General features: G+C 71.4%; 44 protein-coding genes and 2 pseudogenes (2 of these 46 running past the window's edge). 13 read left to right on the top strand and 33 right to left on the bottom strand.

Annotation, left to right across the window (positions count from 1 at the left end):
* On the bottom strand, nucleotides 1–1,430 hold the 5' portion of the coding sequence (locus BKD26_RS32735; RefSeq protein ID WP_084905785.1) for a polymorphic toxin-type HINT domain-containing protein. Its footprint begins 2,506 nt before the window's first position; 1,430 of the gene's 3,936 nt are visible here — the first part of the coding sequence; the start codon lies at nucleotides 1,428–1,430; the stop codon falls past the left edge of the window.
* Between the two features lie 211 nt (nucleotides 1,431–1,641).
* Here BKD26_RS32735 and BKD26_RS32730 point away from each other — a divergent pair, with 211 nt between their 5' ends.
* The 4 genes from BKD26_RS32730 to BKD26_RS32715 all read left to right on the top strand — a co-directional run bounded on the left by BKD26_RS32730 (nucleotide 1,642) and on the right by BKD26_RS32715 (nucleotide 8,362).
* Complete coding sequence (locus BKD26_RS32730; RefSeq protein WP_241518961.1) at nucleotides 1,642–2,172, top strand: hypothetical protein; 531 nt, start codon at nucleotides 1,642–1,644, stop codon at nucleotides 2,170–2,172.
* 233 nt (nucleotides 2,173–2,405) lie between these two features.
* Nucleotides 2,406–4,475, top strand: coding sequence for an FG-GAP-like repeat-containing protein (locus tag BKD26_RS32725; protein ID WP_241518960.1), 2,070 nt, complete (start codon nucleotides 2,406–2,408; stop codon nucleotides 4,473–4,475).
* 502 nt (nucleotides 4,476–4,977) lie between these two features.
* The gene (locus tag BKD26_RS32720; RefSeq protein WP_241518959.1) at nucleotides 4,978–6,381 is read left to right on the top strand and encodes a D-glucuronyl C5-epimerase family protein; all 1,404 of its coding nucleotides are present in this window, start codon (nucleotides 4,978–4,980) and stop codon (nucleotides 6,379–6,381) included.
* Nucleotides 6,382–6,586: 205 nt separating this feature from the next.
* A complete protein-coding gene (locus tag BKD26_RS32715) occupies nucleotides 6,587–8,362 on the top strand; it encodes a D-glucuronyl C5-epimerase family protein (RefSeq protein ID WP_241518958.1) in 1,776 nt (591 codons plus the stop codon).
* Here the strand turns inward: BKD26_RS32715 and BKD26_RS32710 are convergent.
* From BKD26_RS32710 to ureA, 9 genes are all read right to left on the bottom strand, one after another.
* The gene (locus tag BKD26_RS32710; RefSeq protein WP_084905775.1) at nucleotides 8,346–9,452 is read right to left on the bottom strand and encodes an acyltransferase; all 1,107 of its coding nucleotides are present in this window, start codon (nucleotides 9,450–9,452) and stop codon (nucleotides 8,346–8,348) included. The two genes, BKD26_RS32715 and BKD26_RS32710, sit on opposite strands and share 17 nt — an antisense overlap.
* A gap of 16 nt (nucleotides 9,453–9,468) precedes the next feature.
* On the bottom strand, nucleotides 9,469–10,032 hold the full coding sequence (locus BKD26_RS32705) for a hypothetical protein (RefSeq protein ID WP_084905773.1): 564 nt from the start codon (nucleotides 10,030–10,032) through the stop codon (nucleotides 9,469–9,471).
* 116 nt (nucleotides 10,033–10,148) lie between these two features.
* On the bottom strand, nucleotides 10,149–10,505 hold the full coding sequence (locus tag BKD26_RS41740) for a nuclear transport factor 2 family protein (protein ID WP_084905771.1): 357 nt from the start codon (nucleotides 10,503–10,505) through the stop codon (nucleotides 10,149–10,151).
* 2 nt (nucleotides 10,506–10,507) lie between these two features.
* Nucleotides 10,508–11,857 (bottom strand): hypothetical protein, encoded by a 1,350-nt coding sequence (locus BKD26_RS41735; protein WP_084905769.1) that lies wholly within the window; start codon nucleotides 11,855–11,857, stop codon nucleotides 10,508–10,510.
* A 51-nt stretch (nucleotides 11,858–11,908) separates the two neighbouring features.
* Nucleotides 11,909–13,546 carry a citramalate synthase gene (gene cimA, locus BKD26_RS32690; protein WP_084905767.1) on the bottom strand — a complete coding sequence of 546 codons (1,638 nt, stop codon included), beginning with the start codon at nucleotides 13,544–13,546 and terminating at the stop codon, nucleotides 11,909–11,911.
* A gap of 477 nt (nucleotides 13,547–14,023) precedes the next feature.
* Complete coding sequence (locus tag BKD26_RS32680; RefSeq protein ID WP_084905809.1) at nucleotides 14,024–14,578, bottom strand: TetR/AcrR family transcriptional regulator; 555 nt, start codon at nucleotides 14,576–14,578, stop codon at nucleotides 14,024–14,026.
* 98 nt (nucleotides 14,579–14,676) lie between these two features.
* A complete protein-coding gene (locus BKD26_RS32675) occupies nucleotides 14,677–15,687 on the bottom strand; it encodes an agmatine deiminase family protein (protein WP_084905763.1) in 1,011 nt (336 codons plus the stop codon).
* A gap of 24 nt (nucleotides 15,688–15,711) precedes the next feature.
* Nucleotides 15,712–17,433: an urease subunit alpha gene (locus BKD26_RS32670; RefSeq protein ID WP_084905761.1), complete on the bottom strand. Its 1,722-nt coding sequence runs from the start codon at nucleotides 17,431–17,433 to the stop codon at nucleotides 15,712–15,714.
* On the bottom strand, nucleotides 17,430–18,137 hold the full coding sequence (ureA, locus tag BKD26_RS32665; RefSeq protein WP_084905759.1) for an urease subunit gamma: 708 nt from the start codon (nucleotides 18,135–18,137) through the stop codon (nucleotides 17,430–17,432). The genes BKD26_RS32670 and ureA overlap by 4 nt, the downstream gene beginning before the upstream one ends.
* A gap of 143 nt (nucleotides 18,138–18,280) precedes the next feature.
* Between ureA and BKD26_RS32660 the strand changes: the two genes are divergently transcribed.
* A complete protein-coding gene (locus BKD26_RS32660) occupies nucleotides 18,281–19,705 on the top strand; it encodes a cytosine permease (RefSeq protein ID WP_084905757.1) in 1,425 nt (474 codons plus the stop codon).
* 154 nt (nucleotides 19,706–19,859) lie between these two features.
* On the opposite strand, the gene BKD26_RS32655 is transcribed toward BKD26_RS32660, so the two are convergent.
* The 5 genes from BKD26_RS32655 to BKD26_RS32640 all read right to left on the bottom strand — a co-directional run bounded on the left by BKD26_RS32655 (nucleotide 19,860) and on the right by BKD26_RS32640 (nucleotide 24,210).
* The gene (locus tag BKD26_RS32655) at nucleotides 19,860–20,951 is read right to left on the bottom strand and encodes a branched-chain amino acid aminotransferase (protein ID WP_084905755.1); all 1,092 of its coding nucleotides are present in this window, start codon (nucleotides 20,949–20,951) and stop codon (nucleotides 19,860–19,862) included.
* Between the two features lie 241 nt (nucleotides 20,952–21,192).
* Nucleotides 21,193–22,236 carry a 3-isopropylmalate dehydrogenase gene (locus BKD26_RS32650; RefSeq protein WP_084905753.1) on the bottom strand — a complete coding sequence of 348 codons (1,044 nt, stop codon included), beginning with the start codon at nucleotides 22,234–22,236 and terminating at the stop codon, nucleotides 21,193–21,195.
* Nucleotides 22,237–22,342: 106 nt separating this feature from the next.
* Nucleotides 22,343–22,483: a hypothetical protein gene (locus BKD26_RS40655; RefSeq protein WP_179166789.1), complete on the bottom strand. Its 141-nt coding sequence runs from the start codon at nucleotides 22,481–22,483 to the stop codon at nucleotides 22,343–22,345.
* 224 nt (nucleotides 22,484–22,707) lie between these two features.
* On the bottom strand, nucleotides 22,708–23,253 hold the full coding sequence (locus tag BKD26_RS32645) for a GNAT family N-acetyltransferase (protein ID WP_084905807.1): 546 nt from the start codon (nucleotides 23,251–23,253) through the stop codon (nucleotides 22,708–22,710).
* A gap of 588 nt (nucleotides 23,254–23,841) precedes the next feature.
* A complete protein-coding gene (locus BKD26_RS32640; protein ID WP_073754517.1) occupies nucleotides 23,842–24,210 on the bottom strand; it encodes a hypothetical protein in 369 nt (122 codons plus the stop codon).
* Nucleotides 24,211–24,458: 248 nt separating this feature from the next.
* Between BKD26_RS32640 and BKD26_RS32635 the strand changes: the two genes are divergently transcribed.
* Both BKD26_RS32635 and BKD26_RS32630 read left to right on the top strand, forming a co-directional pair.
* A complete protein-coding gene (locus BKD26_RS32635; protein WP_084905751.1) occupies nucleotides 24,459–25,403 on the top strand; it encodes an RNA polymerase sigma-70 factor in 945 nt (314 codons plus the stop codon).
* A 94-nt stretch (nucleotides 25,404–25,497) separates the two neighbouring features.
* Complete coding sequence (locus tag BKD26_RS32630) at nucleotides 25,498–26,694, top strand: FAD-dependent oxidoreductase (RefSeq protein ID WP_084905750.1); 1,197 nt, start codon at nucleotides 25,498–25,500, stop codon at nucleotides 26,692–26,694.
* 84 nt (nucleotides 26,695–26,778) lie between these two features.
* Here the strand turns inward: BKD26_RS32630 and pruA are convergent, their stop codons facing one another.
* Complete coding sequence (pruA, locus tag BKD26_RS32625; RefSeq protein WP_084905748.1) at nucleotides 26,779–28,410, bottom strand: L-glutamate gamma-semialdehyde dehydrogenase; 1,632 nt, start codon at nucleotides 28,408–28,410, stop codon at nucleotides 26,779–26,781.
* A 17-nt stretch (nucleotides 28,411–28,427) separates the two neighbouring features.
* Nucleotides 28,428–29,354, bottom strand: coding sequence for a proline dehydrogenase family protein (locus BKD26_RS32620; RefSeq protein WP_084905746.1), 927 nt, complete (start codon nucleotides 29,352–29,354; stop codon nucleotides 28,428–28,430).
* 184 nt (nucleotides 29,355–29,538) lie between these two features.
* Between BKD26_RS32620 and BKD26_RS39490 the strand changes: the two are divergent.
* Both BKD26_RS39490 and BKD26_RS42135 read left to right on the top strand, forming a co-directional pair.
* Nucleotides 29,539–30,387: pseudogene (locus tag BKD26_RS39490) on the top strand (PucR family transcriptional regulator); the annotation flags it as partial.
* A 609-nt stretch (nucleotides 30,388–30,996) separates the two neighbouring features.
* A pseudogene (locus BKD26_RS42135) lies at nucleotides 30,997–31,395 on the top strand (helix-turn-helix domain-containing protein); the annotation flags it as partial.
* Between the two features lie 12 nt (nucleotides 31,396–31,407).
* Here BKD26_RS42135 and BKD26_RS32610 read toward each other — a convergent pair.
* From BKD26_RS32610 to BKD26_RS32580, 7 genes are all read right to left on the bottom strand, one after another.
* Complete coding sequence (locus BKD26_RS32610; protein ID WP_073754512.1) at nucleotides 31,408–31,608, bottom strand: EF-hand domain-containing protein; 201 nt, start codon at nucleotides 31,606–31,608, stop codon at nucleotides 31,408–31,410.
* A gap of 200 nt (nucleotides 31,609–31,808) precedes the next feature.
* Nucleotides 31,809–33,398: a phosphoglycerate dehydrogenase gene (gene serA, locus BKD26_RS32605; RefSeq protein WP_084905740.1), complete on the bottom strand. Its 1,590-nt coding sequence runs from the start codon at nucleotides 33,396–33,398 to the stop codon at nucleotides 31,809–31,811.
* Between the two features lie 248 nt (nucleotides 33,399–33,646).
* Entirely contained in the window at nucleotides 33,647–34,648 is a 1,002-nt protein-coding gene (ilvC, locus tag BKD26_RS32600) for a ketol-acid reductoisomerase (RefSeq protein WP_084905738.1), read from the bottom strand.
* A gap of 74 nt (nucleotides 34,649–34,722) precedes the next feature.
* The gene (gene ilvN, locus BKD26_RS32595) at nucleotides 34,723–35,247 is read right to left on the bottom strand and encodes an acetolactate synthase small subunit (protein ID WP_019889675.1); all 525 of its coding nucleotides are present in this window, start codon (nucleotides 35,245–35,247) and stop codon (nucleotides 34,723–34,725) included.
* A gap of 21 nt (nucleotides 35,248–35,268) precedes the next feature.
* Entirely contained in the window at nucleotides 35,269–37,128 is a 1,860-nt protein-coding gene (locus BKD26_RS32590) for an acetolactate synthase large subunit (protein WP_084905736.1), read from the bottom strand.
* Nucleotides 37,129–37,341: 213 nt separating this feature from the next.
* Nucleotides 37,342–40,521 (bottom strand): EAL domain-containing protein, encoded by a 3,180-nt coding sequence (locus BKD26_RS32585; RefSeq protein WP_241518964.1) that lies wholly within the window; start codon nucleotides 40,519–40,521, stop codon nucleotides 37,342–37,344.
* A 351-nt stretch (nucleotides 40,522–40,872) separates the two neighbouring features.
* Entirely contained in the window at nucleotides 40,873–41,823 is a 951-nt protein-coding gene (locus BKD26_RS32580; RefSeq protein ID WP_179166788.1) for a 2-hydroxyacid dehydrogenase, read from the bottom strand.
* A gap of 47 nt (nucleotides 41,824–41,870) precedes the next feature.
* Between BKD26_RS32580 and BKD26_RS32575 the strand changes: the two genes are divergently transcribed.
* The 3 genes from BKD26_RS32575 to BKD26_RS40650 all read left to right on the top strand — a co-directional run bounded on the left by BKD26_RS32575 (nucleotide 41,871) and on the right by BKD26_RS40650 (nucleotide 44,349).
* A complete protein-coding gene (locus BKD26_RS32575) occupies nucleotides 41,871–42,884 on the top strand; it encodes an aldo/keto reductase (protein WP_084905732.1) in 1,014 nt (337 codons plus the stop codon).
* 153 nt (nucleotides 42,885–43,037) lie between these two features.
* Nucleotides 43,038–44,162 carry a PQQ-dependent sugar dehydrogenase gene (locus tag BKD26_RS32570; protein ID WP_179166790.1) on the top strand — a complete coding sequence of 375 codons (1,125 nt, stop codon included), beginning with the start codon at nucleotides 43,038–43,040 and terminating at the stop codon, nucleotides 44,160–44,162.
* 13 nt (nucleotides 44,163–44,175) lie between these two features.
* Nucleotides 44,176–44,349 carry a DUF6191 domain-containing protein gene (locus BKD26_RS40650; protein ID WP_179166787.1) on the top strand — a complete coding sequence of 58 codons (174 nt, stop codon included), beginning with the start codon at nucleotides 44,176–44,178 and terminating at the stop codon, nucleotides 44,347–44,349.
* 460 nt (nucleotides 44,350–44,809) lie between these two features.
* On the opposite strand, the gene BKD26_RS32565 is transcribed toward BKD26_RS40650, so the two are convergent.
* The 6 genes from BKD26_RS32565 to BKD26_RS32540 all read right to left on the bottom strand — a co-directional run bounded on the left by BKD26_RS32565 (nucleotide 44,810) and on the right by BKD26_RS32540 (nucleotide 53,952).
* Complete coding sequence (locus BKD26_RS32565; RefSeq protein WP_084905729.1) at nucleotides 44,810–47,854, bottom strand: helix-turn-helix transcriptional regulator; 3,045 nt, start codon at nucleotides 47,852–47,854, stop codon at nucleotides 44,810–44,812.
* Between the two features lie 69 nt (nucleotides 47,855–47,923).
* The gene (locus BKD26_RS32560) at nucleotides 47,924–48,109 is read right to left on the bottom strand and encodes a hypothetical protein (protein ID WP_084905727.1); all 186 of its coding nucleotides are present in this window, start codon (nucleotides 48,107–48,109) and stop codon (nucleotides 47,924–47,926) included.
* 128 nt (nucleotides 48,110–48,237) lie between these two features.
* Nucleotides 48,238–48,774 (bottom strand): hypothetical protein, encoded by a 537-nt coding sequence (locus tag BKD26_RS32555; protein WP_084905725.1) that lies wholly within the window; start codon nucleotides 48,772–48,774, stop codon nucleotides 48,238–48,240.
* Between the two features lie 35 nt (nucleotides 48,775–48,809).
* Nucleotides 48,810–49,397, bottom strand: coding sequence for a GNAT family protein (locus BKD26_RS32550; protein WP_084905723.1), 588 nt, complete (start codon nucleotides 49,395–49,397; stop codon nucleotides 48,810–48,812).
* Between the two features lie 18 nt (nucleotides 49,398–49,415).
* Nucleotides 49,416–51,698, bottom strand: coding sequence for an MMPL family transporter (locus BKD26_RS32545; RefSeq protein WP_084905721.1), 2,283 nt, complete (start codon nucleotides 51,696–51,698; stop codon nucleotides 49,416–49,418).
* Nucleotides 51,699–51,888: 190 nt separating this feature from the next.
* Complete coding sequence (locus tag BKD26_RS32540) at nucleotides 51,889–53,952, bottom strand: phospholipase C, phosphocholine-specific (protein ID WP_241518956.1); 2,064 nt, start codon at nucleotides 53,950–53,952, stop codon at nucleotides 51,889–51,891.
* Nucleotides 53,953–54,445: 493 nt separating this feature from the next.
* Here BKD26_RS32540 and BKD26_RS32535 point away from each other — a divergent pair, with 493 nt between their 5' ends.
* Entirely contained in the window at nucleotides 54,446–55,246 is an 801-nt protein-coding gene (locus BKD26_RS32535) for an NAD(P)H-binding protein (protein ID WP_084905717.1), read from the top strand.
* Between the two features lie 120 nt (nucleotides 55,247–55,366).
* Here the strand turns inward: BKD26_RS32535 and gatB are convergent, their stop codons facing one another.
* The 3 genes in view from gatB to gatA are tightly spaced (at most 17 nt apart) and all read right to left on the bottom strand, a layout consistent with a single transcriptional unit that may run on beyond the window.
* Nucleotides 55,367–56,881, bottom strand: coding sequence for an Asp-tRNA(Asn)/Glu-tRNA(Gln) amidotransferase subunit GatB (gatB, locus tag BKD26_RS32530; RefSeq protein WP_084905715.1), 1,515 nt, complete (start codon nucleotides 56,879–56,881; stop codon nucleotides 55,367–55,369).
* 17 nt (nucleotides 56,882–56,898) lie between these two features.
* Complete coding sequence (locus BKD26_RS32525) at nucleotides 56,899–57,138, bottom strand: hypothetical protein (protein ID WP_084905713.1); 240 nt, start codon at nucleotides 57,136–57,138, stop codon at nucleotides 56,899–56,901.
* Nucleotides 57,135–57,671: the 3' portion of an Asp-tRNA(Asn)/Glu-tRNA(Gln) amidotransferase subunit GatA gene (gene gatA, locus BKD26_RS32520; protein WP_084905711.1), read on the bottom strand. Its footprint extends 957 nt past the window's final position; 537 of the gene's 1,494 nt are visible here — the last part of the coding sequence; its start codon lies off the right edge, out of view; the stop codon is at nucleotides 57,135–57,137. The genes BKD26_RS32525 and gatA overlap by 4 nt, the downstream gene beginning before the upstream one ends.

Raw genomic sequence — 57,671 nt, 5'->3', positions numbered from 1 at the left:
GCGTGTTGTGCTGCGGAACCGGCCGCATCGCGGGCCTCGAAAGCGGCCGTGGCGGAGCGGTCGGCAAGCGCGGTGGCCCTGGCAGCGGCGTTATTGGCCGCAGTGGCATGCCGGCGGGCTTCCGCAGCAGCCGCCTTCGCGTCGGCCGAATGCGCTCCGGCTGCGTCAGCGTAACCGCCCGCCGCCTCAGCGGAGGCGGCGGCAGCATTCGCGTTCGCTCCCGCACTCGTTGCGGCACGCGCCGCGTCTCCGGCAGCCTTCGAGGCCCTGCCCGCCTGATCGGCAGCAGCCTTCGACCCCTCAGCCATCGTCGCAGCCATCAGCGCAGTGGCGGCTGCCGTCTTGGCCTCGGCCGACTTGCTCGCGTCCTTGCCCGCCGCGATCGCCGCGTTATAGGCCGCATTCGCCGCATTGGCCGCAGCCGCCGCCGCACTGGCCGTCTGCGCAGCGGCAAGCGCGGCCACACGCGCGGCCCGGCTGGCCGCATTCGCCGAACCGATCGCCTGCTGCGCCGCCGAGGCCGCGGCCCTGGCCGCGTCAGCGGCCTGCTTGGCCTTCACCGACGCCGTCTTGGCATCATCCTTGGCCGCCTGCGTTTCCCGCGCGGCCTTGGCCGCCGCTTCCTTCGCCAGCTCCGACGCGGCGATCGCACGCGCGGAAGCTTCCTCCGCCGACTTCGTCGCGTCCTCGGCCTGCTTCCCCGCCAGCTTCGCCTGCTCAGCCAGCTGCGCGATCGTCGCATGTTCCTGATCACGGTTTCTGGCGACGAACTGCCCGACCTCAAGGAACTCGGCAACATCCTCAGGCGTCCCGCGCAAAGCCACCTTGCCCGCGGCCTTCATGTTCGGGCCACCCGAGTAGATCAGCTTCGAGACAGCGACCGCATTGTCCGACTCACGCGCCTCGTACTGCCCCTTGTTCAGGAACTCTGCAACATCCTCCGGCGTCCCCTTCAGCGCAGCCTTGCCAGCCTCCTGCACCCCCGGGCCACCCAGACCAATGATCCGAGAGGCCTCAACCTGACGATCCTCCGCAAGCGGCCCCTGCCAGCCCGAGACAAGGAAGGAATCCAGCTGCTCGGGTGTCCCCTTCAACGCCTCCTTAGCAGCAGCACGGACCGCCGGCCCCCCCACCCCAATGAGACGACTGACCTGAACCGAGTCATCGACGTACTGAAGCTCATCGGCGCGACCAAGGAAGTCCAGGATCTCCTGATCGGAGCCCAGCAATGCCTTTTCCGCCGCCTCCTTGACGCCCGTCCCGCCATCGTCCCAGTACTTGACAACGTCTTGTCGATTCCAAGGGGCAAGCAGGGGTTTCGGCTCATCGGCATTGGCTGACCCAGCACTCAACAGGCCTGCCGTCAGCGCAAGCGGCAGCGCCAGCCCTGTGCATACGCGGCTCCGTATCGAGAATCGAGATCCGCGCATGCCGGGTCTACGGCGTCCAGCCGCAGACAGAGTTAGCAATTTCATGCGAGTGGTTCCCCGTTTACAGACACCTTCCGACCGCCGCCGGACGTATCGCTAGCCGGTGAAGGCATGGGTGTGCGTGGCGTGATGGTCAAGAGGCCGGTAGGAACGACCCCTACACGTGATCCTTACATATGCTTTACTTCCGGGGCTGAGGTGGCGTCACCTCATGTCCGAATCAGCCCGTTGGAAGGATCCTGTGGCCATATCCCGTGCCCGTACGGCACTACTGACCGGGCTCGCCGTCGCAACCGCAGCGGCTGCCCTCACCACGTTCGGCGTAGCCAGTGCAGCCCCGCCTGCCGCGCCCAGCGCGGACGAGGCGCCCCTGACCTCGGCGGTGGAGGACTTCGCTTACCCTGGCGCGGCCCGCATCCAGCAGGACCACCAGATCCTGCTGAAGAAGGGCGACGGACACATCACTCTGGTGTCCTGTGAGGGTGTGACGGACATCATGGTCAAGTCACGCGCTGGGCAGAGAGACTACTGCTTCGACGTCAATGCCAAGAGCGGCTACCTGACGCTTGAGCTGCCCGACGCCTTCGGTATCTTCACCGAGGCCTACCCGGTGCAGGCGACCATCACCGCCAACGGCCAGGCGACCGTTGTCAAGGCCCCTGCCAACGAATACATCCCCTTCGGTGAAGCCGGCCAGTCCGGCGAACGCTCCGTCCTCGTCGAGCTGCGTGTCACCGGCTGACCGACCATCTGACGCTCTCGCTCACAGCGGGTTTCGTCTCGCGCAGCCAACGCTTTCACACTGACCAAGCGCGAGCAGGCCCGCACCCCGCGACGACACCGCCCGATACAGCGGTTGCCGTGGGCTGCCCATTCATACCTGGGGGGATCTCCATGCCGTTTCTACGCTCCCGCGCTGCGGCGATGTCAGTCGGTCTGACGTCCATAGCCGCAGCTACTTTCACTGTGACCCCGGTGCATGCCGCCTCCGGGGCTACCGCCGCTGCAGGGTCCTACGCGTTCACCGCGAAGCTGGATATCGGCAGCGGGGAGACCGCACGTGCCTGTTCCGGCGCGCTGATCGACGCTGACTGGGTCGTCACTGCCGCCAGCTGCTTCGCCGATGGCGCCACCGCCCCCGTAGCGGGCAGGCCCGCGCTGAAGACCACCGCGACGATTGGTCGTACCGACCTGTCGGCTACCACTGGCGGCCACGTCAGCGAGGTCATGCAGATCGTGCCGCATGAGCAGCGTGATCTGGTGATGGCCCGTCTCGCAGCGCCCGCCACCGGCATCACACCGGTCGCCGTGGCCACGGCCCCCGCGGCTGCTGGTGACTCGCTCAAGGCCGCCGGTTACGGCCGGACCAGCACCGAGTGGGTCCCCAACAAGCTCCACGCCGCCAGCTTCACAGCTGGCACGGTCAGTGCCGCCGACATCGCTCTGACCGCCAAGTCCATGGGCGACGCCGTGTGCCGGGGAGATGCCGGTGCGCCGGTACTGAGCGAGTCCGGTGGCACGGTGCAGCTGGTCGGGCTCATCAGTAAGACGTCCCATGGTGGCTGTCTGGAGGAAGCGCAGACGCTGAACGTTGCCGCAGCCACCCGCGTGGACGACCTGACTCTCGGCTCGCAGCTTGTCCCGGGGCAGCGGCTCAAGCCGGGCGGGATGCTCGTCTCGGCTTCGGCGACGCTGACCATGCAGGCCGATGGCGATCTCGTCATTACGTCCAACGCCGGCCAGCCCCTTTGGTCCACGGGCACCAGCGGTAACCCTGGTGCCACCGCCGTATTTGGCTCCGATGGCAACCTCGTCGTCCGTAACACAGCCGACACCACCACCCTGTGGGAGTCCAAGACGGCCGCCGTGGGCGGCTCGGCCGTGCTGACCGACCGGGGCAACCTGGTGGTCTACAACGCCCAGAAGCAGTCGATATGGTCCAGCGGGACCACGATCCGGCACGACTACAACGGGGACGGGCGCAGTGACGTCGGTGCCTGGTACGCGTTCCCGAACGCGGTGTCGGATGCGACGTACACGTTCCTGGCGAAGCCGAAGGAAGGCACCACCGAGGCCGGTGTCCTGGGCGCTCCGCTGAAGTCCTACACCTCGTCGACGGACAAGTGGAACGAGTCGGCGATGAAGTTCATCACCGGTGACTTCAACGGGGACGGCCGGGGTGACATGGTCACTGTGCGCGGCAACAGCGACGCCAGTGTCACGGCGTTCGTGGCCCTGGGCCAGGCCGATGGCGCGTTCGCCGAGCCGGTACAGGCGTGGGCGGCCCTTCCGGGCGGCGAGTACCACATCTCGTACATGACGCCGCAGGCCGGTGACTTCAACGGCGACGGCCGGGACGACATGGCGGTGTGGTCCGCCAACGCCAAGACGGGCGAGACCAAGCTGTTCACGTTCACATCCAAGCCGAGCGGTTCCTTCAACACGCCCTTCGAATCATGGGTCGCACCCGCTGGCTCCTGGGTGCGCTCCAGCACCAAGTTCGTCACCGGTGACTTCAACGGGGACGGCCGTGAGGAGATGAGCGTGTTCTACAAGCAGGGCACACAGGGCGTGAAGACCTACGTGTTCGGCACGCTGCCCAACGGCGGATTCGCCGCCCCGGGTCTTCCCTGGTGGGAGAGCACGGCGTGGAACTGGGAGAACGCCACGCCGCAGGCGGGCGACTTCGACGGTGACGGCCACGACGACGTCCTCGTCTGGTACAGCTACGACGACGGCGCCGACCGCACCTCGACCATGCTGTTCGAGAAGGTGGACGGGAAGAACAAGTTCGGGTCGGCCAAGGTGACCCTCGACGGCGCCAAGAACTATGACGTGGCGCGCCTGAAGATGGTGACCGGTGACTACAACGGTGACGGCCGTGACGACCTGGCCGTCATGAATTACCGTGCGGACAACTCCGTACAGATGATCACGTGGACTGCAAGGGCTGACGCCATGTTCAACGGCGGCCTGGTCGGCTGGACCTCGAACCCCGGTGCCTGGTCCTTCGGCACCACCAAGCTCTTCAGCTCCTACAACTGACTCGATCCGAGGCAGGGGTGCCCGCAGGCTGTGGTCACCCCTGCCTCAATTGTCTCCAACGCGCCACCGGTTCGATTGCGTCGCGCGCCGCACCACAAGAAACGAGGGAAGCACCGCCATGTCCGAAACCGGCTCCAGCCTCGACCGTCGTGGTCTCATACGCCTGGCCGCCAAGGGAGCCGCAGCCGGTGTCGCCGTTGCCGCCGGCGGAACGTTCGCGGGCCCCGCATCGGGGGCGTTTGCCGCGCCGGTTCCCGGGCCGAGGCCGGTGCCCGGTGCCGATCCGCTGCGGGGGATGCCCCGGTCGTTGGCGCTGAGCGTGCCGCGTGGGGTGGGTGGGGATGCGCCGTTGCCGCCGCTGCCCGACCAGACCAGTGGGGGGCGCATCTCGCGGCCGAGCCGCCGTATCCCCTACGCCCAGGGGGCGCCCGCGGCACGCACGGCGGGCGAGGATGTCCCCACCGCCTTGCCGTTCGTGTTCAATCAGGCGGGGTACCGGATCGTGACGGACCTCCCGGAGCCCATGCGGCCGTGGCGGGACCGGCCCAAGCGGTGGGAGGACATCACTCCCAACACCGAGAAGCAGTTCCTGGACGCCGAGGGTGTCGTCCAGGTCCGGGAAGGGTTCGGCCAGCCGGGCTACGACCAGCCGGTCACACAGATCCAGTTCGCGCTCGGCTGCATCACCAGCTACCGCACCGAGGCCGACGCCTCCCGTAAGGCGCTGTTCCTCGCCCGGGCCAAGGCGCAGGCGAAGCGGCTGATCGACCGGCGGGTCGAGGCTCGCGGAGCCTGGTACTTCCCCTACCCGTTCGACTACGCGCACGAGACCCACTCCGGCATCGATTACAAGGCGCCCTGGTACTCCGGCATGGCGCAGGGCGAGGCCATCAGCCTGTTCATGCAGCTTTTGCAGCTCGACGCCATCACAGCCGAAGAGCGGGTGCTCTACCGGCAGGCGGCCGACGCGGCCTTCGCCTCCCTGCTGCGCGGTGACGACGCCTACCCGTGGGTGGTGCACAAGGACTCCGCCGGCTACCTGTGGATCCAGGAATATCCCGGTGCACAGCCCGGGACCGGGGACTACACCTACAACGGCATGATTTTCGCCATGTTCGGGCTGTGGGACTACTACGCGGCCACCGGCAGTGAGCTCGCCCTCGCGCTGTACGACGGCTCGGCGACCACCATCGCCCGCTACTTCCCCCTGCTGCGGAACATCCGCTGGCACTCCTACTACTGCCAGACCCACCGCATCCCGGCCCCCACCTACCACCAGCACCACATCAACCTCCTCCGCCAGCTGCACTGGCAGACCGGAAGCCCGGACTTCGCCCACCACACCGACGTCCTCACCGACGACTTCCCCTCGCCCTATCTGCGCGACGGGTCCGCCATCGCCTTCGCCGCCGGCACACACACCCTGTACCGGCTGGACACCAAGGCCGACGGTGGCTGGGACAAGACGAAGGAAGACGCACAACTGGAGGTCAAGAAGGTGACCTTCACCCGGGCGACCCAGGCCCCCGCGGACATGCGGCGCCGAATCCAGGACCGGGGCATCTACTACCGCATCAGCGCCGGCGCCTACGCCGGCTGGTGGGTCGGAGAGACCTGGCCCACATCCTTCCTCCGCGGTCAGTACCTGACCACCACCTACCGCCCCCAGCGCACCCTCACCTTCCCGGGCGGCAACCAGGAAGTCGACGTCTACCGCTTCACCGAAGACGGCTCCGACGCCTCCATCCGCACCGTTTCCTTCCCCAACCCCTCCAACGCCCCCACTGACCGCCGTGCCATCGTCAACGGCCGGCCCATGTACCAGATCACTGCAGGAGCCCTCACGGGTTACTGGGTCCCCGCCACCAGCGTCACCGCCGACGGACAAGCCATCACCCAGCCCTGAATCGGCACCTCGATGACAGCGACGCAGCACCAGAAGGTTCGTCAGGTCGGTATCCAGCCAGGGCGTTTGTGCGACACCGATCTGACTATGGGATTCTCTCACCTTTCACATACGATCCACATTCACCATTGTTCATGCCCTTGGGGGGTACACAGTCATGTCCGGTAAGAGGCGTGCCGCCGTCGGCCGTAGACGGTTCATACGCTTGGCGGGCGGCGCCGCGGCCGGTGCGGCCGTCGTCGGAGGCGGCACGTTCACCGCGGTGGCCACGGGCGTCTTCGACAACCCCACGCCGGACCCGTTCGCCAACATGCCCCGCTCGCTCGCACTGAGCCTGCCCGGCGGGACCGGCGGCGCCTACGAGATACCGCTGCCCCCGCTGCCGGACCCGCTCGACGAGGGCACCGCCTCCATACCCAGCACGCCGCGCCGAATACCGTACGCGGACAGCAAGCCGGACCCCCGCGCGGTCGAGAACGACATACCGACCGTCCTGCCGTTCGAGTTCAAGCGGAACGGCTACACGATGGCGAAGGACCTCCCCGAGTCCCTGCGGCCCTGGCGTAACCGGCCCACCACATGGGCGAACGTGACTCCGCCCACGACCTCGGTGTACCACCTGAATGCCCAGGGCGTGTACATGTACTACAAGCCCGCCCCCGGCAGCACGAAGCCGGGCACGGTGGGCTACGACCACCCGGTGGGCCAGATCCAGTTCGGCCTCGGCTGCATCACCAGCTACCGCACCGAGACGGACCCCGCCCGCAAGGCCCTCTTCCTCAAGCGCGCCAAGGACCAGGCCAACCGCCTGATCACCAAGCGCGTGCAGACCCGGGGCGCCTGGTACTTCCCCTACCCGTGGGACTACACCCACGCCGAGCACAGCGGCGTCGCCTACAAGGCCCCCTGGTACTCCGGTATGGCGCAGGGCGAGGCGATCAGCCTCTTCGCTCAGCTCGCGATGCTCGACGGTGTCACCGAACAGGAGCGCACGCTCTACACGACGGCCGCCAACGGCGCGTTCGCCTCGCTGCTGCGGGCCGACGACGCCTACCCGTGGGTGGTGAACAAGGACCGCTCGGGTTACCTGTGGATCCAGGAGTACCCGTTCAAGACGCCGGGCACCGGTGACTACACGTACAACGGCATGATCTTCGCCATGTTCGGCCTGTGGGACTACTACCAGCTCACCGGCAACGAACTGGCGGCCCAGCTGTACGACGGCTCGGCCACCACCATCGCCCGCTACTTCCCGCTGCTGCGCAACGAGCGCAAGTTCTCGTACTACTGCCAGACCCACCGCATCCCGGCGCCCACGTACCACCACCACCACGTCGCGCTGTGGATGCAACTGCACTGGCACACCAACAGCTCCGTCTTCGCGCACCAGATGGACATGCTGATCGACGACGCACCGGCGTCGGGCGTGAAGACGGGATCGGTGATCGCCATCGGCAAGGGCGCGTACACGCTCTACCGGGTGGACACCAGCATCATCACCAAGAAGGACGGCACCAAAGAGGACACCGGCGAGTACTACCACAACAAGAAGACCGGCGCCGGGCAGGACAAGATCCTCGGCACCAAGAAGGTCACCTTCGCCAAGGCCACCCAGGCGCCCGTCGACAAGCGGCGCCGCATCATCGGCGCCGGCATCTGGTACCGGATCAGCGCCGGCGCGTACAAGGGCTGGTGGATCGGCGAGGCATGGCCGAACGTGTTCCTGCGCGGCGAGCACCAGCCGTTCACCTACCGCATACAGCGCACCCTCACGATCCCGGCGGGCCGTGACGTCACCGCGTACAACTTCGGAACCAACAACGCGACGGGCAGCACCAGGTCGCTGAAGTCCGATACGGAGCAGACGTTCCAGTTCGACCGCCGTGCGGTCGTCAACGGCCGGGCGATGTGCCGTATCTCGGCAGGCGAGCTCGCGGGCCACTGGCTCCCCGCCAACCAGGTCGTCACCGACGGCCGCTGACCCGGGGCCACCGGGCCGGGCCGGGCGCGGATGGACCCGCGCCCGGCCCCACCGCGCGCAGCCACCGCTCCAGCGGGTGCTCCACCCAGTGGTACGCGGCCGCCGACAGGGCCAGGCTCAGCGCGAGCACCAGCGCCCAGGTCGTCGCCGTGTCGCCGACGCGGCCCACGGCGACACGGATCACGATCTCGTGGACCAGGTACCAGGCGTACGACCAGTGGCCGAGCCGTATCGACCACGGACCGCCGAGGCCGGTCGCCCGGCCGTCCAGGTCGGCCCGCGCGGCGGCGGCCACCAGCAGGGCGAACAGCGGCGTGGCGAGCAACTGGGAGGCCTGGTACGGGCTGTACCAGAACGCGTCCGGTACCGCCCACGACCAGGGCACCAGCGCCAGGTGCCAGCCGATGACCAGCCACACCGCCGGCCACAGCCCGATCGGCGGGCGCCGGCCGCGTGCCACCGCCAGGCCGGTCACCACACCGAGCAGGAACTGGAGTGTCCGGGTCAGCGGCAGGTAGTCCAGCGCCCACGCGCGCGTGCCGCTGTCGGCGTACAGCGAACCGCTGAGCCACAGCAGCACCACGCCCGCGCAGACCGCGACCGCGATCCACCGCCGGCCGCGCGCCGAGCGTACGGCCGGGAGAGCCATCAGGAGCGGGAAGATCAGGTAGAACCACGCCTCGTCGCTGAGCGACCAGGCCGCCGGGTTGCCGCCCCGCAGGACGACCGGGTCGGGTACCCAGGCGTGGACCAGGAGCAGGGACGCGGCGACGGCCTTCACCGACACCTCCTCGCCCAGGGCGAGCCACGCGCCCACGGACAGGACGGTGCTGGCGGCCAGGAGCGGCCAGATGCGGGCGAAGCGCCGCCACAGGAAGACCGGCGCGGGTACGCGTTTCCCGTCGTACGTCCAGGCCAGGACGAACCCGGACAGGACGAAGAAGAACGTCACCCCGCTGCGGCCGTACCAGACGAGCTCGCTGACTCCGGGGATCTCCCCCACCTGCCGGGACAGGTGGTACAGCACCACCAGCAGGGCCGCCCAGAAGCGGAGCCCGGTCAGGGAGGGGAGGAGGGTGGCGGGACGCATCCCGCGATTATGCGGGTCAGGCCAGTTCCCGGCGGACGAGGACCCTGAAGTCGGTGACGGACATCTCCTGCTGGAGGTCCACGCTCGGCGCGGGCTCCTTGATCGACGGGAGCGTCATGCCCTTCGCCTCGGCGGTGGGGAAGTCCTGCCGCGCCAGGCCGAGGGTCACATGGGGCCAGAACCCGTCCTCCTCGATCCCCAGACCCCGGGTGATCTCCGTCTGGATCTCGGCCAGTTCGGGGGTGTGCTCCACCCCGAGCCGTACCTGCTCCTGCCGCTGGATGACGTCCTCGTCGTGGCGGTACGCCGGGTCCTTGCTCAGCTTCCAGCTCCCGTGCCGCACCTCGCCGGTGAGCGCGATGGCCGGCGTGGGCCACGTGCGTCCGCTGAGCATCGCGGCGGCGTCCGCCAGCCGCCCGGCGTCGGCGTCGTGCATGAAGCCCAGGGTGATGTGGATGTGGTCGCGCTGCTGCGGCTCGACCCGGTCGGAGCAGGTGCCCTGGAGGTCGACCAGGGCGTCCACCAGTTCGACGGGGACTCGCAGGCTGAAAAAGACGTTCGCGGTACGACTGCTCGCCATACGGCTTCCTCCACGAAGTGACGGTGAGTTCCGGAGCGTCACTTTCCGCTACCGCCCGGCTGATGTCCAGCACTGGGGAGGGGTGCCGTAGCATCCGGCCATCGGGAGCGCGCTTGTCAGTCGGGTGACGCCGGCGTGACATGACTGAGGGCGCACCGCCAGCGCCCGTCGCGCCGCAGGAACACGTCCGTCCGCCAGGTGTCGCAGTCGGTGTTCGTGACCCGTCCGGTGAAGAGCGCAGTGTCCCCGTGGATCCGGATGCGTAGCTCACCCACCGGCTCCATCGCCGAGTACGTCAGCTCGCCCGACGCGACCAGCGCCAGGACGTGCTCGCGGGTCGTGACGCCCGCCCCTGACACGAGGGCCCAGTCGTCGGCCAGGTACGCGGCGATGCGGGCCGGGTCGTTCGAGGCGAGGGCGGCCGCCCACTCCGCGACGACGTCCGCCAGCTCGTCGCCGGGGTCGTCCGGCACGGTCAGAACCCGCCGCCGAAGTCGCCGCCGCCGAACCCTCCGCCGCCGAAGTCGCCGCCCCCGAAGTCTCCGCCGCCGCCGAAGTCCGAGCCGTTGAAGTCGCCGCCGGAGAAGTCGCCGCCCTCGTACCCGGCGCCGCCGTACTCCGCCGCGTACGCCGGGGTGGAGAGCATCGAGCCGAGCATGGTGCCCATCAGCAGGCCGGGCAGGATGCCGCCGCCGAAGTACCCGCCGACCCACGGGCCGTACGCCGGTCCCGCCTCCCAGTAGGGACGGCGGCCGTACGGGGTGTCGACCGTCCGGGTCATCGGGTCCTCGCCCTCCGCGAGCCGTGCGGCGTCCGCCGCGCAGACCGGCACCTCGCGCACCGCGCCACCGGCCGGGGCCCATTCCACCTCGGTGGCGGCCGGGCCGTGGCGCGGGTCGAAGAAGCAAGGTGCCCGCCGCTCGGGAAGCGGGCGGCCCTCGCGGCGGGCGGACAGGACGGCCAGGGCGTAACGGCCGTCCTCGATGGCCTCGGTCACCGCCCGTACATCATGGGGGTGCCTGGCCTGGCCCATCAGGGACTTGGCTTTGTCGTACGAGTCGAGGGCACGCTCGTAGTCGGCGCGCATGGCGTCGTCGGCGCCCTTCTCGGCGGGGTGGAAGTCGAGCCGGTCCAGTTCCTCGCCGTACGCGGTGATGTCCTCGTCGACGACGACCCGCAGCCTCTCCAGGGCTTCCTGCTCCTGCTCCTCCCGCCGGCGCCGGTTGCGGCGCACGACGGTGAGGGCGGTCGCGCCGCCCGCGGCGGCCAGGGCACCGATGGTGATCAGTCCGGCGACCGGGGCGCGGTCACCGGGGACTCCGGACCAGGTGCTGGGCGCGTCGCCGCGCACCTGTGGCAGGGCCTGGTCGACGAAGTTGTTCAGCTCGGTGGTGGCGTCCACGCCGGGCTGGCGGACGGCGTCCGCGATGTTCCGCACGGTCTGGTTGGACATCACGGCACGGTCGGCGCCCGCGGCGAAGTCGTCGCCGAGGCGTACGCCGTACAGACCGGTGATGCCGGTCTGGGTACGGAGGTTCTGCAGCAGACCCTGCTGCGGGAACTCCGCCGTGGCGGGCAGGACCGCGACGAAGACCGGCTTGTCGGCGTCCTTGATCTTGTCCGCCAACGCCTCGGCCTCGGCCTTCGGCAACTGGTCGGCGGCCCCGGGGTGGACGTACACCGGCCCCTGCTTCAGAGCCTCGGCGGCGTCCTGGAGCCCCGTGGCCCTGGCCCCCGCACCGGGGGCCAGGGCCAGGAGCAGCATCAGCGCCAGCCCCGCCAAGGCGGACAGGGCCGACAGAAGGGTGAACGGCCTGGTCCTCATACCATCGAAGCTACCCCAAAAGGGGGTAAAGAGGACATACACGTCGGCTTATTACTCGGCGGGATCGACGCCCGCCCGCAGCAGCCCGTACGTGTACGCGTCCTCCAGGGACTGCCAGGAGGCGGCGATGACGTTCTCGCCGACGCCGACCGTCGACCACTCGCCCTCGCCGTCGGAGGTGGTGATCAGGACGCGGGTGGTGGACTGGGTGCCGTGCTTGCCCTCCAGGATGCGGACCTTGTAGTCCACCAGCTCCAGCTTGGCGAGCTGCGGGTAGATCCGCTCCAGGCCCGCGCGCATGGCGAGGTCGAGGGCGTTGACCGGGCCGTTGCCCTCGGCGGTGGCGACGATCCGCTCGCCCTTGGCCCACAGCTTGACGGTCGCCTCGTTGGCGTGGGTGCCGTCCGGGCGGTCCTCGACGATCGCGCGCCACGACTCGGTGCGGAAGTAGCGGCGGGCGCGGCCTTCGACCTCGGCGCGGAGGAGGAGCTCGAAGGAGGCGTCGGCGGCCTCGTACGTGTACCCCTTGAGCTCCCGCTCCTTGACGCGCTCCACGACCCGGGCCACGAGGGCGCGGTCGCCGCCGAGGTCGACGCCGAGCTCCTTGCCCTTGAGCTCGATGGAGGCGCGGCCGGCCATGTCGGAGACGAGCATCCGCATGGTGTTGCCGACGCGCTCGGGGTCGATGTGCTGGTACAGGTCCGGGTCGACCTTGATCGCGGAGGCGTGCAGGCCCGCCTTGTGGGCGAACGCGGAGACACCCACGTACGGCTGATGGGTGGAGGGCGTCAGGTTGACCACCTCGGCGATCGCGTGGGAGATGCGCGTCATCTCCTTCAGGGCCCCCTCCGGGAGCACCTTCTTGCCGTACTTCAGTTCCAGGGCGGCGACGACCGGGAAGAGGTTGGCGTTGCCGACGCGCTCGCCGTAGCCGTTGGCGGTGCACTGGACGTGGGTGGCGCCCGCGTCGACGGCGGCGAGGGTGTTGGCGACGGCGCAGCCGGTGTCGTCCTGGGCGTGGATGCCGAGGCGGGCGCCGGTGTCGGCGAGGACGGTGGAGACCACGGCGTGGACCTGGGCGGGGAGCATGCCGCCGTTGGTGTCGCACAGGATGACCACGTCGGCACCGGCCTCATGGGCGGCGCGGACGACGGCCTTGGCGTACTCCGGGTTGGCCCGGTAGCCGTCGAAGAAGTGCTCGCAGTCGACGAAGACCCGCCGGCCCTGCTCGCGCAGGTGGGTGACGGTGTCGCGGACCATCGCGATGTTCTCGTCCAGCGTGGTGCGCAGCGCCAGCTCGACGTGCCGGTCGTGCGACTTGGCGACCAGCGTGACGACGGGCGCGCCGGAGTCGAGCAGCGCCTTGACCTGCGGGTCCTCGGCGGCGGTGGCGCCGGCCCGGCGGGTCGCGCCGAAGGCGACGAGCTGGGCGTGCTTGAAGCGGATCTCGTTCTTGGCGCGGGCGAAGAACTCGGTGTCACGCGGGTTGGCGCCGGGCCAGCCGCCCTCGATGAAGCCGACGCCGAAGTCGTCCAGGTGCCGGGCGATGGTCAGCTTGTCGGCGACGGTGAGGTTGATGCCCTCACGCTGGGCCCCGTCGCGCAGCGTCGTGTCGAAGACGTGGAAGCTGTCGTCGACGGCGGTGGCACCGGCGGCGACGGTATGAAGACTGTCGGTCTCCGTGGTCATGACTGTGTTGGCTCCTGTCGGATGTGGCTCCGGACTCCCTGGATCCACCTGCCCCCATTCTCGCGCGCCGCCGTCCCCGGCCGGGGTGGGGCCGGAAAACGAAAAGACCCCTCGCGGGTGCGAGAGGTCTGCGCGCGGGTCTGAGACACGGTGTCCACTGCCGCGGGGGTTCTGCCGCGATTCAGTGGTCACTGCGGACCGGCGCGCTGCTGCCCATAATCATGGCGGTAGCAAGCACGGTCGCAGTCTGCCACAGATGGGACCGCCGCTGGACCCGAGTCTCACGATGCGGTCGCCCCCGGGCCGGGCGGTGCGCCGCGACAGCGGGTGCGCCCCGACAGCGGGTACGCCCCAGCCGCGGGTACGCCCCGACCGCGGGTGAGCGGCCGCGTGGCGGTGACGCCGCCGGGGTGAGCGTACGGGTGCGGGCCGGTAGTCCGGCTGGCCCCGCCCGTCCCACCCCCTGGCTGGACGGCGTCAGGGCACCAGCGTTTCCTCGATGAACTCCTGTACGTGGGTGAGCACCGCCGCGCGGCCCGTGCCGGGGATGCCCACGGCCACGTGGACGCTGAAGCCGTCGAGGAGGGCGCGCAGGCGGGCCGCGTACCGGTCGGGGTCGACGGTGCGCAGTTCGCCGCGGGATATCCCCTCGGCGAGGAGGGCGACCAGGTCGCGGTGCCAGGCGCCCTCGATGGCGGCCTGGCGGGCGCGGGCGTCGGCGTCGGCGTTCTGCGAGCGGTTCCAGACCTCCAGCCAGAGCGTCCAGTGCGGGTCGCGCGGGCCGTCGGGCACGTACAGGTCGACGTACGCGCCGAGCCGCTCCCGCACCGGCGCCGGGCGCGACAGCAGTGCGCTGCGCTCGGCGCCGAGGCGGCCCTCGCTCCACTCCAGGGTCTGGAGCAGCAGCTCGTCCTTGGTGCGGAAGTAGTAGAGGAGGTGCCCGCTGCTCATCCCGACCTCACGGCCGAGCCCCGCCATGGTGAGCCCGTCGAGCCCGCGCTCGGCGATGGTCGCCATGGCGGCGGCGAGCAGCTCCTCCCGGGGCGGCGCGCTGTTGCGCCGCCGTGCGGCCGGTGTCGTACGGGGTTCGTTCACTCGTACGTTGTACCCGATCGTCCCAGCCCCCGGCGTCAGACCTTGGGCTGCTGCTGGGTGATGCAGTGGATGCCGCCGCCGCCCGCGAAGATCGTCCGCGCGTCGACCAGCGTGACCGTACGGTCCGGGAAGAGGCGGCGGAAGATGCCCGCGGCGATCTCGTCACGCGGGTCGTCGAAGGCGCACAGCACCACACCGCCGTTGCAGATGTAGTGGTTGATGTAGGAGTAGTCGACCCACTCCCCGTCCTCCTGGAGGACCGTCGGGGCCGGGACCTCGACGACCTCCAGCCGGCGGCCCTTGGCGTCGGTCTGCTTGCGCAACAGCTCGACGTTGGCCTTGCACAGCTCGTGGTCCGGGTGGGCCGGGTCCGGCTGGGTGTGGACGACGACGACACCCGGGCGGGCGAAGGCGGCGACGATGTCGACGTGGCCGCGCGTGCCGTACATGCCGTAGTCGCCGGTCAGGCCGCGGGGCAGCCAGATCGCCTTGGTCGTACCGAGCTTGGCGTGGATCTCCGCCTCGACCTGCTCGCGCGTCCACTCGGGGTTCCGCTCGGGGCCGAGCTGGACGGTGTCGGTCAGCAGGACCGTACCCTCGCCGTCGACGTGGATGGCGCCGCCCTCGTTGACGAGCGGGCTGCTGTGTACGGGGACGCCGGCGATGTCCGCGACATGGCGGGCGATCTTCGAGTCGTGCTCCCAGCGCGCCCAGTCCGCCGCGCCCCAGCCGTTGAACACCCAGTCCACGGCGGCCAGGTCCTGGCCGTCGGTGACGAAGGTGGGGCCGATGTCGCGCATCCACGCGTCGTCCAGGTCGCGCTCGACCAGGTCGATGTCCGGGCCGAGCAGCTCACGGGCGGACGCCTCGTCGCCGGGTGCGTGGACCACGGTCACCGGCTCGAAGCGGCGTACGGCGCGGGCGACCGACGCCCATGCCTCGCGGGCCTCGCGCAGCTCGTCGTCGTTGGTGAAGGTCGGGTTCGGCCCCGGCCAGGCCATCCAGGTGCGCTCGTGGGGGGCCCACTCGGCGGGCATGCGGAACATGGCGTAGTCCTTTACCGGAAGTCTTTACAGGAAGTAGAGGCGGTTGAGGGAGACGGATTCGGCCGGGTCCGAGCGGACCGGATCGCCGTCGAGGGTGACGAGCCCGGTGCGGCCGTCGACCGCGACCTCGCCGATACGGGAGTTGAGCAGCAGGTCGCCGGGGCCGATGCCGCGCGTGCCGCGTACGGCGACCCGGCGGCGGCGGGTGGGCATCAGGTCGTTGCCCGCCTGCGCGGCGGCGCCGGAGACGAACGCCACCGAGATGTCGGCGGCCGTCGCCCCGAACGCCCCGAACTGCGGCCCGAGGACCAGCGGTTCGCAGGTGTCGGTGGCGGCGTTCGGGTCGCCCACGACCCCGTACGCGGGGAAGCCCGACTTCAGCACGAGCTGCGGCTTGGCGCCGAAGAACTCCGGCCGCCACAGCACGATGTCGGCGAGCTTGCCGACCTCGATCGAGCCGACCTCGTGCGCGAGGCCGTGGGCGATCGCCGGGTTGATGGTCAGCTTGGCCATGTAGCGCAGGACGCGCGCGTTGTCGTCGCCGTCCCCGTCGCCTTCCAGCGGGCCCAGCTCGGCCTTCATCTTCCCGGCCATGGCGAAGGTCCGGCGTACGGTCTCGCCGGCCCTTCCCATGCCCTGCGCGTCCGACGACGTGATCCCGATCGCGCCGAGGTCGTGCAGGACGTCCTCCGCGCCCATCGTGCCTTCCCGGATCCGGTCGCGGGCCATGGCCGCGTCGCCGGGCAGGTCGGTCTTCAGGTCGTGTACGGAGACGATCATTCCGTAGTGCTCGGCTACCGCGTCCCGCCCGAAGGGGAGGGTGGGGTTGGTGGACGAGCCGATGACGTTGGGGACGCCCGCCATCTTCAGGACGTTGGGGACGTGGCCGCCGCCGCAGCCCTCGATGTGGAAGGCGTGGATCGTCCGGCCCTCCAGCACCTTGAGGGTGTCCTCGACGGACAGGCACTCGTTGAGGCCGTCGCTGTGGAGGGCGACCTGGACGTCGTACTCCTCGGCGACGCGCAGCGCGGTGTCGAGCGCGCGGGTGTGGGCGCCCATGTCCTCGTGGACCTTGAAGCCGGAGGCACCGCCCTCGGCGAGCGCCTCGATCAGCGGGGCGTCGTGGGAGGAGGAGCCGCGGCCGAGGAAGCCGATGTTGACGGGCCAGGCGTCGAAGGCGTTGAAGGCGTGGCGCAGCGCCCATGGCGAGTTGACGCCAACACCCCAGACGGGACCGAACTCCTGTCCGATGATGGTGGTGACACCGGAGGCGAGGGAGGCCTCCATGATGCGCGGGGAGAGGAGGTGTACGTGGGTGTCCACGGCGCCGGCCGTGGCGATGAGGCCCTCGCCGGAGACGATGCTGGTCCCCGTGCCGACGACGACGTCGACACCGTCGAGGGTGTCGGGGTTGCCGGCCCGGCCGATCGCGTGGATGCGGCCCTCGCGGATGCCGATGGACACCTTGCGGATGCCCTGGACGGCGTCGATGACCAGGACGTTGCTGATCACGACGTCGCAGGTCTCGCGGACGGCGGCGGCCTTGAGGTGCAGTCCGTCGCGGGCGGTCTTGCCGAAGCCGGCGAGGAACTCGTCGCCGGGCTTCTGGGCGTCCGACTCGACCCGGACCGTGAGGCCCGAGTCGCCGAGGCGGACGCGGTCGCCGGCGCGGGGGCCGTGGGTGGCGGCGTACTCGTACGGGGTGAGGCGGCGCGCTTCGGCGGGGTGGCCTCCGGGGCGGCTCATCGGTCGGCCTCCTGCTCAGTCGTTTCCGGTACGCCGAGGTAGCCGCAGGCGGCGGCGCGGCGCAGTGCCTCCTCGCGGGCACCCGGCGCGTCCAGCGGCCCGTCGACCAGACCGGCGAAGCCGATCGCGATCCGGTCGCCGCCGATCGGCACCAGCCCGACCTCGTCGCTCTCGCCCGGCCCGAAGCGCACGGACGATCCCGCGGGGACGGCGAGCCGCATGCCGTAGGCCCGGGCGCGGTCGAAGTCGAGCCGCGGGTTGGCCTCGAAGAAGTGGTAGTGCGAGGTGACGGAGACCGGCACGCTCGCGGTGTTGGTGACGCTCAGCCGGACCACGGGCTCCGGGTCGGAGTGCTCCGGCCCCGGCAGCAGCGCGCCCGGCGCGTCGCTCTCCTGACTGCCGCCACCGATGGGGTCGCTGACCACGGCGAGCCGGGAGCCGTCGTCGAAGACGGCCTCCACGTGGACCTCGGTCACGACGTCCGCGACGCCCGGCAGGACGTCGTCGGGGCCGAGCACCGAGCGGGCCTGCTCGATCGCCTCGGCGAGCCGTCGCCCGTCGCGGGCCGCCTCGCAGACGGTGTCCGCGATGAGGGCGGTCGCCTCGGGGACATTGAGCTTCAGACCACGGGCCCGGCGGGCCCGGGCGAGCTCGGCGGCGCCGAAGATCAGCAGCCGGTCGCGTTCCGTGGGGGTCAGTCGCACGTCACCACACCTCCTGTTTGAGCAACACTCTAACCACAAGATTCCAGGGATGGAACCATTGACGTGGGCGCTGGGCATGAGTCACATTGAGCGTCACTCTAAATATCCCCGCACGTCGACGAGCAGAGCAAGGGAGAGCGCCCATGCCGATTGAACAGCGCGGAGTCGACACCATCCCGGAGGCGGAACGCACCAGCGGGCCGCGCGACCTCATCTCGATCCTGCTGGGCTCGAACCTGTGCCTGGGCGTGATCGTCTTCGGCTGGCTGCCGGTGTCCTTCGGGCTCGGCCTGTGGCCGGCGGTCACCTCCGTGGTGGTCGGCACGGTCGTCGGCGTCGCCGTCACCGCCCCGCTCGCGCTGGTCTCGCTGCGCACGGCGACGAACCTGTCGACGTCGAGCGGCGCCTTCTTCGGCGTACGCGGCAGGCTTGTCGGCTCGGTCGTGGGTCTGCTGCTGTCCCTCGGCTACACCGCGCTGACGCTGTGGATCGGCGGCGACGTGATGCTGGGCACACTGTCCCGGCTCTTCGACGTACCGACCGGACCCGTGGCGCACACCCTCGTGTACGTGCTGCTCGCCGGCTGTACGGTCGTGGCCGCCGTGCACGGCTACCGGCTGCTGCTGCGGATCAGCCGGTACCTGGCGGTCGGCATGACCGTGCTCCTGCTGCTCGGCGTCCTCGCGTACGCGGGCGACTTCACGACCGCGCCGCCGCCGGACACCCCGTACCTGCTGGGCTCCTTCTGGCCGACGTGGCTGCTGTCCGCCGTGGCGGCGGGGCTGAGCGGGCCGATCGCCTTCATCACGCTGCTCGGCGACTACACGCGGTACGTCTCGCCGGAGCGGTACAGCCCGCGCACGGTGTGGCGGGCGACGTGCCTGGGCCTGTTCCTGGGCCTGCTGGTGCCGCAGCTGTTCGGTACGTTCACGGCGCTGGCCGCGCGGGCGGGGCTGGACTACGCGGGGCCGCTGGTCGAGACGGCGGCGCCCTGGTACCTGCTGCCGCTGCTGGTGGCGGCGAGTGCCGGGTCGGTCGGCAACGCGGGGCTGATGCTCTACTCGATGGGCCTCGACCTGGACGCGATCGTGCCGCGCGCGACGCGTGCCAGGGCCACGCTGGTGGTCGCCGCCGTGGCGACGGTGTTCGTCTTCGTGGGCCACTTCGCGTGGGACGCCCAGTCGGCGATGACCTCGTTCGTGCTGCTGCTGACCGCGATCGGCACGCCGTGGGCGGTCATCACGCTGATGGGCCACGCCCGGTGCGGCGGGGTGTACGACCCGGAGGCGCTCCAGGTCTACAACCGGCGCGCCAAGGGCGGGATCTACTGGTTCCGCGCCGGCTGGGAGCCCCGCGCCACGGTGTCCTGGGCGCTGGGCGCGGCGGTGGGCCTCTCGGCCGTCTCGACGCCCCTGTACGAGGGCCCGCTGCTGCCGCTGACGGCCGGCGTCGACTGCAGCTTCATCCTCTCGGGCCTGGTCGGTGGACTGGCGTACGCGGCCCTGACGGCCACCTCCAAGGCCCCGGGCACCCTCCCGGTGCCCGAACCCGAGACCGCCGCGCCCTGACGCGCGGCGCACCGCGGAGCGCCCGCGCCCTCGAGCGGGGGGCGCGGGCGCTTCGTACATCAGGCGGCTTCGCCCCCGGACCCCGGCGCCCCTTACGGCACCTGGCCGGGGCCCGCCCGCGGTGCGGAGCCCCCGGCCAGGTGCCGCGTACGCGTCAGGAGACCTGGTGCGTCCAGCCGTGGGGGTCGGCCGCCGCGCCGGTCTGGATGTCCAGCAGCGTCTTGCGGAGCCGCAGGGTGACCTCGCCCGGCTGCCCGCCCGACTGGGTCCACTCGCCGCTCGCCGACTTGACCGTGCCGACCGGGGTGATCACGGCCGCCGTACCGCAGGCGAAGACCTCGGTGAGGGTGCCGTTCTCGGTGTCGCGCTTCCACTGGTCGATGGAGACGCGGCCCTCCTCCGCCTCGTACCCGAGGTCACGGGCGAGCTGGAGGAGCGAGTCGCGGGTGATGCCGGCGAGGAGGGAGCCGGTGAGCTCGGGGGTGACGATGCGGTTGCCGTACACGAAGTACAGGTTCATGCCGCCGAGCTCCTCGACCCACTTGTGCTCGACCGCGTCGAGGTAGGCGACCTGGTCGCAGCCCTTCGCCGCCGCCTCGGCCTGGGCGAGCAGGGAGGCCGCGTAGTTGCCGCCGGTCTTGGCGAAGCCGATGCCGCCGGGGACCGCGCGGACGCGGTCCTCTGAGAGCCAGATCGAGACGGGCTTCACGCCGCCCGGGAAGTACGCGCCGGCCGGCGAGGCGATGACGATGAACAGGTACTCGTTGGCCGGGCGGACACCCAGGCCGACCTCGTTGGCGATCATGAACGGGCGGAGGTACAGCGACTCCTCACCACCGTGCGGCGGCACCCACGCCTGGTCCTGCTGGACCAGCGCGTCGCACGCGGCGACGAACATGTCGACCGGCATCTCCGGCATGGCCAGGCGCTTGGCCGAGATCTGGAACCGCTCGGCGTTGGCCTCCGGCCGGAAGAGCGAGATCGAGCCGTCGGGGCGGCGGTAGGCCTTCAGGCCCTCGAAGATCTCCTGCGCGTAGTGCAGGGTCATGTTCGCCGGGTCGATCGAGAGCGGCGCGTACGGCGTGAGCTCGGCGTCGTGCCAGCCGCGCCCTTCCGTCCACTTGATCGTCACCATGTGGTCGGTGAAGTGGCGGCCGAAACCGGGGTTGGCCAGAATCGCCTCGCGCTCCGCGTCGGACAGCGGGTTCGAGGAGGGCTTGAGCTCGATCGTGGGCGTCGTCGTCATGAGTGCTGTGTCCTTACACCGTTGTGTGTGACGGACCGCGCTCACGCCGCTACACCTGCTAGGACGTCCGAGCTTTCCCGCATGCCGCGGCCCCGCGTTCGATTATCGCGCGCGTGAGGCCGTGCAATGAAACGGCTGGAGTGCGGTCCAGGGTTGATGGTGGCACCCGGGGCCGCACAGGAGAAGCCGCCGGGTGCGTGTGCGACCCGGCGGCTGTGTCTGATGATCTTCAGTCGGCGGGTCAGCTCGCTACGCGTACCGCGAGCGCGTCGCCGATCTCGTCCGTCGTCCGCGGCGTCGAGCCGTCCCGTTCCGCCAGGTCGGCGGCGACCGCCTCCTCGATACGGACGGCCTCGGCCTCGTACCCGAGGTGACGCAGGAGCAGCGCGACGGACAGGATCGTCGCGGTGGGGTCGGCCTTGCCCTGGCCCGCGATGTCGGGCGCGGAGCCGTGGACGGGCTCGAACATCGACGGGAACTCGCCCGTCGGGTTGATGTTGCCGGACGCGGCCAGGCCGATGCCGCCGGTCACGGCAGCGGCGAGGTCGGTCAGGATGTCACCGAAGAGGTTGTCGGTGACGATGACGTCGAAGCGCTCGGGCTGCGTGACGAAGAAGATCGTCGCGGCGTCGACGTGCAGGTAGTCGGTGGTGACCTCGGGGTATTCCTGGCCGACCTTGTCGAAGATCTTCTTCCACATGTGGCCGGCGTAGACCAGGACGTTGTTCTTGTGGACCAGCGTCAGCTTCTTGCGCGGGCGGGCGCTGGCCCGCTCGTACGCGTCACGGACGACACGCTCGACGCCGTACGCCGTGTTGACGCTGACCTCGGTGGCGACCTCGTGCTCCGTTCCCGTACGGAGCGATCCGCCGTTGCCGGTGTACGGGCCCTCGGTGCCCTCGCGGACGACGACGAAGTCGATGTCGGGGCGGCCGGCCAGCGGGGTCGCGGTGTTGGGGAAGAGCTTCGACGGACGCAGGTTGACGTAGTGGTCGAAAGCGAAGCGCAGCTTGAGCAGCAGCCCGCGCTCCAGGACGCCGGAGGGGACGGACGGATCGCCGATCGCGCCGAGCAGGATGGCGTCGTGCGTCTTGAGGGACTCCAGCTCCGCGTCGGGGAGGGTCTCCCCGGTGCGGTGCCAGCGCTGGGCGCCGAGGTCGTACTCCTTGGTCTCCAGCTTCACATCCTCACGGAGGACGGAGCGAAGGACCTTCAGGCCCTGGGCCACGACCTCCTGGCCGATGCCGTCACCGGGAACCACTGCGAGATTGATGCTGCGAGACATGTCCGCACCCTACTCCCCGTCCCATTGCCTGACATGAACGTTCCAGAATGTGGACGTACGTGTCAGGCGGTGTGTCAGTGGCCCTGCGTGTCAGCGACCCGGTGTGTCAGTGGCCCGTGGCCCCGCCATTGTCCCGCCGGTCGAGGGCCCGCTGCAGCGCGGCGGCCGCGTTGCGGCGCTCGGTGTCGCTGTCGGTGCGGCGGGGGGCGGTGTGGCGGACGCGGCGAACGACGGTCTCAGCGGCCATGACGATCGACTCCTTGAGATCAGAACTGATTCGAGGCGCCGGAAGGGGCGGGGAGCACGGCCGCAGGGGTTGCCTGCCGGGGGCACAGCGCTCTCGTCCGCCGTTCGCTTGATGGAGCGAGACGTTCGGCTCCTACAAAGCTAAGCGGTGGCGGAGCGTCTGTCTCCACAATTACTCGGACTTCCTACTATCTGAGACGGGGACTCCACCGGAACTCCAGAGGTCTACAGGACGTCGCCCTCGCGCCAGTCGAAGAGCAGCGCCCCCGCGTCGGCGGCGGGCAGGGGCCGGCCGGCCGCCGGGCGCAGGTACGTCGAGTCCTCCTCGTCCGGCAGGTGTACGACGCCGTCCGGGCCGTACGCCTCGATGCGGCCGTTCCACAGCTGCCAGCCGCGCGCCCGGTACAGCTCGGCGCCGTCGTCGGACGCGGACAGGGCGCCGAACGCGTACGCCCCGTCGACGACCTCCTCCAGCGCCGCCATCACCCGGCCGCCCAGCCCCTGGCGGCGCCGGTCGGCGCGGACGGCGACCGCCTCCACGTACCCGACACGGTACGAGCGCCTCGCGTGCGCCACCCGGCGCATGATCACGCTGCCGTGGGCGGCGATGCCGTGCTCGTCCTCCACGTACGCGTGGACGCCACCGAGGCCGTGGTCCCAGTCCTGGTCGGTGAAGTCCCCGTCGAAGGCGGCGTTCAGCATGGCCCGTATCGCGGCGAGGGCGGCGGGGGCCAGCTCGTAGGTGTGGGCCGTGCGCAAGGAGTCGGTCATGCCGCCCACTCTCCCAGCCCCACCTCCCAGAACGCAGACGCCAACCCCACCCACAGCCCCGAACCAGCCATCGCGCTCGGCTCCACGCGGGCCGTGCCGGTCTCGGCCGCCCGCTGCCCGGCGCTGTGTTACCCCGTGGGCCACGCCGTGGCCGTATCGGCTCCCGGAGCCACCGCGGCCGGTCGGCACATGCCGTGCGCCGACCGGCCTTGGCAACTCCAGGCGTGTTGGACGCCCACGGGTACCCGGGTCCGCCGTTGGCCACCCCGAACCGCCCTGCGTCGTCGGCCACGCCGGGCCATGCTCGCCACCCTTGGCCCCGGGGCCGTTGACCACCAGAGCCGCGTCGGCCGGCCGAAGCCATCATTTGGGCACCCCGACTGCCCGCAGCTGCCACCCACGGCTCGCGGAGCCGCCGTTGGCCGCCCGTGGCCGCCTTCGGCCACCCGGGCCGTGGTTGGCCACGCCCGGGCCGTGGTGGCTGCCCTTGGCCCCGGGGCCGTTGGCCAACAGGGCCGCGTCGGCCGGCCGAGCGGAGCTCGGTGGCCGCCGGGGGTGGTCGGGGCGGGCCCCCGGCGCCGCCGGGGCTCAGAGGCGGCCGCCGGTGAGGCGGGAGAGGGGGCCGCGTTGGCGCAGTCCGGCGCGGCGGCCGAGGGCGTACGAGGAGGCCACCACGGTCACCACGCTCGCGCCCGCACCGGCGGCAATGGCCTTCCTGGCCTTCACCAGCGTCCAGGCCACGCCCGCCTTGCCGACGGTCTGCCCGGCCGCCGTGCTGACGGCCGACTGGACCGTCCTCGCCGCGGACCTGGCCTTTTCGGTGGTCGCACCGCCGATCCCGGCGAGTGCCTCCTTGCCGCCGCGCGCGGACTGCGCGGCGGTGCGCGACGCGTCCTTGGCAGCGCCGCGCGCCCGGTCCTTCGTTGCCGTCGTCGTCTTGTTCGTCGTGTCAGCCATGGTGTGCGGGTAACCGCCCCGCGCGCCGCCAAACTGACGGCTGTTCACCCACGCCGCGCGGGCGCGGGCCGGAGCCCGGCGCCGGCGCGTGGTGGGCGCCCTCGCGCCCCGGGCGGAGCTGCAGGCCAACGCGCCGCCATGGCCCCGGCGTTGGGCCGGTCACCGGAAGCCCGCTGCGCACACGAAGCGCCGTTCCGTACGGTACGGCCCCCGGGAGCCTCTTGCGTTGCCCGGCTAGGATCCGGGCCATGCCGCTGACCATGAAGGACGTGGACCGGTTCGAGGCCGCGAGGCCCCGTCTGGAGGCCATCGCCTATCGCCTCCTCGGCTCCGCGAGCGAGGCCGAGGACGCCGTGCAGGAAACGTTCCTGCGCTGGCAGGGCGCCGACGTCGAGCGCATCGAGGTCCCCGAAGCGTGGCTGACGAAGGTGCTCACCAACCTGTGCCTCAACCACCTCGCTTCGGCCCGCGCGCGGCGCGAGACCTATGTGGGCCAGTGGCTCCCCGAGCCGCTGCTCGACAGGGACCCGATGCTCGGCCCGGCCGACACCGCCGAGCAGCGCGAGTCGGTTTCGTACGCCGTCCTCACCCTCATGGAGCGGCTGTCAGCCAGCGAGCGGGCGGTGTACGTGCTGCGGGAGGCCTTCGACTACCCGCACCGGGAGATCGCCGAAATCCTCGGCATCACCGAGGCCGCCGCCCAGCAGATCTTCCACCGCGCCAAGAAGCACCTCACGGACGGCAAGGCCCGCACGGAGATCGACGAGGCCGCCGCCCGGCGGATCGTCGAGGAGTTCCTGGCGGCCGCCACCAGCGGGAAGACCGAACCGCTCGTACGGCTGCTCACCGCCGACGCCGTCTCGGTCGGTGACGGCGGCGGGAAGGTCCCGGCCCGCGCCAAGCCGTTCGAGGGCGCCCTCGCCGTCGCGAGGTTCATGCGGGGCCTGTTCAAACCCGCACGGTCCAAGCGCGCCCTGGCCGGCGGCTCGCCCGGGATCCACATCACGACCGCCAACGGCGGACCCGCCATTGTGGCGGTCCTCGACGGCCGGGTCATCGGCATCATGTGCCTGGAGGTCACCGCCGAGGGCATCGCCGCGTTCCGCAATCAGGTCAACCCCGACAAGCTCCGGCGCGCGACCGAGGTGTGGTCATCCGCCGACCATGGAGAACCCCTGTTCCACGCCTTCTGAGCGCGGTGTGAGGTGCTTTACACCGCGTTCCTGTCAGGAAACGGCGCGCTGCCCGGTTCAAGGGGCGAAACCGCGAGCAGACAGGAGCAGGAACATGCAGCACCGCATCATCGTCCTCGGCGCCGGATACACCGGAGCCTTCGCGGCCGGCCGTCTCGCCAAGCGGCTGCACCGTGACGACGTCGCCATCACCCTCGTCAACGACGAGCCCGACTTCGTCGAGCGCGTCCGGCTGCACCAGCTCGCGGTCGGCCAGGACCTGAGGCCCCGGCCCTTCGGCGAGATGTTCGCGGGCACCGGCGTCGAGCTGAGGCTCGCGAGGGTCACCGGCGTCGACGTCGACCGCAGGACCGTCGCCGTCACCGACGCGAACGGCGGCGCCGGGGAACTGGAGTACGACACCCTCGTGTACGCCCTCGGCAGCGGCTGGAACGACCAGGGCGTCCCCGGCACCGCCGAGCACGCCCACGAGATCGCGAGCCGGCCCGGAGCGCTTCGGCTGCGCGAGCGTCTGGCCGGCCTGGACGCCGGGCAGCCCGTGGTCGTCGTCGGCGGCGGCCTCACCGGCCTGGAGGCCGCGACCGAGATCGCCGAGGCCCGCCCGGACCTCGCCGTCGCCCTCCTCACCCGCGGCGGCCTCGGCGACTGGCTCTCCGGCAAGGGCCGCGGGCACCTGCGCAAGGTCTTCGGCACGCTCGGTATCACCGTGCACGAGCACGCCGCCGTCACCGGCGTCGCGGCCGACCGCGTCACCACCGCCGACGGCACGGCCGTCCCGGCCGCTGTCACCGTGTGGACCACCGGCTTCGCGGTCCACCCGATCGCGCGGGCCACCGCCCTGGAGGTCACCGGCACGGGCCTCATCGTCGTCGACGGGACCATGCGCTCGGTCTCGCATCCGGACGTGTACGCCGTTGGCGACGCGGCCATGGTCATGGGCCCCGGCGACAAGCCGCTGCGCATGTCGTGCGCCTCGGGCGGCCCCACCGCCTGGCAGGCCGCCGACGCCATCGCGGCGCGCCTGACCGGCGGGAAGCTCCCGAACGTACCGGTCCGCTACTTCAACCAGTGCATCTCACTGGGCCGCAAGGAAGGCCTGATCCAGTACGTCACCGCCGACGACCGAGCTGTCGACGCGGCTCTGACCGGCCGGCTCGCCGCCGTCTACAAGGAAATGGTCTGCAAGGGCGCGGCCTGGGGCGTCGCCCACCCGACCTTCGGCCTGCCGACCCGCCGCCGCGTCGTACGGAAGGCGGCCCGGACGGGCGCGACCGTCAAGGCGCCGGCCTGACCGCCGCGTCGCGTGGACACAAGACCGCCCCCGTCCGGCGTGGGGCCGGGACGGGGGCGGTGCTCACGGGACGGCGGACGGACGTCAGCCCATGTGCGGGTAGGTGTAGTCCGTCGGCGGGACCAGCGTCTCCTTGATGGCGCGGGTCAGCGTCCAGCGCATCAGGTTCTGCGGGGCGCCCGCCTTGTCGTTGGTACCGGAGGCGCGGCCACCGCCGAAGGGCTGCTGGCCGACGACGGCGCCGGTCGACTTGTCGTTGATGTAGAAGTTGCCCGCGGCGTACCGCAGCTTCTGCATCGTGTACGCGGCCGCCGCGCGGTCGTTCGCGATGACCGAGCCGGTCAGCGCGTACGCCGACACCGACTCCATCTGCTCCAGCATCGCGTCGTACTGGTCGTCCTCGTAGACGTGCACCGCGAGGAACGGGCCGAAGTACTCGGTCGTGAAGACCTCGTTGGCGGGGTCGGTGCACTCGACGACGGTCGGGCGGACGAAGTAGCCGACCGAGTCGTCGTACGTGCCGCCCGCGACGATCATGCAGGTCGGGTCGGCCTTGGCGCGGTCGATGGCGGCCTTGTTCTTGGCGAAGGCCCGCTCGTCGATGACGGCGCCGATGAAGTTCGTCAGGTCGGTGACGTCACCCATCTTGATGCCGTCGACCTCGGTGGCGAACTCCTCCTTGAAGCCGGAGTTCCAGATCGAGGCCGGGATGTACGCGCGCGAGGTCGCCGAGCACTTCTGGCCCTGGTACTCGAAGGCACCGCGGGTCAGCGCGGTCTTCAGCACGGCACGGTCGGCGCTCGGGTGCGCGACGACGAAGTCCTTGCCGCCGGTCTCTCCGACGATGCGCGGGTAGCCGCGGTACTTCTCGATGTTGGTGCCGACCGTCTTCCACAGGTGCTGGAAGGTCTTGGTCGAGCCGGTGAAGTGGATGCCCGCGAGCTCCGGGTGGTGCAGGGCCACCTCGGAGACGGCGATGCCGTCGCCCGTCACCAGGTTGATCACGCCCTTGGGCAGGCCGGCCTCCTCCAGCAGCTCCATGAGCAGCACGGCGGCGTGGGTCTGCGTCGGGGACGGCTTCCAGACCACCACGTTGCCCATGAGGGCGGGGGCGGTGGGGAGGTTGCCCGCGATGGCGGTGAAGTTGAAGGGGGTGATCGCGTAGACGAAGCCCTCCAGCGGGCGGTGGTCGAGGCGGTTCCACACCCCCGGGGCGTTGGCCGGCGGCTGCTCGGCGAGCAGGTCACGGGCGTACTTGACGTTGAAGCGCCAGAAGTCGACGAGCTCGCACGGCGTGTCGATCTCGGCCTGCTGAACGGTCTTGGACTGGCCGAGCATGGTCGAGGCGGCCATGGTCTCCCGCCACGGGCCGGCCAGCAGCTCGGCGGCACGGAGGATGATCGCGGCGCGGTCGTCGAAGGACATGGCGCGCCAGGCCGGGGCGGCGGCGAGGGCCGCGTCGATCGCGTCCTGCGCGTCCTGCTGCGTGGCGCCGGCGAAGGTGCCGATGATCTTCTGGTGGTTGTGCGGCTGCACGACGTTCACGCGCTCACCGCCGCCCATCCGCTTGACGCCACCGATGGTCATCGGGAGGTCGATGGGGTTCTCGGCCAGCTCCTTGAGCTTGGCCTCGAGGCGGGTGCGCTCCGCCGAGCCGGGGGCGTAGGTGTGGACCGGCTCGTTGACCGGAGCGGGGACCTGGGTCACAGCGTCCATGAGTTCCGTAACTCCTCTTAGTTCTTGGTGATCATCGAGCGGACGAAGAACAGCAGGTTGGCCGGCTTCTCCGCGAGACGGCGCATGAAGTACCCGTACCAGTCGGTTCCGTACGCGGTGTAGACGCGCATCCGGTGCCCCTCGGCGGCGAGCCGCACGTGCTCGTCGCTGCGGATCCCGTACAGCATCTGGAACTCGTACTCGTCCAGTTTGCGCCCGGCGCGGCGCGCGAGCTCCTGGCTGATGGCGATGAGACGTGGGTCGTGCGACCCGATCATCGGGTAGCCCTCGCCCTCCATCAGGATCTTCAGGATCCGGACGTACGCCTTGTCGATCTCGTGCTTGTCCTGGTACGCGACGGAGGCGGGCTCCTTGTAGGCCCCCTTCACGATCCGGACGCGGCTGCCGTTCGCGGCGAGGCGGCGGGCGTCCTCCTCGGTGCGGAAGAGGTACGCCTGGATGACGCAGCCGGTCTGCGGGAAGTCCTTCCGCAGCTCCTCGTGGATGGCGAACATCGAGTCGAGGGTGGTGTGGTCCTCCGCGTCGAGCGTGACCGTGGTGCCGATGGAGGCGGCGGCCTCGACGACGTGGCGGACGTTGGTGAGCGCCAGCTCGTGCCCGCCCTCCAGGGACTGGCCGAACATCGACAGCTTCACCGACATCTCCGCCTTGGCGCCCAGGCCCAGGTCCTCCAGGTGCTCGATCAGCTCCATGTAGGCGTCGCGGGCGGCGTAGGCCTGATCGCGGGTGGTGATGTCCTCGCCGACCACGTCCAGGGTGACCTCCAGGCCCTTGGCGATCGTCTCCTGGACGACCGGAATGACCTGGTCGACCGTCTCACCGGCGATGAACCGGCCGACGACCTGCTTGGTGCCCGGAGCGGCAGAGACAAAACGGCGCATCTTGTCACTGCGCGACGCGGCAAGGATCACGGGACCCAGCACGGGGCACCTCCACGGAACACGGATTGAAGGGGGCCATTACGGAACAGATCCGGAACGGCACGGAGAACCACCGTGAAACCTAAGGATCGCTCCGATGCTGGGCCATCGACAGCTGTCACGCATCCGTGCCGCACATCTCATACAGCTGTATGAAGCTCGGTCCGACCGGTGGCAGAATGTCCGGGTGAAGGGCGATTACCAGGACCTGGTCGACGAGATCTCGGCGCTGCTGGGCGCCCCCGCGACGCTGGAGAACCGCGACTTCGGGCTGATCGCCTTCGGCGCCCACGACAGCGACGACGACACGGCGATGGACCCCGTCCGTACGCGCTCCATCCTCACGCGGAAGTCCACGCCCGCGGTGCGCGCCTGGTTCGAGGGCTTCGGCATCGCACGGGCGACCGGGCCGGTCCGTATCCCGGCCGCTCCGGACGCGGGCGTCTACCGGGACCGGATCTGCCTTCCGGTACGCCACCGGGGCGTCGTGCTCGGGTACGTGTGGCTGCTCGACGCCGACCCGGGACCTTCGCCCGGCCGGCTGACGGCGGCCATGGAGGTGGCGTCGCGGATCGGCGCGCTGCTCGCGGACGAGGAGCGGGCGGACGCGGACCTCTCGCGCGAGCTGCGGGGCGTCCTGACGGCCGAGCGGGGCTGGCAGTACGACATGGCGCTGGCCGCGCTGCGGACGGCACTGGGCCGCGACGCGGACGGCCTGCACGCCCTGGTGTGCGTCGCCCCCTGGCCGGGTGCCGAAACCCCCTCGATGCGCACGGCCCCGGGCGCGGCGGCCCTGTGCACGGTGCCGTGGCCGGGACGGGAGGGCCCGGAACGGGGCGCGAACGGCACGGCCGGGGCGCCTGGCGCGGGCCCGGCCGGTACCGGCGCGTACGGTACCGGCGCGTACGGTCTTGGCGCGTACGGTCTTGGCGCGTACGGTCTTGGCGCGTACGGGCTGGCCGCCCTGATCCGCCTCCGCTCGGCCGACTCCCTGAGCCCCGCCCTCACGGCCGCCTCCCGCCTCCGCGACGCGGCGGCCGGCACGCCGGCGGATGTCCCGCCCACAGCCGCGTGGGCAGCCCGCGGGAGCGCGGGATCTCCGGGACCCACGGGCACCGGGGGCGCCGGGGACGCCACCCCCGCCCGGGACACCCGGGGCGCCAGAGCCCCCGGGCGTACCGGAGACGCCGCACCCACCGAGGGCGTTGGCGCCGCCCGGGACGCGGCGGCGGCCCCAGGTGGCCGGCCCGGCGCGGGCGGCACCGGGCTCACCGGGAACGCGGGCCCCAGCCTGCCCACGGAGCCCCCGGAAGCCGGACCCACCCGGGACGCCGGGACGGCCGGGCGCACCGGGAGAACCGGGAACGCCGCGGCCAACCTGGCCACGGGAGGCGCCGGGGCCTCAGCCGCCGCCGGGCGTACCCCGGACGCCCCGGCCGGGCGGGGCGCGGAGGGCCCGGGCGGCTGGGCCGGGGCGGGGAGCGCCCGGCGTACCGGCGCCGGGCCCAGCGGGGACACCGAGGCCCACCGCAGCGCCGCGTCCCACCGAGGCGCGGGAGCCGGACGAGGCGCGGGAGCCGGACGAGGCGCGGGAGCCGGACGAGGCGCGGTGCCGCGTGCCGACGCGGAGCCCGGCGTCGTCGTGGGGGTGGCCGACCCGCGGCGGGGGCTGGGCGACCTCGGGGAGGCGTGGCGGGAGGCGACGGCCGCCGCCCGCGCGGCCATGGCCCAGCCCCGGCTCGGGCCACTGGCCCAGTGGGCGTCGATCGGACCGTACCGTCTGCTGACCGCGCTCCCCCCGGTCCCGCCCCACGACCAGGCGGTCCGCGCCCTGCTCGCACCCGCGCACACGGAACTGGCCCGCACGGCCGAGGTGTTCCTCGACTGCGCGGGCCAGGCGGGCCGCACGGCGGCGGCCCTCGGCATCCACCGGCAGACGCTCTACTACCGCCTCTCCCGCGTGGAACAGCTGACCGGCCTCGACCTGGACGACGGCGAGGACCGGCTCCTGCTCCACATGGCGCTCAAGGCGCACCGGCTCTGACCGAACGCCGCCCTAGCGGACGAACTTCGCGTACTCGTCGAAGTCGATACGGCGGTCGCCGTCCTCGTCCGCCATCCGGACGATCGTGGCGACGTGCTCCTCGCTGACGCGGCCGTCGCCGTCCAGCGACTCCCTCAGCTCCTCCGCGGTGATGTAACCATCCCCGTCCGTGTCGATCCGGTCGAACTGCTGCCGCTTGTCGCTGTTGCTCACGCCAAGGCCTTTCCCTGCGGTGATGATGTCTGGGCTTCGGCCGTGCACACAAAGCACGTCCACCCCCTCAACGATCAACGGAACGGCGGAGATACGGGCCATCCGGACCACACCGGCACAAACAGCAACGCACCCGACCCGCGGAAAGCTCCGCGAGCCGGGTGCGTGCGTGCGTGGCTGTGCCGCCGAAGCGGTGGCCGTCAGGTCAGGTTCACCGAGCGGGCCGACGTCGCGCCGATCTCGTCCGCGACCTCCGTCAGCACGTGCTGCGGGACCGTGTCGTCGACGGTGAGGACCGCGAGCGCCTCGCCGCCCTCCGCCGCGCGGGCGACCTGCATGCCCGCGATGTTCAGGCCCGCCTCGCCGAGGATGCGGCCGACGGTGCCGACGACGCCCGGACGGTCCTCGTACCGCAGGACGACCATGTGGTCGGCGAGCGCCAGGTCCACGTCGTAGTCGCCGACGGCGACGATCTTCTGGAGGTGCTTGGGGCCGGCCAGCGTGCCGGAGACCGCGACCTCCTCGCCGCCCGAGAGCGTGCCGCGCACGGTGACCACATTGCGGTGGTCGGGGGACTCGCTCGACGTCGTCAGCCGGACCTCGACGCCACGCTCCTGCGCGAACAGCGGCGCGTTCACATACGACACCGTCTCGTCGACGACGTCCTCGAACACGCCCTTCAGCGCGGACAGTTCCAGCACCTTGACGTCGTGCTGGGTGATCTCGCCGTACACCTCGACGTCGAGCCGGACCGCGACCTCGCCCGCCAGCGCGGTGAAGATCCGGCCGAGGCGCTCGGCGAGCGGCAGGCCCGGCTTGACGTCCTCGGCGATGACACCGCCCTGGACGTTGACCGCGTCCGGGACCAGCTCACCGGCGAGGGCGAGGCGCACCGAACGGGCGACCGCGATACCGGCCTTCTCCTGCGCCTCGTCCGTGGACGCGCCCAGGTGCGGGGTGCAGACGACCTGGTCGAGCTCGAACAGCGGGGAGTCCGTGCAGGGCTCCTTCGCGTACACGTCGAGGCCCGCGCCCGCGACCCGGCCCTCCTTGAGCGCCGAGTACAGCGCCTCCTCGTCGACGATGCCGCCGCGCGCGGCGTTGACGATGCGGACGGTCGGCTTGACCTTGTGCAGCGCCTCGTTGCCGATCAGACCGAGCGTCTCGGGGGTCTTCGGCAGGTGGACGGTGATGAAGTCGGAGACCTCCAGCAGCTCGTCCAGCGTGAGGAGCTTGACGCCCATCTGCGCGGCGCGCGCCGGCTGCACGTAGGGGTCGTACGCGACGATCTTCATGCCGAAGGCCGACATGCGCTGCGCGACCAGGACGCCGATGCGGCCGAGGCCGACGACGCCGAGGGTCTTCTCGCTGAGCTCGACGCCCGTGTACTTGCTCCGCTTCCACTCGCCGTTCTTGAGGGCGGTGTTGGCCTGCGGGATGTTGCGCGCGGTGGCGACCAGCAGACCGCAGGCCAGCTCGGCGGCGGTGACGATGTTGGACGTCGGCGCGTTGACGACCATCACACCGGCCTTGGTGGCGGCGGAGACGTCGACATTGTCCAGGCCCACGCCCGCGCGGGCGACGACCTTGAGCTTGGTGGCCGCGGCGATCGCCTCGGCGTCGACCTTGGTGGCGGAGCGCACCAGGATGGCGTCGACGTCCACGATGGCGGGCAGCAGTTCGGCTCGGTCGGCGCCGTTGCAGTGCCGGATCTCGAAGTCGGGGCCGAGCGCGTCGACAGTGGCGGGCGACAGCTCTTCAGCGATCAATACGACGGGTTTCGAGCTCACGTGGGTCCTCACAAGTCCAGTGCGGACGGCCGTCCCGACGGCCGCATGCGGTGGAGGGGGCTTGCCGCGTGGAAGACGCACGACGCTGTGGGCCTGACGCGTATGTGTTGAGAAGTGTAGTGGTGGTGAGTGACATCCTTTCCGCCGCGGCGGAAGGATCACCCATCCGTGGTTGGACAGTCAGTCCAATGAACCGTCTACGAAGACGGGCGGGCCCGGACGCCTGTCCGGGCCCGCCGCCATGAGGCTTACGCCTCCTCGTTGTCCACCCAGCTCATGAGCTTGCGCAGCTCCTTGCCGGTGGTCTCGAGCAGGTGCTCGGAGTCCTGCGTCTTGTACTCGTTGTACTTCTTCAGGCCGCCGTGGTACTCGTCCATCCAGTTCTTGGCGAACGTGCCGTCCTGGATCTCGGCGAGGACCTTCTTCATCTCGGCCTTGGTGGCGTCGGTGATGATCCGCGGGCCGGTGACGTAGTCGCCCCACTCGGCGGTCTCGGAGACCGACCAGCGCATCTTCTCCAGGCCGCCCTCGTACATCAGGTCCACGATCAGCTTCAGCTCGTGGAGGCACTCGAAGTACGCGATCTCCGGCTGGTAGCCGGCCTCGACCAGGGTCTCGAAGCCCGCCTTGACCAGCGCCGAGGTGCCGCCGCACAGCACGGCCTGCTCGCCGAACAGGTCGGTCTCGGTCTCCTCGGTGAAGGTCGTCTTGATGACACCCGCGCGGGTGCCGCCGATGGCCTTCGCGTACGAGAGGGCCAGCGCGAACGCGTTGCCGGTGGCGTCCTGCTCGACGGCGGCGATCGCCGGAACGCCGCGGCCCTCCTCGTACTGACGGCGGACCAGGTGGCCCGGGCCCTTGGGGGCGACGAGGGCGACGTCGACGCCGGCCGGGACCTTGATGAAGCCGAAGCGGACGTTGAAGCCGTGGGCGAAGAACAGCGCGTCGCCGTCCTTCAGGTTGTCCTTGATGGACTCCTCGTAGACCTGGGCCTGGATCGGGTCCGGGATCAGGACCATGATCAGGTCGGCCTCGGCGGCGGCCTCCGCCGGCGTGACCACGCGCAGGCCCTGCTCCTCGGCCTTCGCCTTGGACTTGGAGCCCTCGTGCAGACCGACGCGGACGTCGACACCCGAGTCACGGAGCGACAGCGCGTGGGCGTGGCCCTGGCTGCCGTAACCGATCACCGCGACCTTGCGGCCCTGGATGATGGACAGGTCGGCGTCGTCGTCGTAGAACAGCTCGGCCACTGGGTTTCTCCTTGGTGTGCTGATGTTGCGTCCCACCGTACGGCGGGGAGGGATGTGGAAGTTGAGGGGTCTCGCTACGCGGAACGGTCCAGGGCCCGGAGGCTGCGGTCCGTGATGGACCGCGCGCCACGCCCTATGGCGATCGTGCCGGACTGGACGAGCTCCTTGATGCCGAACTGCTCCAGCATCTTCAGCATCGCGTCGAGCTTGTCACTCGAACCTGTTGCCTCGATCGTGACCGCCTCGGGCGAGACGTCCACGGTCTTGGCGCGGAACAGCTGGACGATCTCGACGATCTGGGAGCGGGTCTCGTTGTCGGCGCGGACCTTCACCAGAACGAGCTCGCGCTGGATCGCGGCGCTGGGCTCCAGTTCGACGATCTTCAGGACGTTGACCAGCTTGTTGAGCTGCTTGGTCACCTGCTCCAGCGGCAGGTCCTCGACATTGACCACGATGGTGATGCGGGAGATGTCGGGATGCTCGGTGACACCGACGGCGAGCGAGTCGATGTTGAAGCCGCGGCGGGAGAACAGGGCGGCGATCCGGGCGAGGATGCCGGGCGTGTTCTCCACCAGGACGGAGAGCGTGTGCTTGGACATGTTTCTTGACTCAGCTCTCTCTCAGTCGTCTTCGTTGTCGCCGAAGTCGGGGCGGACGCCGCGGGCGGCCATGACCTCGTCGTTGGAGGTGCCGGCGGCGACCATGGGCCACACCTGGGCGTCCTCGTGGACGATGAAGTCGATGACGACCGGGCGGTCGTTGATGGCGTTGGCCTCGGCGATGACCTTGTCCAGGTCCTCCGGGCGCTCGCAGCGCATCGCGACGCAGCCCATGGCCTCGGACAGCTTCACGAAGTCCGGGATCCGGGTGCCCGCGCTGGGCTGCTTGCCGTCCGCCTCGGGGCCGGAGTGCAGCACGGTGTTGGAGTAGCGCTGGTTGTAGAAGAGGGTCTGCCACTGGCGGACCATCCCGAGCGCGCCGTTGTTGATGATGGCGACCTTGATCGGGATGTTGTTCAGCGCGCAGGTGACCAGCTCCTGGTTGGTCATCTGGAAGCAGCCGTCGCCGTCGATGGCCCAGACCGTGCGGTCCGGCATGCCCGCCTTGGCGCCCATGGCGGCCGGCACGGCGTAGCCCATGGTTCCGGCGCCGCCGGAGTTCAGCCAGGTGGCGGGCTTCTCGTAGTCGATGAAGTGGGCCGCCCACATCTGGTGCTGGCCGACACCGGCCGCGTAGATGGTGCCCTCGGGGGCGAGCTGCCCGATGCGCTGGATGACCTGCTGCGGGGCGAGCGAGCCGTCCTCCGGCTGCTCGTAGCCGAGCGGGTAGGTGTCGCGCCAGCGGCTGAGGTCCTTCCACCAGGCGCTGTAGTCGCCCTTGTTGCCCTCGCTGTACTCGGCCTGGACAGCCTGGACCAGGTCGGCGATGACCTCGCGGGCGTCACCGACGATCGGCACGTCGGCGGTGCGGTTCTTGCCGATCTCGGCCGGGTCGATGTCCGCGTGGACGATCTTGGCGAAGGGGGCGAAGCTGTCCAGCTTGCCGGTGACGCGGTCGTCGAAACGGGCGCCGAGGGCGACGATCAGGTCGGCCTTCTGCAGCGCCGTGACGGCCGTGACGGCACCGTGCATGCCGGGCATGCCCACGTGCAGGGGGTGGCTGTCGGGGAACGCGCCCAGCGCCATCAGCGTGGTCGTGACGGGCGCCTCGGTCAGCTCGGCGAGGACCTTCAGCTCGGCGGTGGCGCCGGCCTTGAGGACGCCGCCGCCGACGTACAGGACGGGCCGCTTGGCCTGGGTGATCAGCTTGGCGGCCTCGCGGATCTGCTTGGCGTGCGGCTTGGTCACCGGGCGGTAGCCGGGCAGGTCGAGCTGCGGCGGCCAGCTGAAGGTGGTCTTGGCCTGGAGGGCGTCCTTGGCGATGTCGACCAGGACCGGACCGGGGCGGCCGGTGGAGGCGATGTAGAACGCCTCGGCGATCGTCTTGGGGATGTCCTCGGGCTTGGTGACCAGGAAGTTGTGCTTGGTGATCGGCATGGTGATGCCGCAGATGTCCGCCTCCTGGAAGGCGTCCGTGCCGATCGCCTTGGAGGCGACCTGGCCGGTGATCGCGACCAGCGGGACGGAGTCCATGTGCGCGTCGGCGATCGGGGTGACCAGGTTGGTGGCACCGGGCCCGGAGGTGGCGATGCAGACGCCGACCTTGCCGGTCGCCTGGGCGTAGCCGGTCGCGGCGTGGCCCGCACCCTGCTCGTGGCGCACGAGGATGTGACGGACCCGGGTGGAGTCCATCATCGGGTCGTACGCGGGGAGGATGGCGCCGCCGGGGATGCCGAATACCGTCTCGGCGCCCACTTCCTCGAGAGAACGGATGAGGGACTGCGCACCCGTGACGTGCTCAACGGTGGCGGAGGGCTGTCCGCCGTTACGGGCCCGCGGCTGCGGATGGTGGGCCCCGGTGGCCTGCTCGGTCATCGGCATTCTCTTCTCGAAGCTGAGGGTTTTCGCGAGGTTAGCTGGGTTGGCTCGAGTGCCAGTGCAACAAAAAACCCCTCGTGCCGTGAGGCAAGCGAGGGGAGCGCGCCGGTGTGGGTCTGCAGGGCCGTCATCGGGCCGTGCTCAGCCGACGCGCTTTCCAAGTACGAGAATTCGGGTGCGCATGGCATTGACCCTCCCCCCGGCGCACTACCAGTGTCAAGTGGGTGGGACGCGAGTCTCATTATGTGAACGAAGCGGGTGGGGCGAGCGCATCGCCGGGAGGGCGCTCGGGAGGGCGGTGGGTACGGCATGGGGGACGGCGCCGGAGAGGGTCCCGGGGAGGGCGCCGGGTGTGCCACCGGGCGCGGCGCCGGGCCTGGCGCCGGGCCCTGTGGTGGGCGGGGCGTCCGGCCCCGTGGTGGGCGCGGTGGCGGGTGCGACGCCGGGTACGACGCTGGGCGCGGCGCCGGGTGGGGTGCCGGGTGTGGTGGTCGACGCGGTGCTAGGGACGCCGTTCGGGAGGGCGCCGGGGCGGGCGCCCGGGAGGACGCTCTGGACGCTCTGGTAGGTGGCGGGGAGGGTCCCCTGGAGGGCGTTCGCGCGGGCGCCCCCGGTGAGCACCGGTACGGCGGCCCCGCCGGGCACCGGGAACTCGTCCCGGACCAGGGCGCGGCGCAGCCGGTACTCGTCGAGGGGGCCGGAGAAGGCCATTCCCTGCCCATGGGTGCATCCCATCGCGCGTAGCGCCAGGACCTGCTCCGGTACGTCGACACCGTCGGCCACGGACTGCATGCCGAGGTCACAGGCGATGCGGAGCAGCCCGCTGGTGATCTTGTGCAGCCGGGCCGATTCGACGACGCCCTCGACCAGGCCTCTGTCCAGTTTCAGTATGTCCACCGGGAGCCGCCGGAGCGCGTTGATCGCGGCGTATCCACTGCCGAATCCGTCGAGCGCGATGCGTACGCCGAGCCTCCGCAGGCCGGCCAGGCGCCGTTCCAGCTCGTCGAAGGAGATCCGCGGGTCGCTGTCGGACAGCTCGATGATCAGGGACCCCGACGGCAGTTCGTACGTGGTCAGCAGGGCCTCGACGGTGCCGAGCGGCATGGACCTGTCGACCAGTTTGCGGGCCGGGAAGCGGACCGACACGGGCGCGTGGTGGCCGAGCCTGGCGCGCTCGGCGGCCTGCTCGACGGCCTCTTCGAGAAGCCGGCTGCCGAGCTCGGCGGCGCGCTCGGCATCCTCCGCCACTCGGAGGTACTCGGCCGGGGTGAACAGGATGCCCTGGGCGGAGCGCCAGCGGGCCTGGGCGGCGACGGCGGCGATCCGGCCGGTGGCGAGGTCCACCACGGGCTGGTGCAGGAGCACGAACTCGCCGTCCTTGGCGGTGGTGGCCGTGGCCGTGGCGGTGGGGGCGGTGGTACGCGCCCGGCCGGCCGGTTCCGTGCGGCGTACGACATCGGCCTGCATCTGGGGCGCGTACAGCTCGACGCGGTTCTTGCCCCCCGCCTTGGCCCGGTACATGGCGAGGTCCGCGTTGCGGAGGAGGTCTCCGGCGCTGATGCCGGCCTCGGCGAAGGCGACGCCGATGGACGCGGCGACCCGTACCTCCTGGCCCTCGATCCGGTACGGCTGCGAGAGCGTGAGCCGCAGCCGGTCGGCGATCTCGTGGACCTGCGGCTCGCGCGCGGACTGGTCCGGGTTGCCGTCGCCGAGGATCAGGGCGGCGAACTCGTCGCCGCCGAGGCGGGCGGCGGTGTCCCCGGCCCGTACGGAGTCCTGGAGGCGGCGGGCGGCCTGGATGAGCAGCTCGTCGCCCGCCTGGTGGCCGAGGCGGTCGTTGACGCCCTTGAAGCCGTCCAGGTCGATGAAGAGCACGGCGGTGCCGGCGTCGCCCGCGCGGCGCCCGCCGAGCGCCTGGCGGACGCGCTGGGTGAACAGGGCGCGGTTGGGCAGGTCGGTGAGCGGGTCGTGTTCCGCGTTGTGCTGGAGCTGTGCCTGGAGGCGGACCCGTTCGGTGACGTCCCGGCTGTTGAAGATCAGGCCGCCCTGGTGGCGGTTGACGGTGGACTCGACGTTGAGCCACTCGCCGGTACCGGACCTGAAGCGGCATTCGATGCGGGTCGTGGGCTCCTCCGAAGGAGGAGCGGCCAGGAACCGCCGCACCTCGTGCACGACACCGCCGAGGTCCTCGGGGTGGATGAGGGAGGCGAGCTCGGAGCCGATGAGCTCGTCGGCCTCCCGCCCGTACACGCCGGACGCGGCCGGGCTGACGTAGCGCAGCACCCCGTTGGGGGCGGCGATCATGATGACGTCGCTGGAGCCCTGCACCAGGGACCGGAAGTGGTTCTCCTTCTGGGCCAGTTCATGGGTGAGGGCGATGTTGTCGAGGAGCATGATCCCCTGGCGTACGACCAGGGCGAGCACCACCGTGCACGCGGTGAAGACGACGACGCGGTCCACCGTGCGGTCCTCGATGACGTTGTACAGGATGCCGAGCGTGCACACCGCGGCCGCCAGGTAGGGCGTGAGGGCGGCGAGCGACCCGGCGATGGGACGGCTGGGCTGGCGGGGCCCGCGCGGCGGGGCGGGGCTCTCGGGGGCGCGGTTGGCGCCCCAGGGCGCGTAGGCCAGGAGGAGGGAGCCGGCGAACCAGCCCGCGTCGAGGAGCTGGCCGGAGCGGTAGTGCTCGCGCAGCAGCGGTGAGGTGAACAGGGCGTCGCACAGGACCGTCAGGGCGAGTGCGGCGATGGCGGTGTGGACGGCGGACCGGTTGGCCTGGGAGCGCCGGAAGTGCAGCGCGAGCACCATGCTCACCAGGACGATGTCCAGCAGCGGGTACGCGAGGGACAGCGCGGCCCGTGCGACGCTCTCGCCCTCGAAGCGGGCGGTGTGGGCGAGGGCCAGGCTCCAGGACAGGGTCAGCAGCGAGCCGCCGATCAGCCAGGAGTCCAGGCCGAGGCAGATCCATCCGGCGCGGGTGACCGGCCGCTTGGCGAGGACGAGCAGCCCGACGATGGCGGGCGGCGCGAAGAGCAGGAAGAACAGGTCGGCGAGGGACGGCTGTGGCACGTCGCGGTCGAGCACGACCTCGTACCAGCCCCAGACGGTGTTCCCGCCGGCCGCCATCGCCGAGGAGAAGGCGAACAGCAGCCAGGCGGGCCGGAAACGGCTGCCACGCGTGCGTGCGTAGAGGAAGCACGAGACGGAGGCGACCAGCGCGGCGGCACTGAGGCCGAAGTCGCCCATGATCAGGGCCATTTCCTCGGAGCCCCAGCCGACGGCGGCCCCGGCGGCGTAGCCTCCGCACAGTACGGCGAGGAGCAGCTGGCACAGCAGGCCGCCCGCGCCGCCGCCCGCCGCGTCGTCGGCGCCGCCCGAGACGGGCGGCCGCTCGATGAGCACCCCCGGGGCGCTCACGGGGACACCGCCGCGCGCGGGTCGGGTCGGTGCGGCGGCCGCGCCGTCGACGGCCGCGCCTCCGGTCGCCGGGACGCGGTCGGGGGTCGCAGTCGGCTGCCCCGTCGCGTCGGTTCGTTCGCCCAAGCCCATCGACCGTGCATCGCCCGTCGCCCCCCTCGGATTCTGATCGGCAATCACGTCGCTCCCCTGCGCCGGTCCGTGCTCGACGCGGCCCCCAGATCGGGACGATACACCAGGATCGTCACTCAGGGACAGGGGTGCTCTACGCTCCGTGACGATCATCAGTGTTATGGGTACGCACGGCGCCCATATCGCTTCGGAGCGTGTTCAGCCGGTGGTCAGGACGGTGTTCCGCAGCGGTTCGCGCTCGGCGAATCGGGTGAGCTGTCCGGCGATGAGGCGCTTCGCGCGGGGCATGAACGCCGAGGTCGAACCGCCGACGTGGGGGCTGATCAATACGCCCGGGGCGTGCCACAGCGGGTGGCCGGCGGGGAGCGGTTCGGGGTCGGTGACGTCGAGGGCGGCGCTGATCCGGCCGCTCTGCGCCTCGGCGAGGAGCGCCTTGGTGTCGACGACGGGGCCGCGTGCCACGTTCACGAGCAGGGCCCCGTCCTTCATCCGGGCCAGGAAGCCGGCGTCGGCGAGGTGGTGGGTGTCGGGGGTCAGGGGGGTGGACAGGATGACGACATCGGCGTGCGGCAGGAGTGCGGGAAGGTCCGCGAGCGCCTGCACGGGGCCGCGCTCGGTGGTGCGCGCGGAGCGCGCGACGCGCGCCACCCGCGCGCACTCAAAGGGCGCGAGCCGGTCCTCGATGGCCGCGCCGATCGATCCGTACCCCACGATCAGGACGGCTTTGTCGGCGAGCGCGGGGTAGAAACCGGCCCGCCACTCCTCCTTGTCCTGGCCGCGCACGAAGCCGGGGATGCCGCGCAGCGAGGCGAGGATCAGCGTGAGGGTCAGCTCGGCGGTACTGGCCTCGTGGACCCCCTTGGCGTTGCACAGCACCACACCCTCGGGCAGCGAGCCGAGCCCGGGGGTCACGTGGTCGGTCCCCGCCGAGAGGGTCTGGACGACGCGGAGGGAGGTCATGGCGGCCATCGGGCGCACCGCGATCTCCGTGCCCTTCATATAGGGCACGACGTAGAACACACAGTCGGCCGGGTCGGCCGGGAAGTCCGGGCCGCCGTCCCAGAAGCGGTAGGTCAGGCCGGACTCGGCGGGGTCGGGCAGCCCGTCTATCTCGTCGGCCGGAATGGGGAGCCACACGTCAGCAGTCATGGTCAGGAGGTTAGTTTGGGGAGCGGCACAAGGAGGGGTACGGGGAGTTGGAGCGCAGGACAATCGGGGCGACGGCGCTCGAAGTAGGTGCTATCGGCCTCGGCTGCATGCCGATGAGCTGGGCGTACAGCGCCTCGCAACAGCGCGGCGACCGCTCCTTGCGCACCGTGCACGCCGCGCTGGACGCCGGGGTGACGCTGCTCGACACGGCCGACATGTACGGGCCCTTCACCAATGAGCTGCTGCTGGGCCGGGTGCTCAAGGAGCGGCGGGCGGAGGCCTTCGTGTCGACGAAGTGCGGGCTGCTCGTCGGGGAGCAGCACATCGTGGCCAATGGGCGTCCGGGGTATGTGCGGCGGGCGTGCGACGCCTCGCTGCGGCGGCTCCAGACCGACGTCATCGACCTGTACCAGCTGCACCGCGCCGATCCGGAGGTGCCGGTCGAGGAGACCTGGGGCGCGATGGCGGAGCTGGTGACGGCCGGGAAGGTGCGGGCGCTGGGCCTGTGCGCGATGGCGGTCCGCTCGTCGCGCCGCGCCGGTCCCGGCACGGATCTGTACGACGGAACGATTCGGCAGCTGGAGCGGGTGCAGCAGGTTTTCCCGGTGAGCGCGGTGCAGGCCGAGCTGTCGGTGTGGTCGCCGGAGGCGTTGCGGCGGCTGCTGCCCTGGTGCGCGTCGCGGGGCGTGGGGTTCCTGGCGGCGATGCCGCTCGGGAACGGCTTCCTGACCGGGACGCTGACGCCGGGCGGTGGCTTCGAGCCGGAGGACCTGCGGGCTCGGCACCCGCGGTTCACGGCCGAGATGATGGCCGCGAACCAGCCGATCGTGGTGGGGCTGCGGCGGGTGGCGGAGAGGCACGGCGGTGAGGCGGCCGGGGTGACGCCGGCGCAGGTGGCTCTGGCGTGGGTGCTGGGGCGGGGCCGGCACGTCGTACCGGTGCCGGGGACGAAGCACGAGCGGTGGGCGGTGGAGAACGCGCGGGCGGCCGGGCTGTCGCTGACGGCGGAGGACCTGGCGGAGGTCGCGGCGCTGCCGCCGGCGCGGGGGTCGTGGGACTGATTCCCCGGCCGGGACGGAATCTCCGGCCGGACACGGGAACGTGATCGGCGCGAGCGGTGTATCAAGAGTAGACATGCAGCTCACACCGCCGTTGAAGGGATCGGAACTGTGCAACGTCCTGCTGTGACGGCCGTGTTGGCCACTGGCGCTCTCATGCTCGCGGCCGGGTGCTCGTCGGACGGGGGCGCGCGGCCCGCGGACGACCGGAGCGCCGGGTCGCCACCTGCCGCGTCCGCCTCGCCCCCGGGGTCGCCCTCTCCGTCCGCGCGGTCCGCGCCGCCCGCGAAGGGCACGGTGACCGTCGTGTCCACGCTCACGGAAGGGCTGAAGTCGCCGTGGGGCCTGGCCGCCCTCCCGGACGGCGATCTGCTGGTCTCCTCGCGCGACGAGGGCACGATCACCCGGATCGACGGGGAGAGCGGCGAGAAAGCGGTGATCGGTTCGGTGCCGGGGGTGGCGCCGGCCGGCGAGGGCGGCCTGATGGGCCTGGCGCTCTCGCCGTCGTACGCCTCCGATCGCCTGGTGTACGCGTATTTCACCACCGAGTCGGACAACCGCATCGCCCGCATGCTGTACGACGAGAAGAAGCCGGCCGGTCAGCAGTTGGGGGCGCCCGACACGGTGCTGCGGGGCATCCCGAAGGGCACGATCCACAATGGCGGGCGGATCGCGTTCGGCCCGGACAAGATGCTGTACGCGGGCACGGGCGAGACCGGTGACACCGGCCTGGCGCAGGACAAGGACTCGCTGGGCGGGAAGATCCTCCGGATGACCCCGGACGGGCAGCCGGTGCACGGCAATCCGTCCGCGGACTCGGTCGTCTACTCGTACGGGCACCGCAATGTGCAGGGGCTGGCCTGGGACTCCGAAAAGCGGTTGTGGGCGGCCGAGTTCGGGCAGAACACCTGGGACGAACTGAATCTGATCGAGCCCGGCAAGAACTACGGCTGGCCGGAGGTCGAGGGCAAGGGCGGCAGACCGGGCTTCGTCGATCCGGTCGCCCAGTGGAAGACCGCCGACGCCTCGCCGAGCGGGATCGCGGTCGCAGAGGGCTCGGTCTGGATGGCGGGGCTGCGGGGCGAGCGGCTGTGGCGCATCCCGCTCGCCGGCGCGGAACCATTGGCGGACCCACAGCCGTTCCTGGAAGAGCGGTACGGCCGGCTGCGCACGGTCCTGGCGGCGGGCGGGAACAAGGTCTGGCTGGTCACCAGCGAGACGGACGGCCGGGGCACCCCGGAGGCGGGCGACGACAGGATCCTCCAGCTGGAGGTGGAGTGAGAGGCGGCAGCCCGTGTTCAACCTGATGGAAGAGCTCTTCGCGCCGGGCCGCAAGCACACGGACGAGGAGAGCCGGCGACAGGAGCTGACCCGCGAGGACCTGGGCGACAACGACCCCTCGCGCGGCCCCATAGACCTCGCCTCGGGCACGGTCACCATCCGCGCTCCCCGCCCCTCGGAGCACTGACCCCCGCCCGGGCGCCTTTCCGGGCGGACCTTTCCGGGGCGGCCCACCGCCGGGCCGTGAGGCGTCCCACGGCGGTGCCGCGTGGCGGCCACCGGACCGTGCGCGCGCACCAGGCTCGGCATCCGTGCGGACCGGCACGTCCAGGCAGGCGTGCGTGCGGCTCAGCGGGCCGTGGGGAGGTGCCGGCGGCTCGGCGCCGGCGGTGGCGTAGGGGCGGGCACGCGGACTCCGGCGGGCGTACGGCAGTGGGCGGGGCCCGGGATCGCGGGCGGCGGGCGGCCAGGCCGGTCAGGGCGTTGCCTCGCGCTCCGGGGACGCCTCTGCCCGGCAACCGGGGCCGGGAGGCTGCCCGGGGGCGGACCTCGGTCCCGTCAGCCGGGCCGTCAGCCGGGCGGTAGAGCCCGCCCTGGGACGGGCGGGCGTGGCCGTGCGGCACCAGCGACGGGGCGCCCAGGCGGGCTCAGGCGAGGACCTCGGGGAGGAGGCGGAGGCGGTGGGCCAGGGCGGCGGCTTCGCCGCGGCCCGAGACGCCGAGCTTGGCGAGGATGTTGGAGACGTGCACGCTCGCCGTCTTCGGGGAGATGAACAGCTCCTCGGCTATCTGGCGGTTGGTGCGGCCCACCGCGACCAGGCGCAGCACGTCCTGTTCGCGGGGCGTGAGGCCGAAGCCCTCGTCGTCCGGTTCCGGCGTGACGGCGGCCGGGGCGCCGAGCGGCAGGCGGGCGCGGGCCGCGAGCAGTTCCAGGTCCTCGCGCAGGGGGCGGGCTCCCAGGTGGACGGCGACGAGATGCGCCTCGCGCACCAGCTCGGCGGCCCGGTCGCGGTGGCCGCCCTGGAGGAGCAGCGCGTCCGCCCAGCGGTGCCGGGCGCGGGCCAGCTCGTAGGGGCGCTCCAGCGGGCCGAGGGCGACCACGACCTCCGCCCAGCGGTCGGCGTCGTCGCGGCCCTCGGCACGGGCCAGCTCGGCGGCGACGAACAGCGCGTGCGCCTGCCACACCGGGACGGGGGTGGCGAGCTGCTTCGCGTACGAGCGGATCCGCGCGAGCGCCTCGGGGCGCCCCTCCGCCGCGCCGGGCAGCCCGCGCGCCTCCGCCTCGGCCGTGGCGGCGGTCAGCAGGAGCGGCCAGGCGTACCGGTGGCTGCCGGGCGGGAGGCCGCCCTTCGCCGCTTCGGCCAGCCCCGCCCGTACGTCCCCGAGACGGTTCTGCATGGCGGCGACGCTCAGGTCGATCTGAGCCAGCGGCAGCAGGTACTGCACCATCGGGTCGTGCGTGCCGTACGCCTCGCGGGCGAGCGCCAAGTGCTCGGCACAGATGCCCAGTTCGCCGCGGAGCCCGGCGAGCTGGGCGCGCCGGAGGTGCGCCGCGGCGCGTGGCTTGGTGCTGTAGGCGACGCGCTGGAGCCGGTGCGCGCCCGCGCTCGCGTCGTCCCAGTGGCCCAGCGAGACCTGTGACTCGACGAGGTTGCCCAGCACCCAGCCCTCGTTGTCGCGCAGGCCCCGCTTACGGGAGAACTCCACACCCTTGGTGGCGATCCCGACGGCCTCCCGCGAGCGCCCGACGGCCTCCAGGCAGGAGGCGATGTTGACGTAGGCGCGTCCAGTCTCGGTGTGCAGGCACAGTTCGCGGGTCCGGTCCAGGACCGCGAGCATCTCCGCGAGGCCGGCCTCGATGTCGCCGGAGTCGACCATCAGGCCGCCGAGGGTGAGGCGGGCATTGAGCTCGACCGGCTCGGCCTCGACCAGCCGGGCGTACTCGACGGCCCGTTCGGCGGCGGCGAGGCTCTCCGGGCCCGGCGCGTGCAGCATGCCCCAGCCGGCGGCGACGGCGAGGACCTGCGCGTGGACGGCGGACGGCGGCAGGCCGCGCACCAGCTCCTGCGCGGTGGCGATCTCGGCCCAGCCGTCGCCGCGGCCGAGGTTCGACATGAGCCGGGACCGCTCGGTCCAGAACCAGGCAGTGCGCTGGGGGTCCTTGCCGCCGGAGGCGGTGGCCGGGTCGTTGTCCTCGTCGAGGAGCCGCAGCGCGCGCTTGACGATCTTCAGGGCCCGCTCCCGCTCGCCGCACAGCCGCGCGGCGACGGCCGCCTCGGCCAGCACGTCGAGGTAGCGCAGGGGCGTGGTGTCGGGGCAACCGCACGCCGGGTAGGCCTCGGCGTAGTCGATGGGGCGCAGGGTGCTGCGCACCTCGTCGGGCACGGTGTCCCACAGCTCCATGGCCCGCTCCAGCAGGCGCAGTTGCTCGGCGTGAGCGTGGCGCTTGCGGGCTTCGACGGCGGCCCGCAGGACGACGGGCAGGGCCTTGGCCGCGTCGTGTGCGTGGTACCAGTAGCTGGCGAGCCGGGTGGTGCGCTCGTCGGCCCGTACGAGAGAGGGGTCGGCCTCCAGCGCTTCGGCGTACCGCCGGTTGAGGCGGGAGCGCTCGCCGGGCAGCAGGTCGTCGCTGACGGCCTCGCGGACCAGGGAGTGGCGGAAGCGGTAGCCCTCGCCGTCGGGCACGGCGAGCAGGATGTTGGCGTTGACGGCGGCACGCAGGGCCTCGATCAGGTCGTCCTCGGGGAGCCGGGCGACGGCGGCGAGCAGGCCGTACTCCACGGTGGAGCCGCCCTCGGCGACGATCCTGGCGACCTTCTGGGCGTCCTCGGAGAGCCGTTCGACCCGCACGAGCAGCAGGTCACGCAGGGACTCGCTGAGCCCGCCCGGCTCGCCGCCGCCCTCCTGGCAGACGACAAGCTCCTCGACGAAGAAGGCGTTGCCGTCCGAGCGGCGGAAGATGTCGTCGACGAGGGCGGGTGCCGGCTCGGCGGCCAGGATGCCGGTCAGCTGGCGGTGGACCTCGGTGCGGTTGAACCGGGGCAGTTCGATACGGCGGACCGTGCGCAGGCGGTCCAGCTCGGCGAGCAGGGGCCGCAGCGGGTGGCGGCGGTGGATGTCGTCGGCGCGGTAGGTGGCGACGACGACGAGCCGGCCGCGGTGCAGGGTGCGGAAGAGGTAGGCCAGCAGGTGGCGGGTGGAGGTGTCGGCCCAGTGCAGGTCCTCCAGGGCGAGGACGACCGTGCGGTCGGTGGCGATGCGCTCCAGGAGGCGGACGGTCAGCTCGAAGAGCCGGGCGGTGCTGTCCTCGTTGTACGGCTCCGGGCCCGCCGCGTCGCCCAGTTCGGGCAGCAGCCGGGCCAGTTCGCCCTCCTGGCCCTCCGCCGCGGCGGCGAGCTCGTCGGGGAGCGTGCGGCGCAGGGAGCGCAGCGCGGTGGAGAACGGCGCGAACGGCAGCCCGTCCGCGCCGATCTCGACGCAGCCGCCGACGGCGACGACGGCGCCCTGGGCGCACGCCTCGCCGAGGAACTCCTCCAGCAGACGTGTCTTGCCGACGCCTGCCTCACCGCCGACGAGCAACGCCTGCGGCTCTCCCGCGTTCGCGCGGGAGAGCGCTTCGGTGAGTGCGGTCAATTCACCGGCTCTGCCGACGAACACGGGACTGACGGACCTGGTCTCCACGTTGCCGAGCATCGCACAGCCCTCTGACATCACGGCACCGGATATTGGTACGACGGCCATGGCGCGGGCGCCGCTCGGCCGTCACGCGGCCGTGACGAAGCGGCCGTGGTCGGTATTCACCTGCCCTTCGGGGGCGTTGTGGCCGGATCGGCGGGCGAGGGCGCGGCGGGCCTTGCGGGCGGCCCGGGCGATGTTGGCCAACCGCTGCGCGTCGGCCTCGCGGAGGAGGTCGGCGTGGCGGGCCTGCTGGAGTTCGTAGGCGAACATGTGGATCTCCCTGGTGGTGTCGGGGCGTTTCGTGATGCCTCAACTCTCGTTCGCCAGGGGGTCCGGCCGCATCGGGAGAGTGCCGCATCTTGGGCGGCGCGGGGGCCTTAGGCGCGGGTGAGGGCGCCTCAGGAGCCGGTGGTGGGCAGGGACAGGAACAGGTCGGCGTACATGCCGGCGGACAGCAGCAGCCCCAGTCCGCCCAGTACGGCTCCGGCCAGGGCCACCGCCCGGATCCACAGGGGGCGCTGGGGGCGGGTGAGCACGATGAGGCCGGTGATCAGGGCCACGACGGCGAACAGGCCGTTGACGAGGGCGGTGGTGTGCCAGGCGTCACCGTAGATCTCGGAGATCTGCTGGGCGGGGGAGCCGGTCTGGGAGGTGGTGATCTGGCCGATGAGCGTCTCGCGCTCGGAGGCGACGCGGCCCATCCAGGTGCCGGTGAGGGAGGCGATGCCGAGGGCCGTGGCAACAACGGCCGCCGCGGCGGCGGCGAGGCCGCCGGCCTGCTCGGCGGCATTCTTCGGCTCGTGCGCTTCCTGCTCGAATTCGGCGGCGTGCTCGTCGTCGTACGCGGCCTGGTGGTCCTTCGGGTCTGCGGCCGTCTCGGCCACGGTGTCGGTGTTGGTGGCGGTGTCGTCGGTCTTGGTCGTCGTGGGGTTCATGCGCGGCACGCTAGGTGCCGTTTCTGAGAGCCCCCTTAACGCGCCTCTTGACGCGCCTGTCCACGCGCCTGTCCACGAGCCTTCCGCCACTCCGGTGCCAGGACCGACCAGACCTCCATGTCATGCCGTACGCCCCGGTAGGGGTAGCTCTCGCGGAGCACACCCTCCTTGGTCATGCCGAGCCGCTTGGCCACGTTGATGCTGGCGGTGTTCGCCGAGGAGGCCTGCCACTCGACGCGGTGCATACCGCGCTCGTTCACCGCCCAGTCGATCAGGGCGGTGACCGCACGGGTGACCAGGCCGCGGCCGGACACCGACGGCTCGAGCCAGCAGCCCGCCTCGCAGGTGCCGGCGGCGGTGTCCATGACCCGCAGGAGGACGCCGCCGACCAGGGTGCCGTCCAGCCGGATGCCGAAAAGGCGGCCCGTGTCGGCGGCCGCCTTGTCGGCGTACGACTGGAGGAAGGACCGCGCCGACGGCAGGTCGGTGACGACGGTCGGAAGGGCGACGTACTGCCCGATGTACTCCCTGCCCCGGTCCATGTGGGCCAGGTACTCCTCGGCCTGCCACGGCTCCAGTGGCCGCAGTTCGGCTCCGTCGTCACCCAGGGATATCGCGAACACCGTCGGGCCCTCCGTGGCTCACGGCACGAGCTGTCCGTCGTCGCTCGCACGCTGCCACGGGATCTTCGCATGATCGGAATCGCGGCACTCGGGGTTTTCGATGCTGATGCGCGGCAGGATGCGGTCGAGCCAGCCGGGCAGCCACCAGTTGGCGCCCCCGAGCATGTGCATGAGGGCCGGGACCAGGAGCGTACGGAGGACGAACGCGTCCAGGGCGACGGCGGCCGCCAGGCCGATGCCGAACATCGCGATGACGCGGTCCCCGGAGAGGACGAACGCGAGGAACACGGCGATCATGATCACGGCGGCGGAGTTGATGACCCGGCTCGTCTCGGCGAGGCCGACCCGTACGGCCCGCCGGTTGTCGCCGGTCTCCAGCCACTCCTCGTACATCCGGCTGACCAGGAAGACCTGGTAGTCCATGGAGAGCCCGAAGAGCACGGACACCATGATCACCGGCAGGAAGGGTTCGATGGGGCCGGCCCGGCCGAGGCCGAGCAGTTCGCTGCCCATGCCCCACTGGAAGATCGCGACGACGACCCCGAAGGCGGAGGCGACGGCGGCGACGTTCATCAGGGCGGCCTTCAGCGGGATGCCGATCGAGCGGAAGGCGAGCAGGAGCAGCAGGCAGCCCAGGGCGATGACGACGCCCACGAAGAGCGGCAGCTTGCCGATGATGACCTGGGCGAAGTCGTCGTAGCCGGCGGTGATGCCGCCGACGTACACGTCCAGGGAGGTGCCGTTCTCGGCGGTCGGCAGGACGTCGTCGCGCAGCCGGTCGACGAGGTCGCTGGTCGCTTGCGACTGCGGGGCGGAGTCCGGTACGACGGTGAGGACGGCGGTGTTGCCGCTGCCGCTGTACGTGACCGGGCTGACCGTTTCCACGCCCGCCGTGGCGCGCAGGGCGTCGGGGAGCGTGGCGAGGGCGAGCCGGTCGTCGGCGCCGTCGAGCTCCGCGACGAGAGTGAGGGGGCCGTTGACGCCGGGGCCGAAGCCGTCGGCGAGCAGGTCGTAGGCCTGGCGGGTGGTCGTGGCGGCCGGGTTGTTGCCCTGGTCGGAGGTGCCGAGGTGGAGGCCGAACGTGGGCAGCGCGAGGACCAGCATGACCACGGCGGCGACGGCGCCGAGCAGCTTGGGGTGGCGTTCGACGAACGCGGACCAGCGGGCGGCGAAGCCGGTCGGCAGCTCGGGTTCCGGGCCGTGCTCGACGAGCCGGGCGCGCTCGCGGCGCGACAGGGCGCGCATGCCGATGAACGACAGCAGCGCGGGCAGCAGCGTCACGGACGCGGCGACGGTGAGGACGACCGTGAGGGAGGCCGCGATGGCGACGCCGTTGAGGAAGCCGAGCCGCAGTATCAGCATGCCCAGCAGCGCGATGCAGACCGTGGCGCCGGCGAAGACGACGGCCCGGCCGGTGGTGGCGACGGCGTTCTGGGCGGCTTCGGCGACCGGGAGGCCGCGTTTGAGGCCCTTGCGGTGGCGGGTGACGATGAACAGCGCGTAGTCGATGCCGACGCCGAGGCCGATGAGCATGCCCAGCATGGGCGCGAAGTCGGCCACGGTCATGACGTGGCCGAGCAGCCCGATGCCCGCGTAGGCGGTGCCGACGCTGACGAGGGCGGTGGCGATGGGCAGGAGGCTGGCGGCGAGGGAGCCGAAGGCGAGGAAGAGGACCAGGGCGGCGACGGCCACGCCGACGATCTCGGCGGTGTGGGAGGCCGGTGCCTCGGTGACCGCGACGGCGCTGCCGCCGAGCTCCACCTGGACGCCGTCGCTCGCGGCCGCGCGGGCGGTGTCGACGACGGCCTGGATCTGGGCCGGCGGGATCTCGTCGGCGTGCCGGTCGAAGGCGACCGTGGCGTAGGCGGTGCGGCCGTCCTCACTGATCTGCCCGGGCGCGAAGTCCTGGGTCGCGGCGCCCGCGGCGGTGTGAGCGGTGGCCGGGGCGCCCTGGCCGGTGGGGGCCGGGCGGACGGTGTCGTACGGGCCGGTGACGGTGGAGACGCCCGGCAGCTCGGCGACGTCGTCGAGCATCGCCGTCATACGGTCCTCGACGGCGGCCGCGCGGACGCTGCCCTGGGTGGTGTGCCAGACGATGGTGTCGCTGTCGCCGCCCTGGCCCCGGAAGCCTTCCTCCAGGAGGGAGGCGGCACGGCCGGACTCGGTGCCGGGGACCTCGTAGTCGTTGGAGTACGCGGAGCCGGCGATGCCGGCGGCCGCCGTGACGCCGACCAAGGCGCAGAGCCAGAGCAGGACGGCGGCGAGGCGGTGCGTGATGCACCATCGGGCGATGGCTGCCAACGGGTGTACTCCCTGAGTGGTTCGTGCTCTCTATCGGGGATTGCCCGTAAAGAACGCATGACCTACGTACCGCCACTCTGGCAGCCTAAAGAGATCGATTGTCCCTTTCGTGGCGATACTCACAGCTCAGACACACGGTGCGCGGAAGCCCGGGCCGAAGGTCCCGGGCTTCCGCGCTCCCTCTGCCCACTCAGCCCGAGACGCTCGCGCGCCCGTTCTCGATGTGCCCCATCAGCCGGCGCCGGAAGCCCTCGGGACCGGTGATCTCGATGTCGTACCAGCCGTGCGCGTCGGCGGCGGAGTGCACGACCGTACGGCTGCGGCCGGCCTTGACGGTGACCTGCCGGGTCCAGTCACCGAGGTCGGCCTCGTCGACGTAGCCGAGGGGGCGGACCGTGAAGGTGACCGGCCCGTCGCCGGTGGCGGCCAGGGTGAGGTGCACGTCCCGCTCACGCGGGTCGATGTGGGAGGTGACCTCGGCGCCGCCCGCCGCCTTGCCGGCGAACTCGCGGCGGAAGCCGTTCGGGCCGGTGATCGTGAAGCGGTACGCCTCGCGGGTAAGGGGCACCCTCCATTGCGCGGTGCCCCTTACGTCCTGGTGCTGCGGGACGGCGAACTCACCGGCGTACGGGTACAGCGCGAAGGGCGCGCTCGCCTTCCCCGTGTTGCTGAGCGTGACGGTCAGGGCGCCGTCCTGGACACGCCCGTGCGCGTCCGGCTGGTACGGCAGGGGCCGCGCCGGCCGCGTACCGGGCTCCTGGACGGGCATGTGCTGCACCAGCGGCGGCTGCGGGCGCCAGCGGCCGGTGAACGGCGGAATGGCGCCCGGCCGCTCCACCTCCGGCTGCGGGCGGCCGCGCCGGAAGTCGAACGCGGACGTCAGGTCGCCGGTGACGCGGCGCCGCCACGGCGTGATGTTGGGCTCCTCGATCCCGGTCCAGGTCTCCAGGAAACGGACCACCGAGGTGTGGTCGAAGACCTCGGAGCAGACGTAGCCGCCCACCGTCCAGGGCGAGACGACCAGCAGCGGCACCCGGATGCCCAGCCCCGTCGGCAGCCCCTTCCACCGCTCGTCGGTGTCGCCGGCCGGCGGCACGGGCGGCGGGACGTGGTCGAAGAAGCCGTCGTTCTCGTCGTAGTTGATCAGTACGACGGTGTGCCGCCAGACGTCGGGATGGGAGCCGAGGGCGTCCAGCACCTTGTAGACGAGGGTGGCGGAGGCGATCGGCGAGGACGAGCCGGGGTGCTCGGAGTCGATCGCGGAGGGCACGAGGTAGGAGACCTCCGGCAGCGTGCCGGCGGCGACGTCCGCCCGGAACGCGTCCGCGAGCCCGCCGGTCTCCACCCGTCGCAGCCCTCGCTCGAACAGCGAGCGCTCCTCCGTGGTGAGGGTCGCGACACCGTCCTCCAGCGCGGCGAGCAGCCGCGCCCGCTCGGCGGCGTCGTCGGTGTCGCGCACGGCCGCGTAGAAGGACTCCATGTACGTGTGGCCGCCGGTCTTGGCCAGGGCCTTGCGGGCGATCTTCTTGAAGGTGGTGAAGAACTCGATGTTGTTGTCGGTGAAGTTCTCCCACTCCGTGTACGTCTTCCAGGTACGGCCCGCCTTCTCCAGGCGCTCGGCGTACGTCGGCCACGGGTAGCCGGGGTGGGTGCCCTCCGCGTACGCGGCGTTGGTGACGGCGCGCGAGCCGTCGGCCTCGTACCCCGTCCATCCGCTCCACAGGTGGTTGCGGTTGGGGCTGGTCGACGTATGGATGGAGGAGTGGTACGCGTCGCAGATGGTGAACGTGTCCGCGAGCTCGTAGTGCAGCGGGATGTCGCGACGGTCGTAGTACGCCATCGTCGCGGCCGTCTTGGCGGAGACCCAGCCATCCATCCACCCGTCGCGCCAGGCCTTGGCGCCCCCTCCCCAGGAGTGGTCGAGGTCGCCGATGTACTGGAGGTCCTTCTTCTGCGTCTCGGCGGCGTCCCGGATGGGGAAGGGCAGCACGGTACGGCCGAGTGGCCCGGGCTGCTCGAACACCGGCTTGCCCGAGGGCAGTTCGACGGCGTTGCGGTCACCGAAGCCGCGGACGCCGCGCAGGGTGCCGAAGTAGTGGTCGAAGGAACGGTTCTCCTGCATCAGGATCACCACGTGCCGGACCGCCCGCAGTCCGCCGGAGGGCGGAGCGGCGGCCATCGCCGCCCGCAGCGAGGGCGGCAGCAGCGACCCGGCCGCGGCGGCACCGAGGGCGCCTCCACCCAGCGCGAGCATCCTTCTGCGTGAAATCTCCCGCGGGTTCTCCGGTGACAAGCCCGACCTCCCAGTCGACATCCAATGGTCCCTGCACGATCCATTGAGGGGTACGGGCCGGACGCTAGTGAGCCCACGTGGCCCTGGGAAGACCCCCGGAGGGACGAAAGGTGAACGTCCAACAGGTTGCGAGGTAAGTCCAAGCGGACGGTCCACGGCGGTCCACGAGCCCCCCAAGGGTGGTCGCACAACGGACCATTGACGCCACCCGGCCGCCTCTTCTTGGCCACAACCCGCCAGTCACGCATGCCCCCGCGCAGCGGTGGGCAGCAGATCCCCACCCCCCCCACGGGACGCCATCCGGTCCCAGCCGCGGCCCCGCCTCCCTCCACCCGGGGGCGGCGGGGCCGCCGGCACAGCGACCGGCTCCCCCGACGGGTGACCGGACGTGCCGGGCGCCGGGCGGAGTGGGACAGTCGGACGACGAAGCGGACCGTCGCCGAAGGAGCTGCCCATGGACACCGTCCTGGTCACCGGCGGGACCGGGCACCTGGGGCGGGACCTGATCGGCCGGCTGAAGCCCGCCCACCGGGTGCGCGTGCTCGCCCGGACCCGGGGCACCGACCCCGATGTGGAGTGGGTACGGGGCGATCTCCGTACCGGGGCCGGGATCAGAGAGGCGGTGGCGGGGGTCCGTACCGTGGTGCACGCCGCGACCTGGTCCCCGGCCGCGCGGCGCGGATACCTGCTGCCGACCGACTTCTGGCGCAGTCCGCCGGACGTCGACGTCCACGGCACCCGCCGTCTGCTCGACGAGGCCGGCCGGGCCGGAATCGGCCATTTCGCCTACGTGTCCATCGTCGGCGTCGACCGGCCGCTCCTGCCGTACCTGCGGCTGAAGTACCAGGCCGAGGAACTGGTGCGCGCCGGTGACGTTCCCTGGTCGGTGCTGCGGGCCACCCAGTTCCACTGGCTGACCGACCGCCTCCTGGGGAAGGCCGCCCGGCTGCCCGTACTGCCGCTGCCCACGGACATCGAGGCCCAGCCGGTGGATTCCGGCGACTTCGCCGCGTACGTGGCCCAGCGCGTCGCCGACGGGCCCGGCGGGCGGTGCGAGGACTTCGGCGGGCCGGAGGTGTTGCGCTTCGGTGACCTCGTCGCGCAGTGGCAGCGGATCCGGGGCCGTCACCGCAAGGTCGTGAGGCTTCCGGTGCCGGCCCGGTTCGAGCGGGCGGCCCGCGCCCTCACCTGCCCGGCCGGCCACCGCGGCGCCGTCACCTGGTCGGCGTGGCTGCGCAGTCACCCGCCCGAGTGACGAACGGCGACTTCAGCGTGGTCGGTTTCCCTTGACCGGACAGCGGAAAGCCGCGAGGGGCGGTACGGCCGTCTCCCGACCGCCGTACCGCCCCTCGTCCGTACCGTGGGGATCAGGCCATCAGCCCTCGGTCACCCCGAGCCGCTCAAGGATGAGCTCGCGCACCCGGGCCGCGTCCGCCTGGCCTCGGGTGGCCTTCATGACCGCGCCGACCAGGGCGCCGGCCGCGGCCACCTTGCCGCCGCGGATCTTGTCAGCGATGGCGGCGTTGGCGGCGATCGCCTCGTCCACGGCCGCGCCCAGCGCGCCCTCGTCCGAGACGACCTTCAGGCCGCGCTTCTCGACGACCGTGTCCGGGCCGCCCTCACCGTTCAGCACGCCCTCGATGACCTGGCGGGCCAGCTTGTCGTTGAGGTCGCCGGACGCGACGAGCTCGGTCACCCGGGCCACCTGGGCCGGGGTGATGGGCAGCGCGTCGAGCGGCGTACCCGACTCGTTGGCGTTGCGGGCCAGTTCGCCCATCCACCACTTGCGGGCCTGGTCGGCCGGGGCGCCCGCCTCGGTCGTGGCGACGATGAGGTCGACCGCGCCCGCGTTGAGGATGGACTGCATGTCGTGCTCGGAGACGCCCCACTCGTCGCGCAGCCGGTTGCGGCGCACGCGCGGCAGCTCCGGCAGCTCCTGGCGGAGCTCCTCGACCCACTCACGGGACGGGGCCACGGGGACGAGGTCGGGCTCCGGGAAGTACCGGTAGTCCTCGGCCTCCTCCTTGACCCGGCCGGACGTCGTGGAGCCGTCGTCCTCGTGGAAGTGACGGGTCTCCTGGATGACCGTGCCGCCCGCGTTCAGCACGCCCGCGTGGCGGCTGATCTCGAACCGTACGGCCCGCTCGACCGAGCGCAGCGAGTTGACGTTCTTCGTCTCCGAACGCGTACCGAACGTCGAGGTGCCGTGCGGGCGCAGCGACAGGTTCACGTCGCAGCGCATCTGGCCCATCTCCATGCGGGCCTCGGAGACACCGAGCGCCTTGATCAGCTCGCGCAGCTCGGCGACGTACGCCTTGGCGACCTCGGGAGCGCGCTCGCCTGCGCCCTCGATCGGCTTGGTGACGATCTCGATCAGCGGGATGCCGGCGCGGTTGTAGTCCAGCAGCGAGTGCGAGGCGCCGTGGATACGGCCGGTCGCACCACCCACATGGGTGGACTTACCGGTGTCCTCCTCCATGTGGGCGCGCTCGATCTCCACGCGGAAGACCTCGCCGTCCTCCAGCTGGACGTCCAGATAGCCGTTGAAGGCGATCGGCTCGTCGTACTGCGAGGTCTGGAAGTTCTTCGGCATGTCCGGATAGAAGTAGTTCTTCCGGGCGAAGCGGCACCATTCGGCGATCTCGCAGTTGAGCGCGAGGCCGATCTTGATGGCGGACTCGACACCGATCGCGTTGACGACCGGGAGCGAGCCGGGCATGCCGAGGCAGGTGGGGCAGGTCTGCGAGTTGGGCTCGGCGCCCAGCTCGGTCGAGCAGCCGCAGAACATCTTGGTCTTGGTGCCGAGTTCGACGTGCACCTCGAGCCCCATGACGGGGTCGTAGGCGGCGAGGGCGTCCTCGTACGACACCAGCTCAGTGATGACGGTCACGGTTGAAACTTTCCCTCTCAGCCGAACAGGACGTCGTCGTCACCGACGCGCTTCAGCTCACGCACCAGGATGGCGAGGCCGGTCGCGATGGCGGCGGCGGACACGACGGCGTCCAGCAGCAGAAGCGTGTCGCTCTCGCCACGCGCCTTCTTGACCTGCTTGATCACGCTCAGCGCGCCGAAGGCGGTGGTGCCGATGGACAGATACGTTCCGGCCCGGGACTTCTTGAAGCCCTTGGCCTTGGTCAGTGCACTCACAGCGACGGAGCCTCCTCCAGCAGCGGGTGACCCCAGCGTGCCACGAAGGCGGCCTCGACGGCCGCGCCGACCGTGTAGAGACGGTCGTCCTTCGTGGCGGGGGCGATGATCTGCAGACCGACCGGCAGGTTGTCCTCCGGCGCCAGGCCGCACGGCAGCGACATGGCGGCGTTGCCGGCCAGGTTGGTCGGGATGGTGCACAGGTCGGCCAGGTACATCGCCATCGGGTCGTCGGCGCGCTCGCCGATCGGGAAGGCGGTGGTCGGGGTCGTCGGCGAGACGATCACGTCGACCTGCTCGAATGCCTTCTCGAAGTCCCGGGTGATGAGCGTTCGCACCTTCTGCGCACTGCCGTAGTACGCGTCGTAGTAGCCGGAGCTGAGCGCGTACGTACCGAGCATGATCCGGCGCTTGACCTCGTCGCCGAACCCGGCCTCACGGGTCAGCGCGGTGACGTCCTCGGCGGAGCGCGTGCCGTCGTCGCCGGTACGCAGGCCATAGCGCAGGCCGTCGAACCGGGCGAGGTTCGAGGA

It is taken from the genome of Streptomyces sp. CB03238 (genome assembly GCF_002099185.1).
Classification (GTDB): domain Bacteria; phylum Actinomycetota; class Actinomycetes; order Streptomycetales; family Streptomycetaceae; genus Streptomyces.
This window is presented reverse-complemented; position numbering and strand designations above follow the sequence as displayed.

What these genes read in the sequence shown, in the direction of transcription:
- BKD26_RS32730 (WP_241518961.1), top strand. Translation starts at nt 1,642, where the DNA reads ATGTCCGAATCAGCCCGTTGGAAGGATCCTGTGGCCATATCCCGTGCC.
- BKD26_RS32710 (WP_084905775.1), bottom strand. Translation starts at nt 9,452, where the DNA reads ATGCGTCCCGCCACCCTCCTCCCCTCCCTGACCGGGCTCCGCTTCTGG.
- BKD26_RS32705 (WP_084905773.1), bottom strand. Translation starts at nt 10,032, where the DNA reads ATGGCGAGCAGTCGTACCGCGAACGTCTTTTTCAGCCTGCGAGTCCCC.
- BKD26_RS41735 (WP_084905769.1), bottom strand. Translation starts at nt 11,857, where the DNA reads ATGAGGACCAGGCCGTTCACCCTTCTGTCGGCCCTGTCCGCCTTGGCG.
- cimA (WP_084905767.1), bottom strand. Translation starts at nt 13,546, where the DNA reads ATGACCACGGAGACCGACAGTCTTCATACCGTCGCCGCCGGTGCCACC.
- BKD26_RS32675 (WP_084905763.1), bottom strand. Translation starts at nt 15,687, where the DNA reads ATGTTCCGCATGCCCGCCGAGTGGGCCCCCCACGAGCGCACCTGGATG.
- BKD26_RS32670 (WP_084905761.1), bottom strand. Translation starts at nt 17,433, where the DNA reads ATGAGCCGCCCCGGAGGCCACCCCGCCGAAGCGCGCCGCCTCACCCCG.
- BKD26_RS32660 (WP_084905757.1), top strand. Translation starts at nt 18,281, where the DNA reads ATGCCGATTGAACAGCGCGGAGTCGACACCATCCCGGAGGCGGAACGC.
- BKD26_RS32655 (WP_084905755.1), bottom strand. Translation starts at nt 20,951, where the DNA reads ATGACGACGACGCCCACGATCGAGCTCAAGCCCTCCTCGAACCCGCTG.
- BKD26_RS32650 (WP_084905753.1), bottom strand. Translation starts at nt 22,236, where the DNA reads ATGTCTCGCAGCATCAATCTCGCAGTGGTTCCCGGTGACGGCATCGGC.
- BKD26_RS40655 (WP_179166789.1), bottom strand. Translation starts at nt 22,483, where the DNA reads ATGGCCGCTGAGACCGTCGTTCGCCGCGTCCGCCACACCGCCCCCCGC.
- BKD26_RS32645 (WP_084905807.1), bottom strand. Translation starts at nt 23,253, where the DNA reads ATGACCGACTCCTTGCGCACGGCCCACACCTACGAGCTGGCCCCCGCC.
- BKD26_RS32640 (WP_073754517.1), bottom strand. Translation starts at nt 24,210, where the DNA reads ATGGCTGACACGACGAACAAGACGACGACGGCAACGAAGGACCGGGCG.
- BKD26_RS32635 (WP_084905751.1), top strand. Translation starts at nt 24,459, where the DNA reads ATGCCGCTGACCATGAAGGACGTGGACCGGTTCGAGGCCGCGAGGCCC.
- BKD26_RS32630 (WP_084905750.1), top strand. Translation starts at nt 25,498, where the DNA reads ATGCAGCACCGCATCATCGTCCTCGGCGCCGGATACACCGGAGCCTTC.
- pruA (WP_084905748.1), bottom strand. Translation starts at nt 28,410, where the DNA reads ATGGACGCTGTGACCCAGGTCCCCGCTCCGGTCAACGAGCCGGTCCAC.
- ilvN (WP_019889675.1), bottom strand. Translation starts at nt 35,247, where the DNA reads ATGTCCAAGCACACGCTCTCCGTCCTGGTGGAGAACACGCCCGGCATC.
- BKD26_RS32590 (WP_084905736.1), bottom strand. Translation starts at nt 37,128, where the DNA reads ATGCCGATGACCGAGCAGGCCACCGGGGCCCACCATCCGCAGCCGCGG.
- BKD26_RS32580 (WP_179166788.1), bottom strand. Translation starts at nt 41,823, where the DNA reads ATGACTGCTGACGTGTGGCTCCCCATTCCGGCCGACGAGATAGACGGG.
- BKD26_RS32570 (WP_179166790.1), top strand. Translation starts at nt 43,038, where the DNA reads ATGCTCGCGGCCGGGTGCTCGTCGGACGGGGGCGCGCGGCCCGCGGAC.
- BKD26_RS32565 (WP_084905729.1), bottom strand. Translation starts at nt 47,854, where the DNA reads ATGCTCGGCAACGTGGAGACCAGGTCCGTCAGTCCCGTGTTCGTCGGC.
- BKD26_RS32560 (WP_084905727.1), bottom strand. Translation starts at nt 48,109, where the DNA reads ATGTTCGCCTACGAACTCCAGCAGGCCCGCCACGCCGACCTCCTCCGC.
- BKD26_RS32555 (WP_084905725.1), bottom strand. Translation starts at nt 48,774, where the DNA reads ATGAACCCCACGACGACCAAGACCGACGACACCGCCACCAACACCGAC.
- BKD26_RS32540 (WP_241518956.1), bottom strand. Translation starts at nt 53,952, where the DNA reads ATGCTCGCGCTGGGTGGAGGCGCCCTCGGTGCCGCCGCGGCCGGGTCG.
- BKD26_RS32535 (WP_084905717.1), top strand. Translation starts at nt 54,446, where the DNA reads ATGGACACCGTCCTGGTCACCGGCGGGACCGGGCACCTGGGGCGGGAC.